This is a genomic window from Streptomyces sp. NPDC037013 (assembly GCF_055607265.1).
On sequence record NZ_JBVJRV010000006.1, the window covers coordinates 506,514 to 561,484 of the forward strand.

General features: G+C 71.8%; 54 protein-coding genes and 1 tRNA gene (1 of these 55 only partly in view). 28 read left to right on the forward strand and 27 right to left on the reverse strand.

Annotated features, from left to right (window positions below):
* Positions 1–95 precede the first annotated feature (95 nt).
* The 5 genes from ACZ7DY_RS24575 (at position 96) to ACZ7DY_RS24595 (ending at position 2,616) form a co-directional block, all read left to right on the forward strand.
* Positions 96–374, forward strand: coding sequence for a hypothetical protein (locus tag ACZ7DY_RS24575; protein ID WP_471138702.1), 279 nt, complete (start codon positions 96–98; stop codon positions 372–374).
* A gap of 116 nt (positions 375–490) precedes the next feature.
* The gene (locus tag ACZ7DY_RS24580) at positions 491–991 is read left to right on the forward strand and encodes a DUF5949 family protein (RefSeq protein WP_471138420.1); all 501 of its coding nucleotides are present in this window, start codon (positions 491–493) and stop codon (positions 989–991) included.
* Positions 991–1,203 (forward strand): hypothetical protein, encoded by a 213-nt coding sequence (locus tag ACZ7DY_RS24585; RefSeq protein WP_471138421.1) that lies wholly within the window; start codon positions 991–993, stop codon positions 1,201–1,203. Before ACZ7DY_RS24580 ends, ACZ7DY_RS24585 begins: the two co-directional genes overlap by 1 nt.
* A gap of 41 nt (positions 1,204–1,244) precedes the next feature.
* Positions 1,245–1,706 carry a tyrosinase family oxidase copper chaperone gene (locus ACZ7DY_RS24590; protein WP_471138422.1) on the forward strand — a complete coding sequence of 154 codons (462 nt, stop codon included), beginning with the start codon at positions 1,245–1,247 and terminating at the stop codon, positions 1,704–1,706.
* Positions 1,707–1,743: 37 nt separating this feature from the next.
* Positions 1,744–2,616, forward strand: coding sequence for a tyrosinase family protein (locus ACZ7DY_RS24595; RefSeq protein WP_471138424.1), 873 nt, complete (start codon positions 1,744–1,746; stop codon positions 2,614–2,616).
* A gap of 74 nt (positions 2,617–2,690) precedes the next feature.
* Here ACZ7DY_RS24595 and ACZ7DY_RS24600 read toward each other — a convergent pair whose 3' ends face one another.
* Positions 2,691–3,023, reverse strand: coding sequence for a chaplin (locus ACZ7DY_RS24600; protein ID WP_471138426.1), 333 nt, complete (start codon positions 3,021–3,023; stop codon positions 2,691–2,693).
* A 367-nt stretch (positions 3,024–3,390) separates the two neighbouring features.
* Here ACZ7DY_RS24600 and ACZ7DY_RS24605 point away from each other — a divergent pair, with 367 nt between their 5' ends.
* A complete protein-coding gene (locus ACZ7DY_RS24605) occupies positions 3,391–3,681 on the forward strand; it encodes a hypothetical protein (RefSeq protein ID WP_471138428.1) in 291 nt (96 codons plus the stop codon).
* Between the two features lie 32 nt (positions 3,682–3,713).
* On the opposite strand, the gene ACZ7DY_RS24610 is transcribed toward ACZ7DY_RS24605, so the two are convergent.
* Together ACZ7DY_RS24610 and ACZ7DY_RS24615 are read right to left on the reverse strand one after the other, a co-directional pair.
* Positions 3,714–4,358 carry a M23 family metallopeptidase gene (locus tag ACZ7DY_RS24610; RefSeq protein ID WP_471138429.1) on the reverse strand — a complete coding sequence of 215 codons (645 nt, stop codon included), beginning with the start codon at positions 4,356–4,358 and terminating at the stop codon, positions 3,714–3,716.
* A gap of 79 nt (positions 4,359–4,437) precedes the next feature.
* Entirely contained in the window at positions 4,438–4,869 is a 432-nt protein-coding gene (locus tag ACZ7DY_RS24615; RefSeq protein ID WP_471138431.1) for an STAS domain-containing protein, read from the reverse strand.
* A 214-nt stretch (positions 4,870–5,083) separates the two neighbouring features.
* Between ACZ7DY_RS24615 and ACZ7DY_RS24620 the strand changes: the two genes are divergently transcribed.
* Complete coding sequence (locus tag ACZ7DY_RS24620; protein WP_471138434.1) at positions 5,084–6,319, forward strand: FAD-dependent monooxygenase; 1,236 nt, start codon at positions 5,084–5,086, stop codon at positions 6,317–6,319.
* 3 nt (positions 6,320–6,322) lie between these two features.
* On the opposite strand, the gene ACZ7DY_RS24625 is transcribed toward ACZ7DY_RS24620, so the two are convergent.
* Complete coding sequence (locus ACZ7DY_RS24625) at positions 6,323–6,682, reverse strand: hypothetical protein (protein ID WP_471138436.1); 360 nt, start codon at positions 6,680–6,682, stop codon at positions 6,323–6,325.
* A gap of 36 nt (positions 6,683–6,718) precedes the next feature.
* Entirely contained in the window at positions 6,719–6,973 is a 255-nt protein-coding gene (locus ACZ7DY_RS24630; protein ID WP_471138438.1) for a hypothetical protein, read from the reverse strand.
* A gap of 160 nt (positions 6,974–7,133) precedes the next feature.
* Between ACZ7DY_RS24630 and ACZ7DY_RS24635 the strand changes: the two genes are divergently transcribed.
* On the forward strand, positions 7,134–8,516 hold the full coding sequence (locus tag ACZ7DY_RS24635) for a glutamate decarboxylase (protein ID WP_471138440.1): 1,383 nt from the start codon (positions 7,134–7,136) through the stop codon (positions 8,514–8,516).
* A 51-nt stretch (positions 8,517–8,567) separates the two neighbouring features.
* Here ACZ7DY_RS24635 and ACZ7DY_RS24640 read toward each other — a convergent pair whose 3' ends face one another.
* From ACZ7DY_RS24640 to ACZ7DY_RS24650, 3 genes are all read right to left on the reverse strand, one after another.
* On the reverse strand, positions 8,568–9,137 hold the full coding sequence (locus ACZ7DY_RS24640; RefSeq protein WP_471138442.1) for a hypothetical protein: 570 nt from the start codon (positions 9,135–9,137) through the stop codon (positions 8,568–8,570).
* A 146-nt stretch (positions 9,138–9,283) separates the two neighbouring features.
* Positions 9,284–9,859, reverse strand: a complete 576-nt coding sequence (locus ACZ7DY_RS24645; protein ID WP_471138444.1) for a hypothetical protein — start codon at positions 9,857–9,859, stop codon at positions 9,284–9,286.
* 51 nt (positions 9,860–9,910) lie between these two features.
* Positions 9,911–10,360 carry a DoxX family protein gene (locus ACZ7DY_RS24650; RefSeq protein WP_471138446.1) on the reverse strand — a complete coding sequence of 150 codons (450 nt, stop codon included), beginning with the start codon at positions 10,358–10,360 and terminating at the stop codon, positions 9,911–9,913.
* A gap of 184 nt (positions 10,361–10,544) precedes the next feature.
* Here ACZ7DY_RS24650 and ACZ7DY_RS24655 point away from each other — a divergent pair, with 184 nt between their 5' ends.
* Positions 10,545–11,768, forward strand: coding sequence for an amidohydrolase family protein (locus ACZ7DY_RS24655; protein WP_471138448.1), 1,224 nt, complete (start codon positions 10,545–10,547; stop codon positions 11,766–11,768).
* Between the two features lie 58 nt (positions 11,769–11,826).
* On the forward strand, positions 11,827–12,744 hold the full coding sequence (locus ACZ7DY_RS24660; protein ID WP_471138450.1) for an FkbM family methyltransferase: 918 nt from the start codon (positions 11,827–11,829) through the stop codon (positions 12,742–12,744).
* A 40-nt stretch (positions 12,745–12,784) separates the two neighbouring features.
* Here the strand turns inward: ACZ7DY_RS24660 and ACZ7DY_RS24665 are convergent, their stop codons facing one another.
* The 6 genes from ACZ7DY_RS24665 to ACZ7DY_RS24690 all read right to left on the reverse strand — a co-directional run bounded on the left by ACZ7DY_RS24665 (position 12,785) and on the right by ACZ7DY_RS24690 (position 21,328).
* Entirely contained in the window at positions 12,785–13,549 is a 765-nt protein-coding gene (locus tag ACZ7DY_RS24665; protein ID WP_471138452.1) for a glycosyltransferase family 2 protein, read from the reverse strand.
* A gap of 5 nt (positions 13,550–13,554) precedes the next feature.
* Complete coding sequence (locus ACZ7DY_RS24670) at positions 13,555–14,343, reverse strand: GntR family transcriptional regulator (protein ID WP_471138703.1); 789 nt, start codon at positions 14,341–14,343, stop codon at positions 13,555–13,557.
* A 369-nt stretch (positions 14,344–14,712) separates the two neighbouring features.
* Positions 14,713–18,822 (reverse strand): NACHT and WD repeat domain-containing protein, encoded by a 4,110-nt coding sequence (locus ACZ7DY_RS24675; RefSeq protein ID WP_471138454.1) that lies wholly within the window; start codon positions 18,820–18,822, stop codon positions 14,713–14,715.
* Between the two features lie 587 nt (positions 18,823–19,409).
* Positions 19,410–19,483: transfer RNA gene (locus tag ACZ7DY_RS24680), tRNA-Pro, on the reverse strand.
* A gap of 46 nt (positions 19,484–19,529) precedes the next feature.
* Positions 19,530–20,303 (reverse strand): Pr6Pr family membrane protein, encoded by a 774-nt coding sequence (locus ACZ7DY_RS24685; RefSeq protein ID WP_471138456.1) that lies wholly within the window; start codon positions 20,301–20,303, stop codon positions 19,530–19,532.
* Positions 20,304–20,401: 98 nt separating this feature from the next.
* On the reverse strand, positions 20,402–21,328 hold the full coding sequence (locus ACZ7DY_RS24690) for a metallophosphoesterase (protein WP_471138458.1): 927 nt from the start codon (positions 21,326–21,328) through the stop codon (positions 20,402–20,404).
* Between the two features lie 128 nt (positions 21,329–21,456).
* Here ACZ7DY_RS24690 and ACZ7DY_RS24695 point away from each other — a divergent pair, with 128 nt between their 5' ends.
* On the forward strand, positions 21,457–21,921 hold the full coding sequence (locus ACZ7DY_RS24695; protein WP_471138460.1) for a GatB/YqeY domain-containing protein: 465 nt from the start codon (positions 21,457–21,459) through the stop codon (positions 21,919–21,921).
* Between the two features lie 146 nt (positions 21,922–22,067).
* Here ACZ7DY_RS24695 and ACZ7DY_RS24700 read toward each other — a convergent pair whose 3' ends face one another.
* On the reverse strand, positions 22,068–24,353 hold the full coding sequence (locus ACZ7DY_RS24700; RefSeq protein ID WP_471138462.1) for a transglycosylase domain-containing protein: 2,286 nt from the start codon (positions 24,351–24,353) through the stop codon (positions 22,068–22,070).
* Positions 24,354–24,845: 492 nt separating this feature from the next.
* Between ACZ7DY_RS24700 and ACZ7DY_RS24705 the strand changes: the two genes are divergently transcribed.
* A complete protein-coding gene (locus tag ACZ7DY_RS24705) occupies positions 24,846–25,190 on the forward strand; it encodes a WhiB family transcriptional regulator (RefSeq protein ID WP_030782081.1) in 345 nt (114 codons plus the stop codon).
* 53 nt (positions 25,191–25,243) lie between these two features.
* On the opposite strand, the gene bagB is transcribed toward ACZ7DY_RS24705, so the two are convergent.
* Both bagB and bagA read right to left on the reverse strand, forming a co-directional pair.
* Positions 25,244–26,614 carry an ATPase BagB gene (bagB, locus tag ACZ7DY_RS24710; protein WP_471138464.1) on the reverse strand — a complete coding sequence of 457 codons (1,371 nt, stop codon included), beginning with the start codon at positions 26,612–26,614 and terminating at the stop codon, positions 25,244–25,246.
* The gene (gene bagA / locus ACZ7DY_RS24715) at positions 26,611–27,591 is read right to left on the reverse strand and encodes an ATPase BagA (protein WP_471138466.1); all 981 of its coding nucleotides are present in this window, start codon (positions 27,589–27,591) and stop codon (positions 26,611–26,613) included. The genes bagB and bagA overlap by 4 nt, the downstream gene beginning before the upstream one ends.
* Positions 27,592–27,673: 82 nt before the next feature.
* On the opposite strand from bagA, the gene ACZ7DY_RS24720 reads away from it, so the two are divergent.
* From ACZ7DY_RS24720 to ACZ7DY_RS24735, 4 genes are all read left to right on the forward strand, one after another.
* The gene (locus ACZ7DY_RS24720; RefSeq protein WP_003975360.1) at positions 27,674–27,835 is read left to right on the forward strand and encodes a DUF4177 domain-containing protein; all 162 of its coding nucleotides are present in this window, start codon (positions 27,674–27,676) and stop codon (positions 27,833–27,835) included.
* Complete coding sequence (locus ACZ7DY_RS24725; protein ID WP_471138468.1) at positions 27,832–28,299, forward strand: RidA family protein; 468 nt, start codon at positions 27,832–27,834, stop codon at positions 28,297–28,299. The genes ACZ7DY_RS24720 and ACZ7DY_RS24725 overlap by 4 nt, the downstream gene beginning before the upstream one ends.
* A gap of 105 nt (positions 28,300–28,404) precedes the next feature.
* Positions 28,405–29,271 (forward strand): NUDIX hydrolase, encoded by an 867-nt coding sequence (locus ACZ7DY_RS24730; protein WP_471138470.1) that lies wholly within the window; start codon positions 28,405–28,407, stop codon positions 29,269–29,271.
* Positions 29,272–29,579: 308 nt separating this feature from the next.
* A complete protein-coding gene (locus ACZ7DY_RS24735) occupies positions 29,580–30,410 on the forward strand; it encodes an MBL fold metallo-hydrolase (RefSeq protein ID WP_471138472.1) in 831 nt (276 codons plus the stop codon).
* Between the two features lie 63 nt (positions 30,411–30,473).
* On the opposite strand, the gene ACZ7DY_RS24740 is transcribed toward ACZ7DY_RS24735, so the two are convergent.
* Positions 30,474–31,148 carry a Crp/Fnr family transcriptional regulator gene (locus ACZ7DY_RS24740; RefSeq protein ID WP_016642758.1) on the reverse strand — a complete coding sequence of 225 codons (675 nt, stop codon included), beginning with the start codon at positions 31,146–31,148 and terminating at the stop codon, positions 30,474–30,476.
* 359 nt (positions 31,149–31,507) lie between these two features.
* Between ACZ7DY_RS24740 and nth the strand changes: the two genes are divergently transcribed.
* From nth to ACZ7DY_RS24755, 3 genes are all read left to right on the forward strand, one after another.
* Positions 31,508–32,479: an endonuclease III gene (gene nth / locus ACZ7DY_RS24745; RefSeq protein ID WP_471138474.1), complete on the forward strand. Its 972-nt coding sequence runs from the start codon at positions 31,508–31,510 to the stop codon at positions 32,477–32,479.
* 65 nt (positions 32,480–32,544) lie between these two features.
* Positions 32,545–33,345: an NUDIX hydrolase gene (locus ACZ7DY_RS24750; protein WP_471138476.1), complete on the forward strand. Its 801-nt coding sequence runs from the start codon at positions 32,545–32,547 to the stop codon at positions 33,343–33,345.
* A 49-nt stretch (positions 33,346–33,394) separates the two neighbouring features.
* Positions 33,395–34,600 carry a MarP family serine protease gene (locus ACZ7DY_RS24755; RefSeq protein ID WP_471138479.1) on the forward strand — a complete coding sequence of 402 codons (1,206 nt, stop codon included), beginning with the start codon at positions 33,395–33,397 and terminating at the stop codon, positions 34,598–34,600.
* A 48-nt stretch (positions 34,601–34,648) separates the two neighbouring features.
* Here the strand turns inward: ACZ7DY_RS24755 and ACZ7DY_RS24760 are convergent, their stop codons facing one another.
* The 6 genes from ACZ7DY_RS24760 to ACZ7DY_RS24785 all read right to left on the reverse strand — a co-directional run bounded on the left by ACZ7DY_RS24760 (position 34,649) and on the right by ACZ7DY_RS24785 (position 42,516).
* Positions 34,649–34,837 carry a hypothetical protein gene (locus ACZ7DY_RS24760; RefSeq protein WP_471138481.1) on the reverse strand — a complete coding sequence of 63 codons (189 nt, stop codon included), beginning with the start codon at positions 34,835–34,837 and terminating at the stop codon, positions 34,649–34,651.
* 107 nt (positions 34,838–34,944) lie between these two features.
* Positions 34,945–35,886, reverse strand: coding sequence for an alpha/beta fold hydrolase (locus ACZ7DY_RS24765; protein ID WP_471138483.1), 942 nt, complete (start codon positions 35,884–35,886; stop codon positions 34,945–34,947).
* Positions 35,883–36,380, reverse strand: a complete 498-nt coding sequence (locus ACZ7DY_RS24770) for a phage holin family protein (protein WP_471138485.1) — start codon at positions 36,378–36,380, stop codon at positions 35,883–35,885. Before ACZ7DY_RS24770 ends, ACZ7DY_RS24765 begins: the two co-directional genes overlap by 4 nt.
* A gap of 52 nt (positions 36,381–36,432) precedes the next feature.
* Positions 36,433–37,845, reverse strand: coding sequence for a Na+/H+ antiporter NhaA (gene nhaA, locus ACZ7DY_RS24775; RefSeq protein WP_471138487.1), 1,413 nt, complete (start codon positions 37,843–37,845; stop codon positions 36,433–36,435).
* Between the two features lie 229 nt (positions 37,846–38,074).
* Positions 38,075–40,030: an acetate--CoA ligase gene (gene acs, locus ACZ7DY_RS24780; RefSeq protein WP_471138489.1), complete on the reverse strand. Its 1,956-nt coding sequence runs from the start codon at positions 40,028–40,030 to the stop codon at positions 38,075–38,077.
* 149 nt (positions 40,031–40,179) lie between these two features.
* A complete protein-coding gene (locus tag ACZ7DY_RS24785; protein ID WP_471138491.1) occupies positions 40,180–42,516 on the reverse strand; it encodes a bifunctional SulP family inorganic anion transporter/carbonic anhydrase in 2,337 nt (778 codons plus the stop codon).
* A 298-nt stretch (positions 42,517–42,814) separates the two neighbouring features.
* Between ACZ7DY_RS24785 and ACZ7DY_RS24790 the strand changes: the two genes are divergently transcribed.
* Complete coding sequence (locus ACZ7DY_RS24790; protein ID WP_471138493.1) at positions 42,815–44,086, forward strand: polysaccharide deacetylase family protein; 1,272 nt, start codon at positions 42,815–42,817, stop codon at positions 44,084–44,086.
* A 15-nt stretch (positions 44,087–44,101) separates the two neighbouring features.
* On the opposite strand, the gene ACZ7DY_RS24795 is transcribed toward ACZ7DY_RS24790, so the two are convergent.
* Entirely contained in the window at positions 44,102–45,082 is a 981-nt protein-coding gene (locus ACZ7DY_RS24795) for an ATP-binding protein (RefSeq protein WP_471138495.1), read from the reverse strand.
* Positions 45,083–45,183: 101 nt separating this feature from the next.
* Between ACZ7DY_RS24795 and ACZ7DY_RS24800 the strand changes: the two genes are divergently transcribed.
* The gene (locus ACZ7DY_RS24800; RefSeq protein ID WP_471138497.1) at positions 45,184–45,999 is read left to right on the forward strand and encodes a Fic family protein; all 816 of its coding nucleotides are present in this window, start codon (positions 45,184–45,186) and stop codon (positions 45,997–45,999) included.
* Positions 46,000–46,398: 399 nt separating this feature from the next.
* On the opposite strand, the gene ACZ7DY_RS24805 is transcribed toward ACZ7DY_RS24800, so the two are convergent.
* The gene (locus tag ACZ7DY_RS24805) at positions 46,399–47,223 is read right to left on the reverse strand and encodes an HAD family hydrolase (RefSeq protein ID WP_471138499.1); all 825 of its coding nucleotides are present in this window, start codon (positions 47,221–47,223) and stop codon (positions 46,399–46,401) included.
* A gap of 535 nt (positions 47,224–47,758) precedes the next feature.
* On the opposite strand from ACZ7DY_RS24805, the gene ssd reads away from it, so the two are divergent.
* The 7 genes from ssd to ACZ7DY_RS24840 are packed head-to-tail and all read left to right on the forward strand — an operon-like array spanning position 47,759 to position 52,721.
* Entirely contained in the window at positions 47,759–48,889 is a 1,131-nt protein-coding gene (gene ssd / locus ACZ7DY_RS24810) for a septum site-determining protein Ssd (RefSeq protein WP_471138501.1), read from the forward strand.
* Positions 48,886–50,061, forward strand: a complete 1,176-nt coding sequence (locus tag ACZ7DY_RS24815) for a TadA family conjugal transfer-associated ATPase (protein WP_471138503.1) — start codon at positions 48,886–48,888, stop codon at positions 50,059–50,061. The genes ssd and ACZ7DY_RS24815 overlap by 4 nt, the downstream gene beginning before the upstream one ends.
* Positions 50,058–50,918 carry a type II secretion system F family protein gene (locus ACZ7DY_RS24820; protein ID WP_471138505.1) on the forward strand — a complete coding sequence of 287 codons (861 nt, stop codon included), beginning with the start codon at positions 50,058–50,060 and terminating at the stop codon, positions 50,916–50,918. Before ACZ7DY_RS24815 ends, ACZ7DY_RS24820 begins: the two co-directional genes overlap by 4 nt.
* A gap of 23 nt (positions 50,919–50,941) precedes the next feature.
* Complete coding sequence (locus ACZ7DY_RS24825) at positions 50,942–51,700, forward strand: type II secretion system F family protein (RefSeq protein ID WP_471138507.1); 759 nt, start codon at positions 50,942–50,944, stop codon at positions 51,698–51,700.
* Between the two features lie 46 nt (positions 51,701–51,746).
* The gene (locus ACZ7DY_RS24830) at positions 51,747–51,992 is read left to right on the forward strand and encodes a DUF4244 domain-containing protein (RefSeq protein WP_471138509.1); all 246 of its coding nucleotides are present in this window, start codon (positions 51,747–51,749) and stop codon (positions 51,990–51,992) included.
* A complete protein-coding gene (locus tag ACZ7DY_RS24835; RefSeq protein ID WP_471138511.1) occupies positions 51,979–52,362 on the forward strand; it encodes a TadE family type IV pilus minor pilin in 384 nt (127 codons plus the stop codon). Before ACZ7DY_RS24830 ends, ACZ7DY_RS24835 begins: the two co-directional genes overlap by 14 nt.
* Positions 52,363–52,403: 41 nt before the next feature.
* Entirely contained in the window at positions 52,404–52,721 is a 318-nt protein-coding gene (locus ACZ7DY_RS24840; RefSeq protein ID WP_471138513.1) for an Rv3654c family TadE-like protein, read from the forward strand.
* Positions 52,722–52,897: 176 nt separating this feature from the next.
* Here ACZ7DY_RS24840 and ACZ7DY_RS24845 read toward each other — a convergent pair whose 3' ends face one another.
* A protein-coding gene (locus ACZ7DY_RS24845) for a DEAD/DEAH box helicase (protein WP_471138515.1) crosses the window boundary here: on the reverse strand, positions 52,898–54,971 show its 3' portion. It continues 389 nt past the right edge of the window; 2,074 of the gene's 2,463 nt are visible here — the last part of the coding sequence; its start codon lies off the right edge, out of view — the gene reads right to left on this strand; the stop codon is at positions 52,898–52,900.

Genomic DNA, 54,971 nt, shown 5'->3' on the forward strand with positions numbered 1-54,971 from the left:
CCGCGCTCGTTGGTCCCGGAGAAGAGAGACGCCAGGCAATCGATGCCTGAACGGTGCTCCCGAAGGCGACACGCGTTGCCAAAGAAAGGAACATGATGAAGGCCCTGAAGGCTGCCGCTGTCCTTGCCGGTTCGATCGCCATCGCCGGTTCCGCCGCGCCCGCGTTCGCCGGCGACCTGACGCCCACCAGCCTGAACGGCGGTCTCGACAGCCTTGCCAGTGAGCCCCTGCTCGACACCAAGCCGGTCAGCACGAACATGCTCGACACCGAGAACCCCGACTCCGTCGTCAACACGGTCAAGCAGGCCGTCGACGGCCTGAACTCCGCGGGCGGCCCCACCGAGCTGCTCGGCGGCCTCCCGCTCGGCAAGTAGGCCCCCTCTCCCGCTCCGTCGACCGGGTGACCCCATCGTGTGATGACGGCCCGGGGTTGGGCCACATGGGTGACAACGGCGCGGGGCCGGGCCCCCGGCGTCTATACGGTTCCCCCATGACCTCAACTTCCAGCGAACAGCGCCCCTTCCAAGTAACTGATCTGGGAACCGTGGCTGTTCTCGCCTGGAGCGGTGAACACCCCGAGGACGAGAAGGACATGCCGTTCCTGCTCGCCTACTCCCTCGGTGACGTCGAAGGCGGCCCCGAGGCCACGGCCGAGGCGATGCACACCCTCCTCGGCAACGCGGGCCTGCCCGTCGGCGGCCCCCTCCTCGACGGGGCGCGCAACCCCTCCCTGCCGGTGAGCCTGCTCGTCGAGGGCGACCACGCCGTCGTCAACATGCCCCAGCTGAACGCGCAGTGCGAGGTGCCGCCGGAGTGGCTCGCCGCCGTCAAGCAGCGTGGCCACGCGTACTTCATGGCCACCACGCGCGCGTGGCCGGAGGCGAAGCCGGGCGAGCCCGTCGACGAGGAGCGCCTCAGCGGGTTCGCCGGTGACGAGGAGACCATGCTCAACGCCGCGCACTGCCTGCTGCCCGCCCGCAGCCTGCGCTGATGCGCCGCGCCACCGAACTGCCGCACCGGGTACCGCTCCAGGCCGTCGGCGGCCCCGGCGCGGGCCCGGCGGCGGTGCCCGCCGATGCCGCTCCCCGAGGGCAGCGGGCCGGCCGGTTCCTCGGCCCGCTCCTGGTGGTGACCGGCGCGGCGGGCCTGCCGGCCGCACTCCGCCCGCGCTGCACATGGGCGTCGTCGTCATGCTCGTTCTGACACGCTGGTGGGAGTTCTGGACCAGCTGAAGGGGGAGAACGATGGGTGAGTCGACCGGGGCGGGGGCCGGGGCGGTCGCGCGGGTGTCCGCCCGCGTGACGCGCCGCCACCTCATCGGTACGGCCGCCGCGGCCGTCCTCGCCTCCGCGGGCGTCGTCCGTGCCCTGCCCGGCCGCCCGGCGGAAGGCCTTCCCGTACCGGAGACACCCGTACCGGAGCCGCCCGTACCGGGACCGCTCGCCGGGCCGGACCAGCCGCCCTTCGACGAGATGTACCGGGGCCGGCACATCCGGGGCGAGCCGGTGGCCCACGGCGAGGGGTCCGCGCACGGCGGCTGGCGGGTCACGGTCGACGGGCGGGCGCTCGGCCTCATGCGCCGCGCGGACGGCGGCTACCTCAGCATGGTGGACCACTACCAGTCGTACGACACGCCGCTGGCCGCCGCCCGCGGAGCCGTCGACGAACTCGGTCCCCTCCAGGCCCTGAGCGGTCTCACCCACTGAGCAGGCCGGGCACCCCCGAGCGCGGAAAGGGACGGACATGGCCCACACCCGCAGGAACCAGCGGAGCCTCAGCCGCGCCGAGCGGCGGCGCTTCGTCGACGCGGTCCTGAAACTGAAGCGGCGCGGCGAGTACGACGAATTCGTCCGGACGCACATCGACTTCTACGTGTCGGACGGCGACCGCAGACTCCGGGTGGCGCACATGGCGCCCTCGTTCTTCCCCTGGCACCGCCGTTTCCTGCTCGACTTCGAGCGGGCCCTGCAGCGGATCGACTCCGGTGTCACCGTCCCCTACTGGGACTGGACGAAGGACCGCACCCCGGCCGCCTCCCTGTGGGGCGCGGACCTGATGGGCGGCAACGGACGGCGCTCCGACCACCAGGTCATGACGGGCCCCTTCGCCCACCGGAGCGGGCAGTGGCCCATCAAGGAGAGCGTCACCGACGGGGAGTTCCTCACCCGGGACCTCGGGCGTCCGCACGACCCCCTCGACCTGCCGACCGGCCGCGACGTGGAGTGGGCCCTGTCCGATCCGCTCTACGACGCCGCGCCCTGGGACTCCACGTCGTCCAGGGGGTTCCGCAACAAGCTGGAGGGCTGGACGTCGGCCCGGGGCAAGGAGCGGTGGCGCAACCACAACCGCGTCCACCGCTGGGTCGGCGGCCACATGCTGGGCGGGGCCTCGGTGAACGACCCCGTCTTCTGGCTCAACCACGCCTTCGTGGACCTGCTGTGGGACCGCTGGCAGCGCCGCCACCCCGACTCCGCCCGCTACCTGCCGGCCCGGCCGCCGGGACCGGGCTCGGACCAGTACCGGCGCGTCGTCGCCCGCCACGAGCCGATGCCGCCGTGGGACATCGCGCCGGACGAACTGCTCTCGCACAAGGGGACGTACACCTACGGCGGTTAGCGGGCACGGCGAAGCCCCTGGGGCACGACGAAGCCCCCGGCGGAACGCGCGCCGGGGGCTTCGTGGTGGTTCGGTCAGCCGCCGTAGCCGGGGGCGCCGTGGTGGCCCGGGTGGCCGTGGTGTCCGTGGTGGCCGTGGTGACCGGGGTGCCCGTGGTGGCCCTGGTCGCTGACGTTGCCGCACTTGTTGCCGAAGGTCGGGTTCAGCAGACCGATGACGTCGACGGTGTTGCCGCACAGGTTGATCGGGACGTTCACCGGGACCTGGAGGAGGTTGCCCGAGAGGACGCCGGGGGAGCCGGCGGCTCCGCCCTGCGCGCCGGCGTCCGCCGCGGCCATTCCGGCGCCACCGAGGATGACGACTCCGGTGCCGAGGGTTGCGACGGCTGCCTTCGCGATGCGAGACATCACGTTCTCCTTTGACTTGGATAGAGCGGCTGCCTACACGCAGTCGCGTATTTTCTAACGTCCGCCGTCAAGGCGAGGTCACGGCGTCCGTCGGTTCGAATGGCGCCGTCGACTTTCGATTTCGGGAGTCCGGTCGATTGCAGGAGTGCGGCGAGAACACGCTGCATCTCGATTCGGCGCCCATTGTGCGCGGACCGGGCCCGTGCACCGTCCCCGTGACACGCCGCTACGGGGACGCGTGGGCCGGACGAGTGGTGTTCGCCCGCCGTCCGGGCGTATCCCGCGGTCACGGCGGAACGAATGCGCTTCCCGAGTGAGGGCACGGCGGAACCCGTGTCCTTCGGGGGGTTCGGCCGGTTCTGAAAACATGACATCAGCACGACGACTCATCGCCGCCGTCTCGCTGGCCGCGGGAGCAGCGGCCCTCGCCACGCCGGCCGCCCAGGCATCCGCGCCCGCGCAGGACACGGGCCAGCTCTCGCCGCTCAGCGTCATCGACGACCTCGGCACGGCGAGCATGCCCGAAGAGACGCGCTCCCAGATGCCGACCATCGCAAGCCAGCTCCAGGGCATGAACCAGCTGAACCAGCTCAACCAGCTGCACCAGCTCACGGACCTGGTCGCGCCCGTCACGAACGCGCTGCCCGGCATCCAGTAAGCGGCCCGCGCGGCCCGGTCGGAGCGGTCCGGTCAGAGCAGCTCCACCCCGCGGCCGGCCAGATACTTCACCGGGTCGATGTCCGAGCCGTAGCCGCGGCGGGCCCGTATCTCCAGGTGGAGGTGCGGGCCCGTGGCACGTCCGGTCGCCCCGCTCCTGCCCAGCAGGGTGCCGGCCCGGACCTTCCCGCCCACGCGGACCGAGACCCGCGAGAGGTGGGCGACCAGCGCGTAGTGGCCGTCCGGCATCCGCACCGTCACGGCGTTGCCGTACGCGCCCGACCACCCCGCGACGAGGACGACCCCGCCGCCCACGGCGTAGACGGGCGTGCCGCGCGGCACCGCCAGGTCGATGCCCGTGTGGTGTCCGGCGAGCCAGTCGCCGCGCACTCCGTAGCGGGCGCTGACCCGGAAGGTGCGGCGCAGCGGCAGCGCGTACCGCCGTGGCGGCTCCTGCGGGAGCGCGCGGAGCTCCCGCGAGCCGAACCGGTCGTCAGCCTCGGCCAGCGCTTCTTCGAACCCGGCGTCATATCCGCCGGTGCAGACGTCGTCCGACCGGGCAGCGGCGGGCGGGCCGGCCAGCGACACCGCTCCGCCGGCCAGCAGCGCCGCCGCGGCACTCAGGGCGCGGCGCCGTGTGGGGGCCGCTTCTGCCGCGCTCGCTATGTGGTGGTCCATGTCCGACAGCACAATGGCGCCCGGCCCGGACCGCATCTCGGGTGACCCGCCCGGCGTATGCGGACCGCCCCCGCGGGCCCTAGGCGGGCGGCGACACGCCCTCGCCGGTGCTGCGTTCGGCGGGCGGCGGCGGCCAGTGCGGCCGGGCGGCCGCGGGCAGGGTGCGCAGGGCCTGGCCGACCGAGGTGTGCGCCGAGAACAGCGCCGTGCTCCCGCTGTGCTCCAGGAGAGTGGCCAGCCGGCGGCCGACCCCGGCCAGCATCAGGTCGCCCTCCCGCCGGCGCAGCAGCCAGTGCAGGGCGAGCAGGCAGTTCAGACCGCGCGAGTCGCAGAACGTCAGCGCGGTCACGTCGAGAATGATGTGGCGGTGGCCCGCGTCGACGACCCCGGCCACGGTGTCCATGAAGAACTTCTCCGAGGCCTGGTCGAGTTCACCGCTGACCCGCAGGACGGCGCAGACGTCGGAGTGCGCGAGGCCCGCCATGGACAGTCGGTGGGACGGCGTCCCCATCACACCTCCAGGCCGTCATCGGGAGCCGGCGTCGGGGCGGCCGGCTCGGTGATCCGCTCTCTGCGGGTATACAGGATCGGCAGGGAGACGTCAGCCACTACGAACAAGTCACAGCTGACACCCCCGGCGGCCCGGCCTTCGGCCGACACGCTCTCCCGGCGCTTACGTTGGTGCTCCGACCCGGCCCTCCGCCCGAAGAGAAGCAGGAGCGTGCGTGAAGATCGATTGCGTCGGCGGAGGCCCTGCCTCCCTGTACTTCGCCATCCTCGCCAAACTCCGGGAGCCCGCCCACGAGATCACGGTCCACGAGCGGCACGCGGCCGGTGCCAGTTACGGCTGGGGCGTGACCTACTGGCCCGATCTCCTGACGGAGCTGCACGCCCACGACCCCGTGTCCGCCCGGCTCGTCGAGGAGCAGTCGGTGTGCTGGCGGGGCGGGTTCGCGTACGTCGGGGACCGGACCACCGCGCACGAGGGCGACCCGGGGCATGCCATCGGCCGCCACCGGCTGCGCACGATCCTCGCCGACCGGGCCCGGGAGCTGGGCGTCCGGCTGGAGTTCGGCAGGGAGATCGGCGGCGTCGCGGAGCTGCCCGGCGCGGATCTCGTCGTCGCGGGCGACGGGGCGCACAGCAGGCTGCGCGGCGAGCACGCCACCGCGTTCGGCACCCGCGTGACCACGGGCGCCAACCGCTTCATCTGGCTCGGCACGACCCGGGTCTTCACCGCGTTCACCTTCGCCTTCGTCGAGACCGGCGAGGGCTGGATCTGGTGTTACGCGTACGGGTTCAGCGCCGGGCACAGCACCTGCGTCGTGGAGTGCTCCGAGACGACCTGGCGGGCGCTCGGCTTCGACCGGCTCGGTCATGACGAGGCCCTGCGGCTCCTGGAGAAGCTCTTCGCCGACCTGCTCGAAGGACACGCGCTGCTCGGCCGCAAGGACATCGAGAGCCACGCCCAGTGGCAGACCTTCCCCACGGTCACCAACGCGCGCTGGTCGTACGGCAACCTCACGCTGATCGGCGACGCGGCGCACACCACGCACTACTCCATCGGAGCCGGCACCGCCCTGGCGCTGCGCGACGCGATGGGCCTGGCCGGCGCGCTGGACTCCGTCACCGCGCCGGAGCGGCTCCCCGCCGCCCTGGCCGCGTACGAGAGGGAGCGCAAGCAGGCGCTGCTCTCCGTGCAGAGCGCCGCCCGGCACAGCGCGCAGTGGTACGAGAACCTGCCGCGCTACATGGGCCTGGAGCCGCACCAGATGTTCGCCCTGCTCGGCCAGCGACACTCGCCCCTGCTGCCGCACGTGCCGCCGCAGCTCTACTTCCACCTGGACCAGGCCGTCGGCCGCCTCCAGGCCCTGCGCTGGCTCAAGCAGCGCCTGGGGCCCAGGCTCGCCCGCACCCTGCAGAGCCGCCGGGCGGCGGAGCGGGAACACCAGCGGTCCTGACGGTTACGTCTGGTCGCGGGCCAGCCGGGTGAGCGTACGGATGAGGCCGCCCGGCTGGCTCTCCCGCGCCGGCGCCGGGCTGCCGTCCGGGGAGACGGATCCGATGACCGCGTCGCCCGCGTGCACGATCAGCTCGCTCGGCAGACCGAGCAGCCGCGCCCGGTGCACGACCGAGGCCGCGTCCCCGGAGAAGCAGGCGCTGAGGTCGAGGACGAGGACGTCCGGCAGCAGCACGCGGGCGCGGGCCAGGGCCAGGGCGCTGTCATGGGTGTGGGACAGGACGCAGACGTCGGGGACGCTCTCGATCCGGGCGATCAGGTCCTTCGCCTGTTCCCGGCCGACCAGCACCAGCACGGTAAGCACGTCCCCATCCTGCCCCGGCCCTTTCCCCGTGTCCCGCTAGCGGGCGCTGACCGCCTCCGTGCTGGTCTTCACGGACTGCAGGCCCATCTCGGCCACGGTCAGACCGGTCTTGCCGGCCTCCAGGATCTCCTTGCCCTTCCCGGTCGGGTCGACGAGGGTCTCGCCGACGACGCGGCCGATGTGGTGGGCGCCCCCGTCGGTGGCGGCGGCGTGGGCGGGGGCGGCCGCGGCGACGGCGGCAGCGGCGGCGGTGAGGGTCAGGGAGGCGAGCATGCGCCTGGACGTGTTCATGGTCTCTGAAACGGTTGAACGGGGCCGAAGGGTGCGCCGCCGCCGTGAGGAACCCGGGCAATTCCACCGTCCGAGCGATCTGTGCCTTTACCCGGTTCTTCGGTGCGGTCTGTGAGGGTGGGCACGAGCATGTCCGTTATGAGGTGAAAGGAACACCATCGTGGGGCTGCACAAGGTGTCCTCCGGGACCCGCCAGGCGTACGACGACGTCTACAGCACGCCGATCAGCACCCGGCGGCTGCCCGCGCACCGGATCCCGGAACACAGCTCAGACCCGCGCGCGGTCGCCGCGGTGATCGGCGACGAGCTGGCGCTCGACGGGAACTCCTCGCAGAACCTGGCCACGTTCTGCACGACCTGGGCGGAGCCCGAGGTGCACCACCTCATGGACGCCTGCATGGACAAGAACATGGTCGACAAGGACGAGTACCCGCAGACCGCGGAGATCGAGTCCCGCTGCGTGCACATGCTCGCCGACCTGTGGAACGCCCCGGCGGGCGCGACCACCATGGGGTGCTCCACCACCGGCTCCAGCGAGGCCGGCATGCTCGGCGGGCTCGCGCTCAAGTGGCGCTGGCGCGCGGCGCGCAGGGCGGCGGGCAAACCGGCCGACCGGCCCAACCTCGTCTGCGGCCCGGTCCAGGTGTGCTGGGAGAAGTTCGCCCGCTACTTCGACGTGGAGCTGCGCCAGGTCCCGCTGGAGCCGGGCGCCACGGGGCTGCGCCCGCACCAGCTGCGCGCGTACGTCGACGAGAACACCATCGGCGTCGTCGCCATCCTGGGTGTCACCTTCACCTGCGACTACGAGCCCGTGGCGGAGATCGCCGCCGAGCTCGACGCGATCCAGGAGGAGACCGGCCTTGACGTGCCGATCCATGTGGACGCGGCAAGCGGCGGCTTCGTCGCGCCCTTCCTCCGGCCGGAGCTGGTCTGGGACTTCCGCGTCGAGCGGGTCGTCTCCGTCAACTCCTCGGGCCACAAATACGGGATGGCGCCCCTCGGCGTCGGCTGGATCGTCTGGCGCACGGCCGACCACCTCCCCGAGGAGCTCGTCTTTCACGTCGACTACCTCGGCGGCGACATGCCCACGTTCGCCCTCAACTTCTCCCGCCCGGGCGGCGAGATCGTCGCGCAGTACTACACGCTGCTGCGCCTCGGCCGCGACGGCTACCGCAAGGTGTACGAGGCGTGCGCGGCAAGCGCGCGGGCGCTGGCCGACGAGATCGCGGCCATGGGGCCCTTCACGCTCCTCTACGACGGGCGGGGCGCGCTGCCCGCCGTCTGCTGGACCCTCACCGAGGGGGCATCGCCCTCCGGTTTCACGCTCTACGACCTGACCGAGCAGCTGCGCACCCGGGGCTGGCAGGTCCCGGCGTACCCGCTGCCGCCCGACCGGCAGGAGACCGTGGTCCAGCGGGTGCTCGTCCGGCACGGCATCGGACACGACAAGATCATGCTGCTCGCCCGGGATCTGCGGGCGGCCGTGGAGCGTCTGTCGGGCGGCTCGACGGGGGCTCCGAAGACGCCGGGCTTCCACCACTGAGGGCGGGCGGGCTTCCACCACTGAGGGCGGCGGCGGGGTCCCCGCGGCCGGTCAGAAGTGCATCATCGCCATCAGTTCGGGGCTGCGCAGGCCGGCCGGTATCTCCGGCAGGAGCTGGCCCGGCCGCATCCAGCCCGCCCGTTCGGCCGCGGCGACGGCCGCCGCCTCGGCCTCGTCGGCGGCGGCGTTGAGCGCCTCGTCGGCGCCGAGCGCGCCACGGCCCGCGGCGGCCGACGCCGCGAGCGAGGCCTCGACGGCGGCCCGGCAGGCGGCGGCGGCCGGTTCGCCGTCGCCGTCGTGCGCCCGGCCCATCTGGGCGGCCTGCGCGGCGGAGGCCGCGGCGTTGCGCGCGCAGCGTGCGTCCGCCGCGGGGTCGGGGGCGGACTCGGCGAGCACGGCGAGGGCCTGGACGCAGACGCGGGCGGCGTGTGCTGCTTTCCAGGCGGTGTTCTCGTCCGCCGCCCCGGCCCCGGGGTCGCTCCGTTCGATGTGGTGGGAGATCGCGGCGGCGCGGGACGCGGCGCTGCGGGCGCGTGCGGAGTGCCCCGCCCGCAGCGCCGCCTCGGCGGAGGGCTCCGCTCCGGTCTCGGCCGCCGCTTCGTGGGGGGTGCGCTCACTCATGGCCGTCTCCTCGTCTGCGGGGCGCCGGGGGCGCCGGGGCGTCGGGGTCTCGGACGTCGGGCAGGGTGACATGTCCGGCCGCAACAGGCCATACGCGGGAGGGGACTTCGGCATACGGCGGCGGGGGCCTTTTCAGGTCCGTGGGCTCACGCCTGCCGGTCCTCGGTGGCGGGGGTCTGTTCCCGGGGCGGGAGCAGCAGGTCCCTTGCGGGGTGCTTCTCGCCGGTGACGCTGCCCTGGATCCCGAGGTCCTGCCGGGCCGCCTCGTGGAAGTCGTTGATCGCCCGGAAGGCCGCGCGGTTGCGCTCCCGCCATTCGGCGAGGGTGCCGTCGATCCTGCCGGTGGCCTGCCAGTCGATCTCGGCGACCAGGGCGTTGAGGTCGTGTCCCGCCTCGATGGCGTCGTCGCCGCCGAGCAGCATCACCCGTTCGAAGGCGCTGCCCCAGATCCGCCCGGCCTCGGCGAGGTCCTCGCGGAGTTCCTGCTCGGTCCGTTCGCTCTCGCGCAGGCCCTCGCGGAACTCGTAGAGCCGTACGGACAGGGCGATGCGGGCCTTGGCCGCGTCGACGTAGTCGCCGTAGGCGTCGACCTTCTTGTCGTCCCAGCGGGTCAGCAGCTGGTGGCGGTTCCTGCTGCGCTCCATCAGGTGGTTGGTGACGTGCGTGCTGAGCGCGCCGAGCAACACCGCGCCGACGGTGACGAGTTGCTCTCCGGTGCTCAACTCGAACCGCCCCCAGTCCTGTCCCCACGCGATGACCGGATGATCTTACGGTCAGAGGAAGAGGCCGAGGGCCTCGTCGACCGACCACGTCTGCCAGCTCATGGCGAAGAGGCCGACGAAGGAGACCAGGGCCATGGTGAAGTTCTGGCCCTGCTCGGCCCAGTCGTGGATCATCAGGACGAGGTAGATCAGGTTGAGGACGAGGCCACCGACGAGGGCGACCGGGGTGAGGAAGCCCGCGATCAGGCCGAGGCCGAGGGCGAGTTCGGCGTAGGCGACGACGTACGCCATCAGGCGGGGCCGGGGCTTCACCACCGTGTCGAAGCCGGTGCGCACGACGGACCACCGGTGTTTCTCGGCGATGCCCGCCGCCCAGCCGATGCCGCCGCCCTTGAACCACTCCTTCTTGTCCTTGTGGCGCCAGCTCTCCAGCCACCACAGGCCGAGCCCGATGCGGAGCACGGCCAGCCACTCGGCTCCGCTGAGCCAGATCGTCTGCATCGAGCGCCCTCCCAAGCAATCTGACGGAGCGTCAGTTCAGCGGATACGGACGCGGTGCGCAAGGGGTCGAGAACCGTGGGGGCGCTTGCCGTCGCCCCGGGGAGGCCATAACCTCGATCTGATGGGTCGTCAGATTTAGCAAGGAAACCGTTCGGTCAGTCGTCCGGCAGTAGGGGGCACAGCAGTGGTCAGCAGCGAGGTCGGCACCAAGGAACTCCCCCGGGTCATCAGCGTGGACGACCACGTGATCGAGCCCGCGCACCTCTTCGAGACGTGGCTCCCCGCCAAGTACCGCGACCGGGGCCCGAAGCCCTTCACCGCGGGCATCGGCGAACTGGAGTACATCGGCGGCAAGTACAGGTTCACCACGGACCCGGCGGGACAGATCACCGACTGGTGGGAGTACGAGGGCAACATCTTCCCGTACAAGCGCATCATCGCCGCCGTCGGCTTCTCGCGCGACGAGATGACGCTGGACGGCATCACCCGCGAGCAGATGCGCCGGGGCTGCTGGGACCCCAAGGCCCGCCTCGCGGACATGGACGTCAACCACGTCGAGGCGTCCCTCTGCTTCCCCACCTTCCCCCGCTTCTGCGGCCAGACGTTCTCCGAGGCCAAGGACAAGGAGGTCGGCCTCGCCTGCGTCCGCGCGTACAACGACTGGATGGTCGAGGAGTGGTGCGGCGACAGCGGCGGCCGGCTGATCCCGCTCTGCCTGATCCCGCTCTGGGACGTCGGCCTCGCCGTCGCCGAGATCAAGCGGAACGCCGCCCGCGGGGTGCGGGCCGTCACCTTCAGCGAGATCCCCACCCATCTGGGCCTGCCGTCGATCCACTCCGGCTACTGGGACCCGTTCTTCGCGGCCTGCGAGGAGACCGGGACCGTGGTGAACATGCACATCGGCTCCTCGTCCCAGATGCCGGCCGCGTCCCCGGACGCGCCGCCCGCGGTCCAGGCCTCCCTCTCCTTCAACAACGCCATGGCCTCGATGATGGACTTCCTCTTCAGCGGGGTCCTGGTGAAATTCCCCCGGCTCAAACTCGCCTACAGCGAGGGTCAGATGGGCTGGATCCCGTACGCCCTGGAGCGCGCCGACGACGTGTGGGAGGAGCACCGGGCCTGGGGCGGCGTGAAGGATCTGATCCCCGAACCCCCGTCCACGTACTACTACCGGCAGATCTTCTGCTGCTTCTTCCGCGACAAGCACGGCATCGAGGCGATCGAGACCGTCGGCGTCGACAACGCCACCTTCGAGACCGACTATCCGCACGTCGACTCGACCTGGCCGCACACCAAGGAGGTCGCGGCCGAACACGTCGGCCACCTGCCGGCGGAGATCCAGTACAAGCTGCTGCGCGGGAACGCGATCCGCATGCTGGACCTGCCCTTCGACCGGACCGGCCGGTAGCCGGCCGACGGGAGGCCGATACGGTTTCATCCGATCCCCCGACGAAAGAGGCGACCGGATGAGCACCCCCCTTTCGGAGACCTTGGTGACGCTCGGCCGCCGGTACGTGCGCGACGCACCCGGCACCGCGGGCAAGGCGGCGCTGGCCCGCCTCCTCAACCCGCGCCTGCGCCACAGCCCGCGCCGCCGGGTCGTCGCCGACCGGCACGGCCTCCGGTTCGCCGTCGACACCCAGGACCTCATCCAGCGCTACGTCTACCTCTTCGGTGCCTGGGAGCCCCACATGACGCGGTGGCTGCGCGGGCGGCTCGGGGCCGGGGACGTCTTCGTCGACGTCGGCTCGAACGTCGGCTACTTCGCCGTCCTCGGCTCCCGGCTCGTCGGCCCCCGGGGGCGGGTCGTGGCGATCGAGGCCGCGCCCGCCTTCCACCGCCGGGTGCTCCTGCACGCCGAACTGAACGGATGCGCCAACATCCGCGCGGTCAACGCCGCGGTGTCGGACGAGCGCAGGACGCTCACGTTCATCCTCGCCAGCTCGGACAACATGGGCGCGAACAGCATCGTCCCCTACGACGGGCCCGCCGAGTCCACCTTCGACGCCGAGGCCCAGCCCCTGCCCGACCTGCTTGAGGCCGACGAGATCGCGCGGGCCCGGGTCATCAAGATCGATGTGGAGGGGGCCGAGGGCGGCGTCATCAGGGGCCTCGCCCCGGTCCTCGACCGGCTCAGGCCCGATGTGGAGATCGCCGTGGAGGTGACCCCCGACCGCATGGAGCAACTGGGCGACTCGGCCGACGAGTTGATGAAGACCATGCGGGAGGCCGGTTTCCACGCCTACCGGCTCGTCAACGAGTACGCCCCCGGAAGCTATCCGGGCGCGCTGCGGCACCCGGCGCCGCCGGTCCGGTGGCGTGAACCGCTCACCGGGGAGACCGAGTTGGTCTTCTCCCGGATCGACGCGGAGACGCTGGACTGACCGGCCGGCGCCGCCACCCGGTGACGTCCCACCGCCGCGGCTACCCCGCGTCGGCCTCCGGAGCGCGCCAGCCGAACGCCGCCAGCGCCCTGGCCCGCGCCTCCACCACGGCCATGCGCGCGTCACGTTCCCCCGCGTCGACGTGGGCGCTCTGGCCGGTCGCCTGCCCCTCCCACTTGCGGTAGAAGAGGCCCACCTCGGACGAGAACCAGCCGCGCGCCACGGAGTTGAGCGCGAGGAGCAGGCCCGTGTCCTCGGAGGCGGGCAGCGCCATCCAGCCGCCCAGGGCGACGAGCAGCTCACGGCGGACGAAGAGCGTCGCCGGGTGGACCGGCGCGCGGTAGTCGTGGGCCGCCCAGTAGTCGAGCACCGCCGCGCGCTCCACGGGCCCGTGCTCCGGGTCGCCGGGGAAGCCGGCCGTGGAGCCGTCGGGCAGCAGGTCGAGGACGCGGGACGTGGCCCAGCCGATGTCCGGGTTCTCCTGGAGCGCGGCGAGGTCGCGGGCGAGCGCACCGGGGGCGAGCCGGTCGTCGGCGTCCAGGACCTTCACGTACTCGCCGTCGGCGTGCGCGAGGGCCATGGTGCGGGCGACGCCGGGACCGCCTGGCCGGCCCTGGCGGAACGAGACCCGCGGGTCGTCCGGGACGTGGGGCGCGACCTGGTCGGTCCTGCCGTCCTCCTGGATCAGCCAGTGCCACTCCCAGCCGTCGGGGAGCTCCTGCTCGCACAGGGAGGTGTACGCGTCCGCCAGGAACGGGGCCGAGGGCGCATGGACGGCAGTGACGATGATGATGCGCCGGCGCACGGCACTCACCACCTTTCCAGATGAGTGGTGAAGACGGCTTCCGTGCGGTCGCCGGGCAAGGTGACGTCGGAGACCTCGACGACGCGGTTCCGGGTGTCGTACGAGATCTTGCGGAGCAGGAGGACGGAGGTGCCCGGCGGGACGTCGAGCTCCGCGGCCTCCTCCGGGGTCGGCGGGCGGGCGGTGAGGCGTTCCTCGATGCGCGCCAGCTCGATGCCGACGGTGCCGAGCTGGCTCTGCGTGCCGCCCGGCCAGGGCTCCTTGGTCTCGTCCAGGAGGTCGGGGTTGGCCGCCACCACGGCGCGGACCAGGTAGGAGGTGGCCAGGTTGAAGGGGGCGCTCTCGGCCGCGTACCGCGTGCGGTAGGAGCGCGCGGTCAGCGGTGTGCCCGGCGGGACCCCGAAGGTGCGGGCGAGGTCCTCGTCGGCGGGGACCTCGCGGTACGACGCGTGGAAGACGAGGTCGCGCATCTCGAGCCCGGTGTCGCGCTCCGTGGCCCCGGTGCGGGCCCGGTGGCTCTCCGGCCGGCGCACGCGGTCCTTCTCCCACTGGTGGCGGGAGTTGTCGCGGATCACCTTCGCCCTGGTCCTGCGGACGAAGTTGCCGCGGCCGTGCTCCTTCTCGATCAGCCCTTCCTCGCGCAGCAGGCGGAGTGCGTCGCGCAGGGTCGGCACGCTGCGCCCGTACCGCTCGGCGAGCTTCGTCTCGGCGGGCAGCCGTTCGCCGGGCCGGAGCCGGCCGGCGCGGATGGAGCGCCGGATGTCGTCCGCGATCTGCTCGTAGGCCTTCGGTATCGCGCTCACCATCCGTCGTCGGTCCGGGCCCCCACCCTATGACTCCTCAAGAGGAGTTGACGAGGGTGGGGTGCGGGCACAGAGCGCACCCAAGGGGCCCAAGGGATCCGGAAGGTGTTCCGCGATGTTCTTGGCGCATATCCCATGGCCGAAAGTTTCCGTACGCATCCATCTCGCGTCCAAAACCGGTTGATGAACCGGTTGCCGAAAAGCGCCGCGCGCACATGAAAGGGCCCGATCGCTGGCGACGGGGGATGCACCAGCGATCGGGCTCTGTATCCAGACTAACAAGGCTCATTGAAGTGCGGGAGTCAACTCCGCCAGTTATCTACGAAGTTGTGATGCGGATCACGCGGAAAGAGGGGCCCGTTACTCGTCGCACGGGGGTTCGTAGGAGAGACGCGACAGATACTCCTGCCATTTCTCCCGGGTCAGCACACCGCGCGTGGTCGAACAAATACGGTTAACCGCTTCGCGGGTGTCCAAGTCCCACAGCCGGACGGTATCCGTGCCGCTCGACACCCCGAGCATGTTGCTCTGCGGGCTGAACGACAGGAAGCTGCCCGTCTTGGCGTTGGGGCTCATCGACTGGCCGATGGCGGAGGCGTCCAGGGGGTCGGCGACATCCCAGAGCCGGACGGTGTTGTCGTTGCCGCCCGTGGCGAGCGTCTGCCCGTCCGCGCTGAACGTCAGCGACACGACCGCGTCGGTGTGACCCGTCAGGGACGTGCCCCGCCGCGGCGCCCCGTGGGGGTCGGAGACGTCCCAGAGGCGGACCGTGCCGTCGTCGCTCGCGCTGGCCAGGGCCCGGCCGTTGGGGCTGTAGGCGACCCGGTTGACCGCCCCCAGATGGCCGTTGAGGGGGGCGCCGCGCCGGGTGACGTGCTTCGGGTCGCGCACGTTCCACAGCCGTACGGTGCCGTCCGCGCTGCCGCTCGCCAGCGTCCGCCCGTCGATGCTGAAGGCCAGGGAGTTGACGTAACCCTGATGGCCGGTGAGCGGGCGGCCCAGCCTGCGCGGGTGCGCAGGCGACCGCACGTCCCACAGCTGGATCGTGCGGTCGGTGTCGGCGGACGCGAGGACGCGCCCGTCCGGACTGAACGCCAGCGCGGCCGCGAACCGCGTCCGCAGCGCGACGGGCGGCCCGTACGCGACGGGATGTCTCGGGTCGGAGACGTTCCACAGCTGCACCGCGCGGTTCCCGGTGAGTACGGCGAGGGTGCGGCCGTCGGGCGAGAACACCGGCGAACGCAGGTTCCCCTTGCCGGGCTCGAACGGCTTGCCCAGCGCCTCGGGCCGGTCGGGCCGCGCCACGTCCCACAGCCGGATCCGCTCGTCGCCCGCGGCCGTCGCAAGCACCTTGCCGTCCGGGCGGAACGCGCCGACGCGGCCCAGCATGTCCGACGGCGGAATCGCCCACAGGCGGACCTTGTTGTCCCCGGTCCCGGTGGCCAGGGTCCGGCCGTCGGGGCTGAAACCCAGGGCGTACATCTCCCCGCTGCTGCCCGCGAGCGGCTCGCCGACCTGGGACGGGCGCGCCGGATCACGGACGTTCCACAGGCTCGCCGTGCTGTCCGCGCTGGCCGCCGCGAGCATGCTGCCCGCCGGGTTGAAGGCGACGGACCACAGGGGGCCGGTGTGCCCGGTCAGCGGGGTGCCGAGCGCCTTGGCCCGGCGCGGGTCGGCGATGCTCCACAGCCGGATCGTGTTGTCCGCGCTGCCGCTCGCGAGCGTGCTGCCGTCGGGGCTGAACGCCACGGAGTGCACCGTGCTCTTGTGGCCGCGCAGCACGTTGTCGACCGGCTTCGGCCGGTGCGGGTCGGCCGTGTTCCACAGCCTGATCGTGCCGTCGTCGCCGCCCGCCGCCAGCGTCCGGCCGTCGGGGGCGAACGCCACGGAGCGCACGGCGGCCGTGTGCCCGGTCAGCCTGTCGATCAGCTTCGGCCGGGAGAGGTCCCGCACGTCCCAGAGGCGGACGGCGTGATCCTCGTTGGCGGAGGCCAGGGTGCGCCCGTCCGGACTGAAGGCGAGCAGATAGATCGTGCCGCCGTGCCCGGCGAGGGGCGACCCGAGCAGCTTCGGATGCCGGGGGTCCCGCACGTCGTACAGCCGTACCGTGCCGTCGTCGGCGGCGCTGGCGAGCGTCTTGCCGTCCGGGCTGAAGATCGCCGTGCTGACCCAGCTCTTGTGCCCGGTCAGGGGTTTGCCGAGCGGCTTGGGGTGCGTACGGTCCGACACGTCCCACAGCCGGACCGTACGGTCGTAGCTGGCGGTGGCGAGGACCCGCCCGTTCCTGCTGAACGACGTGAGGTACACCGCGCCCCGGTGGCCGAGGAGCGGCGTGGCGAGCGGCGCGTTGACGATCGAGATCAGCCGGTTCTGCGTCGCCTCGTCGTCGGGCCGCAACCGGTGCGCCACCAGGTCGAGCTGGGCGGAGAGCGAGGGATCGGTGTGCTGGGCCCGGTCGGCCTCCGCGACCACCTGCTGGAACACCGCGTCGTCCCGCTGCTGCCGGGCGACCACCGCCGAGACGACGGCCACCATCGCCAGCACGACGAGCACCGCCACCGCGCCGCGGCGCAGCCAGACCGTGCGCCTGCGCAGCCTGGCCGAGGCGGCGAGGAACTCCACCGCGCCCCGGGTCAGGAAGGTGTCCCCGGCCGACTTGGCCCAGGCGAGGGCCTGTTCCAGACGGGAGCCCCTATAGAGGAGCGACGTGTCCCGCTCGGAGTCCTCCCAGGCCTTGCCGTCCTCCTCCAGGCGCTGGCGCAGCAGATGGTCGTTGCGGTCCTCGTCGATCCAGTCGCGCAGCCGCGGCCAGGCGTGCAGCAGCGCCTCGTGCGTGATCTCCACGGTCTCCGCGTCGAGCGTCACGAGCCGGGCGCGGACCAGCGCCTCCAGCGACTCCTCCGTCTTGTGCGGATCCGTCGACTCCTCCGCGAGCTGGCGGCGCGTGCCGCGCCTGCGGGTGGCCTGGGTGTCCTCGCCGAGCCGGACCAGCCGCAGCAGGAGCAGCCGCGCGGCCGTGCGGGCCGCCGGGTCGAGCCCGGACCAGGCGCGCTCGGCGGTCGCCGCCACCGCGCCCTGGATGCCGCCCGCCGCGCGGTAGCCGGCCAGGGTCAGCCGTCCCGTCTTCCGCCGCTGCCAGGTGGCGAGCAGGGCGTGCGAGAGGAGCGGCAGCACACCCGCGTCGTGCGCCCCGCGGGGCCCGTCCGTACTGACTTCCCTGACGATCAGCTCGGCGAGACCCGGTTCGAGCTCCAGCCCCACCGCCTTCGCGGGCCCGGCCACCGCCTTGCGCAACTCGCTGCTGGTGAGCGGTCCGAGCACCATGTGCCGGTGCTGGAGCGCGTCGGCGAGTTCGGGATAGCCGAGGCACTCCTCGTAGAAGTCGGCGCGTATGCCGAGGACGACGAGGGCGGGGGAGGGGAGGTGCGCATGCTGTGGGGCCTGCTCACCGGCGTCGGCGTCCGGGGCCGGCGAGCAGGCGGCGTGGAGCAGCCGGATGAAGGCGCGCCTGTCCGACTCGTCCGCGCAGAGGGTGAAGGTCTCCTCGAACTGATCGACGATGAGGACGGGACGGCTGCCGCCGCTCCCCGCACGCTCCGCCCAGGCGGCGACGCCCTCCCGGACGGCCCGGTCGAGCTCCGCGGAACCGGAGCCGGAGCTGGAACCGGAGCCGGGATCGGAACCGGAGCCGGGATCGGAACCGGGCCCGCCCCCGGCCGGGCCCTCCGCCGCCGCCGCGGCGGTGACGGCGGGCGCGAGCTCGGGGACCTGGCGGCTCAGCTCCGCGAGCGGGTCGCTCCCCGGCACGAGCTGCAGCACCGGGCCGGTGGCCCGGCCGTCCTCGGTGTCGTCGAGGGCGCCGTTCTGGAGGGTGGGTACGAGACCGGCGTTGAGGAGCGAGGACTTCCCCGCGCCCGAGGCGCCCACGAGCATGACCAGACCGCCCGTGTCCTCCGCCGCGCGGAGCTGCCCCACGAGGGCCTCGGTGCTCCGCTCCCGGCCGAAGAACCACTGGGCGTCCTGCTGACGGTACGAGGCGAGCCCGCGGTACGGGCAGACGCCGGGCACGGGCGCCGCCTCGGCCGCCGGATTGCTCTCGTCCTCGTCGCCGCCCGCGCCACGCTCACCGGCCGGGTCGGCGACCGCGCGCTCCCACAGGCGGTGCCACTGCCCCATGTCGTACAGACCCGTGGAGACCGGAGCCGGCCGCTTCCGCCGCGCGTCGGGGATCAGGACATGCAGGACCGCGGCGAGTGCGGCGAACTGGGCCGGCACGTTCTTGGCCCGCCGCCAGTCGCTGATCCGCTGCGCGGAGACCCGTACGGGCCGCCCCCGCTCATCGACCCGCTGGAGCCGGACGACGGCTTCGGCCACGCGTTTGAGGGGCGGATTGCCGGCCTCCTTGTACAGCAGCGCGAGACGTTCTGCGAAGCTCGTGCGTGCCCCTGAGTCGGAACTCAAGGCCTCCACCCCTTACTTCCGCCGCACCTGGACATCCGGACCGGAAAACTCACTTTATACGGCTGACCTGCGCAGAAGTCGTCCGGATGAGGCCGGAACCTCCACTCGGAGACCCGTAACTGGCAGGATCTCGTCGCAGTAGCGAACCAACCACGCAGCGTCCGGGCAGGTCATCGGCCCGGGGGCTCTCGGAGCCGGCGCACAACACCGATCGTTCTGAGCCTGGCTTGCGTCGGCGTCCCGCCGGACCTGTCGCGAGGCTCGAAAGATCCGTGCGGTCGGCCATACCGGGACCGCGTTCACATCAGACACGGATCCCGACTTTCCCTGATCCGCGCCGATACGCAGTTGAACGGCGGGTCGGCGCTGTACGCGTCGATCGGTGCCGGTCCCCACGAGGGGAGGGACCGGCACCGATACGACGCACCCCACACGCCGAGCGGTGAGGGCGACGACACCTCATGACGACCGCGACGAGCCGAGCATGACGTACGCGATGACGACCACGGCGGACCCGACAACCACGAGGGACACGACAAACGGGTCAGGCCCGGTACTGATTTCTCAGTACCGGGCCTGACCCGTTGTTCCAGCTGTCGGGGTGGCGGGATTTGAACCCACGACCTCTTCGTCCCGAACGAAGCGCGCTGCCAAGCTGCGCTACACCCCGATGTCGTTGACCCAGCGGCTTGCGGTGCAGGCCGTGGCGACATCGATTACTTTAGCGGACCGGCGCCCGGAGACGAAATCCGGTGTTCGGGGCCCCCGGATCCCGGGGCGGGGCGGACCCGGTCGAGGCCCAGGACGAGCAGGGCGAGGGCCCAGAAGGCCAGGCCGAAGACGACGGCGTTGCCGAGGACGCCCGCGTAGCCGTGCAGGTCGACGTCGAGGAACGGGTACGGGTAGCGGGCCGTCGGGCCGGGGGACGTCAAAGGGCCGCGGATCAGCACGAAGGCCAGGTACGCGAGCGGGTAGAGCAGCCAGATGCCGGTGTGGCGCAGGCGCAGGCCGCCCGGCCTGGTGAGCAGCAGCCAGTCGAGGGCCACGCCGATCGGCGTCACGGTGTGCAGGAGCTGGTTGGAGAGGGAGTGCCAGCCGGCCGCCGCCGCGGCCTGCGCCTCGTCCGTCATCGAGAAGCCGCTCGAGTCGTCGGACAGGACCAGGTGGTAGACGAGGCCCGTGATCGCGATGAAGAGGAGCGTGGCGCCGGACAGCGGGGCCGGGAGCGACGGGCGGCCGCGCAGGGCCCGCCAGGCGGAGAGGCCGAGGACCACGGCCACCAGGACGTTGCTCTGGACCGTGAAGTAGCTGAGGACGCGCGGCGGGCTGCCGATGGCCAGGTCGATCGCGATTCCGGTCACCGCGGCCAGCGCGACGAGCGCGCGGAAGGCGGCCGCGAGGGGGCGGCGTACGGGCGGTACGACCGCCTCCGCTGGGACCCCGGGACGTATCTGACCTGTCGGACGTATGGGGCGTATCGGAGCGATCATGCCCCCACGGTAGGCACGGTTCCCGTCAGATGCCCGTCAGGCCGCGCCCCGTGTCGGCCCCGGCCCCGCGCCCCGGTCCCGCCCGACCGCTCCGCTCCTCAGCCGCGCGCCGTCAGCGTGAGCAGCGTCGCCTCCGGAGGGCAGGCGAACCGCATCGGCGTGTAGCGGTTCGCCCCGCACCCGGCCGACACGTGGAGGAACGACGTCCGCCCTTCCGCCTCGTGCGTGGAGAGGCCCTTCACGCGGTCCGTGTCCAGGTCGCAGTTGGTGACGAGTGCCCCGTAGAAGGGGATGCAGACCTGTCCGCCGTGGGTGTGTCCGGCGAGGATCAGCGGGTAGCCGTCCGCGGCGAAGGCGTCGAGGGAGCGCAGGTACGGGGCGTGCACGATGCCCATCGAGAAGTCGGCCCCGGCCTCCGGGCCGCCCGCCACCTGCGCGTACCGGTCGCGCTTGATGTGCGGGTCGTCCAGGCCCGTGAGGGCGATCTCGTAGCCGTCGATCTTCAGCGCGCCCCGGGTGTTCGTGAGGTTCACCCAGCCCGCCGCGTCGAACCCGTCGCGCAGGCCCTCCCACGGGTTGTGGATGACGCCGACGGCGGGCGCGTTGCCGTTCAGGCCGTGCTTGCCCTGTACCTTCTCGACCAGGTAGCGGGCGGGATTGCGTGGCTTGGGGCCGTAGTAGTCGTTCGAGCCGAAGACGTACGCCCCGGGGAACTCCATCAGCGGGCCGAGCGCGTCCAGCGTCTCCGGGACGCCCTCCGGGTCGGAGAGGTTGTCCCCCGTATTGATCACGAAGTCCGGACGCAGGCCCGCCAGCGAGCGCAGCCACCGCTGCTTCTTGCGCTGTCCGGACACCATGTGGATGTCGGAGACCTGGAGGACCCGCAAGGGACGCATCCCCGACGGCAGTACGGGCACCGTGACCCGCCTCAGCCGGAAGGAACGGGCCTCGAAGCCCACCGAGTAGGCGAGACCGGCCGCAGCCGTCGCCGTGATGCCCAGGGGTACTGCGTATCGCGCGCGCATCTCCCCATCGTGTCAGACCCCGCGGGCCCGCGATCCGGAGGGAGTCGGGGCCCAACCGCCGTGCCCCTGGGGCCGGCCACGGGGAAATCGAGGGGCAGGGAGCGCTCCGCACCTGCCACAATCAACCCATGACCACGCTCAAGTCGAAGCTGCAGGAAGACCTCACCGCCGCGATCCGGGGGCGCGACGAGCTGCGCTCCTCGACGCTCCGGCTGACCCTCTCCGCCATCACGAAGGAGGAGGTCTCGGGCAAGACGGCGCGCGAGCTCTCCGACGACGAGGTGCAGAAGGTGATCGCCCGCGAGGCCAAGAAGCGCCGCGAGGCCGCCGAGGCGTTCGGCCAGGGCGGCCGCGCCGAGCAGGCCGAGCGCGAGAAGGCGGAGGGCGAGATCCTCGCCGAGTACCTCCCCAAGCAGCTCTCCGACGACGAGCTCCGCGCGATCGTCGCCGAGGCCGTCGAGGAGGCCAGGGCCGCAGGCGCCGAGGGCCCGCGCGCCATGGGCCAGGTCATGAAGATCGTGAACCCGAAGGTGGCGGGCCTCGCCGAGGGCGGCCGCGTCGCCGCCACGGTCAAGCAGCTCCTGGCGGGCTGAGCTCCCGCCGGCATCCGGCACCGGGCGTCCCCTGAAGCCAGGGGGCGCCCTTTTCGGCGTACTGCCCGAGTCCCCGGAAACCAGAAACGGAACCGGAGCGACCCGGAAACCGGAACAGCGCCCCCGGCAGACCGCCAGCGCTCCCGCTACCGCTGCCAGCCCCCGCCGATCCCGCCGCCGATCCCGTTCCCGCCGTTCCCGTTGCCGCCGATGACGCCCGGCGGGATCGAGATGTCCGGCCAGGGGCTGCCGCCTCCGCCGTTGCCACCCCCGCCGTTGCCGCCGCCGGCGCCGCCGCCGTCATGGCCGCCGCCACCGCCCGGCTTGTCGTCCTGGCCGCCGTCGTGCCCGCCCTCGTGGTCATTGTCCTTGTCCCCGCCGGGGAGGTGGACGGTGTTGAAGGGCGGCGCCGGCTTGCCCGCGAGGGCGCCGCTCATCGCGTCGCGCCAGATCGGGCCCGGCACCTCGCCGCCGAAGACCTTGTCGTACGGGACCCCGCCGATGGTGATGTCGGTCATCCGCCGCTTGTGCTGCGGGTCGCCGACCCAGACCGCGCCCGACATGTTCGGGGTGTAGCCGACGAACCAGGCGGCGTAGCGGTAGTCGGTCGTACCCGTCTTGCCCGCGCTCGGGCGCGAGCCGAGCCCGGCCTGCTTGCCCGTACCGTCCTCGACCACGCCCTTGAGGAGGGTGTTGATGGTGTCGGCGGTCTTCTGCGACATCGCCCGCGAGCACGTCGACTTCGGCACCGGCAGCGACTTGCCGCCGAGCGTCGTGATCGACTCGATGGCGATCGGCGTGCAGTACGTGCCGCGCGAGGCGAAGGCCGCGTACGCGCCCGCCATCGTCAGCGGCGACATCTCCTGGGTGCCGAGCGCGATCGACGGCGCCTGCACCAGCTCCTTGCCGTCGGCGCGCTTCACGCCCATCTTGTCGGCCAGCTTGGTCACCGGGCAGATGCCGATGTCGCCGATGAGCTGCACGTAGTAGGTGTTGACCGACTTCGCGGTCGCCTCCCGCATGCCGTACGGGCCGACCTCGGACTCGTTCTCGTTGGTCAGCTTCGCGCCGCCGGAGTTGACCCACTGCTTGCCGTCACAGATGGAGACCCGGTCGGGGTACGGCATCTCGTACGGCGACGCGTAGCTCTGCCCCGCCGACTTGCCGCCCTCCAGGGCCGCCGCCGCGACGATCGGCTTGAACGTCGAACCCGGCTGGTACCCCGCGCCGCCGCCCATGGCGTCGTCCACGGAGAGGTTGATCGTGGTCTCGTCCTTCTTGAAGCCGTAGGGACGCGACTGGCCCATGCCGAGGATCTTGCCCGTGCCCGGTTCGACGATGGTGGCGGCGGTCGCCACGTCGTCGGTCTTGTTCACGTGGTCCTTGATCGACGCCTGCACCGAATCCTGTGCCTGCGGATCGAGGGTCGTACGGATCCGCAGGCCGCCGCGGTTCCAGACCTTGACCCGCTCCTCCCGCGTCTTGCCGAACGCGGGGTCGTTGTAGAACACCTCGCGCACGTAGTCGCAGAAGAAGCCGGCACCCCTGACCGAGGTGATGCAGCCGTTCTCGGGCCGGCTCACCTTCAGGCCGAGGTCGGCCTTCTTGGCGGCGTCGGCCTCGCCCTGCGAGATGTCGTGCGTCTCGGCCATGCGCTGCAGCACGACGTTGCGCCGCTTGGTGGCCTCCGCCGAGTCGTTGACCGGGTCGTACCGGCTGGGCGACTGCACGATGCCGGCCAGGAGCGCGGCCTCCGGGAGCTTCAGGTCCTTGGCGTGCTTGGAGAAGTACCGCTGGGACGCGGCCTCGACGCCGTATGCCTGCTGACCGAAGTAGGTGATGTTCAGGTAGTTCTTGAGGATGCGCTTCTTGCCCAGCTTGTCCTCGACCTGAATCGCGTACTTCAGCTCGCGGATCTTGCGGCCGAGCGTCTGCTGCGTGGCCTCGGCGACCTTCGTCGGGTCGTCGCCGGCCTCCTCCACGAAGACGTTCTTCACGTACTGCTGCGTGAGCGTGGACGCGCCCTGCGAGACGCCGCCGCTCTGCGCGTTCTGGTTGAGCGCGCGCAGGATGCCCTTGAGGTCGACCGCGCCGTGCTGGTAGAAGCGGGAGTCCTCGATCGCGACGATCGCCTTCTGCATGTACGGCGAGATGTCCTTGAGCGGGACGATCGTGCGGTCACGCGAGAAGACCGTGGCGATGTTGCCGCCCTTGTTGTCCAGGATGGACGTGCGCTGACTGAGCGGCGGCTGCTTCAGATTGGCGGGGATGTCGTCGAATCCCTCGACCGAACCCTTGGCCGCGAGGCCCAGCGCTCCGGCCGCGGGCAGGGCGATCCCCGCCAGCACCGCACCCGCCAGGACGCTGACTCCGAGGAACTTCGCGGCCTGCTGAGTTGGTGACAGACCACCGCCCGAGCGCTTCTTTCCCATGAGGGCAGCCTAATCCGTACTCGGCGGCGTTCCGAGGGAGCGAGTGATCTTCGGGATGTTCGGCGTTGATCCCGGGGTGCTCGCCGCCGCCGTCCGGTGCGCCGGGGGCGGGTGGCACCTACGTTCTCATTCGCCGGACAGGCCCCAATGCCTTGGCCTAAGCTGCTCTCAACTGTCACAACCGTGCGGTTCGGCATCACTCCTCTCCCGCCCCCGAACCCGACGGTTTCCTGCCCGAATTCGCCTCATGTGGCACTCGGCGTCCGTTGTGACTCAACTGAACTGCCCCGGAATGCGCGTTTCCGCACGAATGTCGCCGCCTCACTCCGTCGGGTGATCTGCCGCTTACGCATAGTCCGTTCGGGCCATTCAAGATTGGGCCCGAAGGGGGTGTTGCGCTGTGCCCACCTTCCGTAACGTCCTCAACTGGCGGCGGTGAATATGCCGCTGCCGCCGTGGGGGAGCCTCGATTCGGGAGAGGACGGCGCCGGTATGGGCTGGGTAACCGACTGGAGTGCGCAGGCGGCCTGCCGCACTACCGATCCGGATGAACTGTTCGTTCAAGGAGCAGCGCAGAACAGGGCCAAGGCGGTGTGCACCGGATGTCCGGTGCGGACCGAGTGCCTGGCCGACGCGCTGGACAACCGCGTCGAGTTCGGCGTGTGGGGTGGCATGACGGAGCGGGAGCGTCGCGCACTGCTGCGCAGGCGTCCCACCGTCACCTCATGGCGCAGGCTTCTGGAGACGGCGCGCTCCGAGTACGAGCGTGGCGCGGGCCTGCTGCCCGTGGACCTGGAGGACGAGGAGACGTACGAGAGCTACGCGGCAGTGGGGTAGGCCGGTACGCCATCGGGGCGACGCGTGCCGAGACCGGGATCCCCCGCGTCCCGTCAGCCCGCCAGCCGGTCCCCTACGGCGCGGAGCCCCGCAAGGTCATGCACATCACCGGGGAGCGCGGCCACTTCGGCCACCGCCACCTCGGGGTGACGCGCGGTGAAGCGATCACGCGTGCGCTGTTCACGCGCGAGCAACTGCATGCGCTCGGCATGCAGGCGCAGCAGACCCGCGGTCATCTGCTCGACACACGCGTCGATGGAAGCGGAATCGCCATCGCCGGAAGCGGGAACCTCTACAGGAACAGCGGAAGCCTCTACAGGAACAGAGGGAGCCTCGTCAGGAACGGAGCCCTCCGAAAGCGCGAGGGCTTCGGGCGGCGCGGGCTCCTCTGAAGTCACGGGATTCTCGGGGGAGTTACGAACTCCTTCCTTCCCGTCCTCCTGATCCACAATGCGGCGTTCCTCAAGATTTTCCGCCGCGGCGAGGGCCCGCTCGGCCGACAGCTGGGCGGCGCCGCTGCCGTGCACCCGGTTCAGCACGAGGCCCGCGAGCGGCATGTCGTCCGCCGCGAGCCGCTCCACGAAGTACGCGGCCTCCCGCAGCGCGTCCCGCTCCGGCGAGGCCACCACGAGGAACGCCGTGCCGGGCGCCTGGAGCAGCCGGTACGTCGCGTCGGCCCGCGTGCGGAACCCGCCGAACATGCTGTCCATCGCCGTCACGAACATCTGCACGTCCCGCAGCAACTGCCCGCCGAGCAGCTTGCCGAGGGCGCCCGTCATCATCGACATGCCGACGTTGAGGAACTTCATCCCGGCCCGGCCGCCCACCTTCGCCGGCGCCATCAGGACCCGGATCAACTTCCCGTCCAGGAACGACCCGAGGCGCTTCGGCGCGTCGAGGAAGTCCAGGGCCGAACGCGAGGGCGGCGTGTCGACGACGATCAGGTCCCACTCGTCGCGGGAGCGCAGCTGCCCCAGCTTCTCCATCGCCATGTACTCCTGCGTGCCCGCGAAGCCCGCCGAGAGCGACTGGTAGAAGGGGTTGCCGAGGATCGCCCTGGCCCGCTCCTCGTCCGTGTGCGCCTCGACGATCTCGTCGAAGGTGCGCTTCATGTCGAGCATCATGGCGTGCAGTTCGCCGGGGCCCTCGACGCCCTTGACCCGCCGCGGCACGTTGTCGAGCGAGTCGATGCCCATGGACTGCGCCAGCCTGCGGGCCGGGTCGATGGTGAGGACGACGGTCCTGCGGCCCCGCTCCGCCGCGCGCAGCCCGAGGGCTGCCGCCGTGGTCGTCTTGCCGACGCCGCCCGAGCCGCAGCACACCACGATCCGCGTCTTCGGGTCGTCGATCAGGGCGTCCACGTCCAGCACGCGGCCGGGCTCCAGGGTCCGCGCCGGCTTCTGGGTCGTGCGGTCCCCGGTCATGAGATCCCTTGCTTCCGCAGTGCCGTGGCGAGCTCGTAGAGGCCCGCGAGGTCCATCCCGCCCGCGAGCAGCGGGAGTTCGTGCAGGGGGCGGCCGAACCCGGTCAGCACGGCGCGCTGGTCGCGCTCCAGGGCGAACCGCTCGGCGTACTCGGCGGCCTGCTCGAGGAGCGGGTCCACCAGCCGCTCGGCGGCCCCGCCGCGCCGCGCGCCGCCGAGCCCGGCGGTGGCCAGGGCCTTGGCGACGGCCGAACGCGGCGCCTGTTCCAGGCCCAGCTTCAGCGACTGTTCGTCCAGCAGGGCCGGACGCACCATGTTGACGATGAGCCGCCCCACGGGCAGCTGCGCGGCCCGCAGCTCGGCGATCCCGTCCGCGGTCTCCTGGACGGGCATCTCCTCAAGGAGGGTCACCAGGTGCACCGCGGTCTCGGGCGACTTGAGCACCCGCATCACCGCCTGCGCCTGATTGTGTATCGGCCCGATCTTCGCGAGCCCGGCGACCTCGTCGTTGACGTTCAGGAAGCGGGTGATGCGGCCGGTCGGCGGCGCGTCCATCACCACGCAGTCGTACGCGAACCGCCCGCTCTTGTCCTTGCGGCGCACGGCCTCACAGGCCTTGCCCGTCAGCAGTACGTCCCGGAGTCCGGGTGCGACGGTGGTGGCGAAGTCGATGGCGCCGAGCTTCTTCAGGGCCCGTCCCGCGCCCCCCAGTTTGTAGAACATCTGGAGGTAGTCGAGCAGCGCGAGCTCGGGGTCGATGGCGAGGGCATACACCTCCCCGCCCCCGGGAGCGACGGCGATCTTCCGCTCCTCATAGGGCAGCGCTTCTGTCTCGAAGAGCTGCGCGATGCCCTGCCTGCCCTCGACCTCGACGAGGAGGGTGCGTTTGCCCTCCGTCGCCAGGGCGAGCGCGAGGGCCGCGGCCACCGTGGTCTTGCCGGTACCGCCCTTGCCACTGACGACCTGGAGCCTGCTCACCCTTGTGAGCCTAACCAGTCGCCGCCCGGACCATGCAGGAGCCCACCCTGAGCAGCCCTCCGCACCGACTACAGTCGGCCACATGACCAAGTGGGAATACGCAACCGTGCCTCTGCTCGTCCACGCCACGAAGCAGATTCTTGACACCTGGGGCGAGGACGGCTGGGAGCTGGTCCAGGTCGTGCCCGGGCCGAACAACCCCGAGCAGCTCGTGGCCTACCTGAAGCGGGAGAAGCAGGCATGAGCGCCGTCGAGGAGAAGCTCGCGTCGCTCGGCCTGACGCTGCCCGAGGTCGTGCCGCCGCTGGCCGCCTACCAGCCCGCCGTCCAGTCCGGCGTGTACGTCTACACCGCGGGCCAGCTCCCGATGGTGGACGGCAAGCTCGCCGTGACCGGCAAGGTCGGCGCCGAGGTCACCCCGGAGGAGGCCAAGGACCTGGCCCGCACCTGCGCGCTGAACGCGCTGGCCGCGGTCAAGTCGGTCGCCGGTGACCTGGACCGCGTCGCGCGCGTCGTGAAGGTGGTCGGCTTCGTGGCCTCCGCCTCGGACTTCACCGGCCAGCCCGGCGTCCTCAACGGCGCGAGCGAGCTCCTCGGCGAGGTCCTCGGCGACAAGGGCGTGCACGCACGCAGCGCCGTGGGCGTGGCCGTGCTCCCGCTGGACGCCCCGGTCGAGGTCGAGATCCAGGTGGAACTGACGGAGGCGTAGGACGTATTCCGGCCCTTCAGGGGGCACGGTCTTGCGCACCGGTGCCCCTGTGGGCACCGGTGGTTGCCTCTCGAACATCAGCGCACCAGCAGATAGCCTCCGCCCATGGCTAATGGGCAGTGGTACCCCCCGGAGTGGCCGGACCGCATCCGCGCCCTCGCGAGCGGCGAGCTGACGCCTGCGACCCCTCGTCGCGCCGCCACCGTCATGCTGCTCAGGGACGGTTCCGGCGGGCCGGAAGTACACATGCTGCGCAGACGCGCCTCCATGGCCTTCGCCGGGGGCGCGTACGCGTATCCGGGCGGCGGCGTCGACCCGCGCGACGACGACCACCTGGTGCGCTGGGCCGGCCCCGCGCGCGCGTCCTGGGCGGCCCGCCTCGGCGTCGACGACGAGGCCGCAGCCCAGGCCGTCGTCTGCGCGGCGGTCCGCGAGACGTACGAGGAATCGGGCGTGCTGCTCGCCGGGCCGTCCCCGCAGACGGTCGTCGGCGACACCACGGGCGACGACTGGGAGTCCGACCGCGAGGCGCTGGTCGCCCGCGACCTCTCCTTCGCGCAGTTCCTGGACCGCCGGGGCCTGTATCTGCGCAGCGACCTCCTCGCCGCGTGGGCCCGCTGGATCACCCCCGAGTTCGAGCCGCGGCGCTACGACACGTTCTTCTTCGTGGCCGCGCTCCCGGATGGCCAGCGCACCCGCAACGCCTCCACGGAGGCCGACCGCACGGTCTGGATCCACCCCGCCGAGGCCGCCGCCCGCTACGACAGGGGCGAACTCCTGATGATGCCGCCCACCATCGCGACCCTGCGGGCCCTCGCGGCACACGAGTCCCCCCGTGCGGCCCTGGAGGCGGCCCCCTCCCAGGACATGACCCCGGTACTGGCCCAGGCCCGCCTGGAGGGCGACGAGCTGGTCCTTTCCTGGCCCGGCCACGACGAGTTCACGAAGCGCGTGGGCGCGCAGCACCCGTGAGGACGGCCCGACGGCGACCTCCCGGCGGCCGGCCGTCGCGTCCGGGACGGGAGGGGACGTGGGGATACGCGCGCACGGAGCGCAGGGCGCAGTGTGCCGTCTCCGTCCGCACGGCGTGACGCAGGGACGGCGGGTACGTACGCACACGCGCCTGCGGCCCGGCACGTGCCTCGCGGGCCCGTACCCGCCCCCGTGACCCCGCACCCGCACCCGTACCCGTACCCACAACCGACCCGAACCCGAGGCGCCCTCCGGCCCAAGCAAAGCCGCACACGCCCCGCCCCCGCCCAGACAGGAGTCACCCCCGCATGACCGATGCCGCCGCCCTCCCCGGCCAGCCGCGCGGCGGAGTCCTCAGCGGCCCCGCCACCGCCCGCGCGGTCAACGTCCTCGCGCCCAACCCCTCCGCGATGACCCTGGACGGCACCAACACCTGGATCGTCGCCGAGCCGGACTCACCGCTCGCGGTGGTCGTCGACCCGGGCCCGCTGGACGACGCCCACCTCAGCCGCGTCATCGAGACCGCCGAGAAGGCCGGCAAGCGCGTCGCGCTGACGCTCCTCACCCACGGCCACCCCGACCACGCGGAGGGGGCGGCCCGTTTCGCGGAGCTGACCCGTACCCACGTCCGGGCCCTTGACCCCGCCCTGCGCCTGGGCGACGAGGGCCTGGCGGCGGGCGACGTGATCACCACCGGCGGCCTGGAGATGCGCGTCGTCCCCACCCCCGGCCACACCGCTGACTCGCTCTGCTTCCACCTTCCCGCCGACCGGGCGGTCCTGACGGGGGACACGGTCCTCGGCCGCGGCACCACGGTCGTGGCGCACCCGGACGGCCGCCTCGGCGACTACCTGGACTCCCTGCGCCGCCTGCGCTCCCTGACGGTCGACGACGGCGTCCACACGGTCCTGCCGGGCCACGGGCCGGTCCTGGAGGACGCGCAGGGCGCCGTGGAGTTCTACCTCGCGCACCGCGCCAACCGCCTCGCCCAGGTCGAGACGGCCGTGGAGAACGGCCACGTGGAGGCCGCGGACGTCGTCGCGCACGTCTACGCCGACGTGGACCGCTCCCTGTGGCCTGCCGCGGAGCTCTCCGTCCGGGCGCAGCTGGACTACCTGCGGGAGCACGGCCTGATCTGACGCGGGAACGCCGATGGGCCCCGCCTCCCGGGAGGCGGGGCCCATCGGCGTACGGACACGGCGTCAGCGCGACCGCTTGGCCAGCCGCTCCACGTCCAGCAGGATCACGGCGCGGGCCTCCAGGCGGAGCCAGCCGCGGCCCGCGAAGTCCGCGAGCGCCTTGTTGACCGTCTCGCGGGAGGCGCCGACCAGCTGGGCGAGCTCTTCCTGCGTGAGGTCGTGCACGACGTGGATGCCCTCCTCGGACTGCACGCCGAAGCGGCGCGACAGGTCGAGGAGCGCGCGGGCGACCCGGCCCGGCACGTCGGAGAAGACCAGGTCGGACATCTGGTCGTTGGTCTTGCGCAGCCGGCGGGCGACGGCGCGCAGCAGCGCGGCGGCCACCTCGGGCCGGGCGTTCAGCCAGGGCTGGAGGTCGCCGTGGCCGAGGCCGAGCAGCTTGACCTCGGTGAGGGCGGACGCCGTGGCGGTCCGCGGTCCCGGGTCGAAGAGCGAGAGCTCACCGATCAGCTCGCCGGGGCCGAGCACCGCGAGCATGTTCTCGCGGCCGTCGGGCGAGGTGCGGTGGAGCTTCACCTTGCCCTCGGTGACCACGTACAGGCGGTCTCCGGGGTCGCCCTCATGGAAAAGAGCATCCCCGCGCGCGAGCGTCACCTCACTCATGGAGGCGCGGAGCTCCGCGGCCTGCTCGTCATCGAGCGCCGCGAAGAGCGGGGCGCGCCGCAGAACGTCGTCCACGAGTTCTCTCCTTGTCGACCTGCTCAGGGGATCTTGATTCCCCCGCATATCAGGGGTCCGTGTTCCCCATTTTGCCGGACGGTCCAAACAGTGTGATCAGTCACAAGTCTGCCGCACCCGCGTCCTCAGCTGTGCGGGAGGGGGCCAATTGGGGGCCGATCCATGGGGTCAAGGACGAATGTCAGTGGCGGGCTCTAGGCTGGCCGGGTGTCCAAAAAGCCGGTGAGAGCACAGGCCGTGGGGGCCGGGCAGGTGGCCGCTCCCCACAATTCCGCTGTGGGCGAACATGCGTCCGGCATCCCTGAGAAAGCGGCAAAACGGACAGCTTCCCTGACGTCCCCGGCGATGAGGTCGGCCCTGTGAACGCGAAGAAGACGAAGACCACCACGGCGGCGACGACGGCCCCGAGGGACGAGCTCCCGGCGAAGAAGGCCCCGGTGAAGAAGGCTGCCGCCAAGAAGACCGCCGCCACGAAGACCGCCGCGACCAAGCCGGCCACCAAAGCGACCCCCGCCGCCAAGACCCCGGCGAAGAAGGCCTCGGCCAAGAAGACCCCCGCCGCCCGGGCGGAGTCCCACACCGCTCTGGTCCGTCGCGCCCGGCGCATCAACCGCGAGCTCGCCGAGGTGTATTCGTACGCCCACCCGGAGCTCGACTTCGAGAACCCGTTCGAGCTCCTGATCGCCACGGTCCTCTCCGCCCAGACCACCGACCTGCGCGTGAACCAGACCACCCCGCGCCTCTTCGCCAAGTACCCGACCCCGGAGGACCTGGCCGCGGCCGTCCCCGAGGAGGTCGAGGAGCTGATCAGGCCCACCGGGTTCTTCCGGGCGAAGACCAAGTCGATCATGGGTCTGGCCAAGGTGCTGCGGGACGACTTCGGCGGCGAGGTGCCGGGCCGTCTCGACGACCTCGTCAAGCTGCCCGGCGTGGGCCGCAAGACCGCGTTCGTCGTGCTGGGCAATGCCTTCGGAGTGCCCGGCCTCACCGTGGACACGCACTTCGGCCGCCTGGTCCGCCGCTGGAAGTGGACCGAGGAGACGGACCCGGTGAAGGTCGAGGCGGCCGTCGCCGCGCTCTTCCCGAAGAGCGAGTGGACGATGCTCTCGCACCGCGTGATCTTCCACGGGCGCCGGATCTGCCACTCCCGCAAGCCCGCCTGCGGCGCCTGCCCGATCGCCCCGCTCTGCCCGTCGTACGGGGAGGGCGAGACCGATCCGGAGAAGGCGAAGAAGCTGCTGAAGTACGAGATGGGCGGCTTCCCCGGCCAGCGCCTCAAGCCGCCGTCGGACTATCCGGGCAAGCCGGCGCCGCCGCTCGCCGCGGGGTGACACCGGCGAGGGACGGAACGAACCCAAGGGCAGAGAGCGTTGTCCTGAGACGGACGGGGGTGCCGATGACGCACGCGAGCGATACGACGAACACGGCGGGCAGCACGACGGACAGGACGACGGACACGACGGCGGACGACACGAGCGGCGGCGGCACCGCGTCCGGCGCGGGCGGCGCCGCCCCGGGCGACCGGGCCGGCCACCCCCTGCTCAGCACCGCCGGGCTGCCCTCCTGGCTCGACCCCGTCGTGCACGCCGCGCGGACCGTCGAGCCGCTCCAGCTGAGCCGCTTCCTGCCCCCGAAGGACGGCGCAGGACGCCAGTCCGCCGTACTCATCCTCTTCGGAGAGGGCGAAAAGGGCCCCGAGATACTGCTGATGGAGCGCGCCGGGTCCCTCCGGTCGCATCCGGGGCAGCCGTCCTTCCCCGGCGGCGCACTCGACCCCGCGGACGGCGACCCGCAGGGAGAGGGCCCGCTGCGGGCCGCTCTGCGCGAGGCCGAGGAGGAGACGGGACTCGACCCCCGCGGCGTCCAGCTCTTCGCCGAGCTGCCCCGCCTCTTCATCCCGGTGAGCGACTTCGTCGTGACCCCGGTGCTCGGCTGGTGGCGCACCCCGACCCCGGTGGGCGTCGTCGATCCGAACGAGACCGCCCGGGTCTTCACGGTCCCCGTGGCCGATCTCACGGACCCGGCGAACCGTGCGACGGCGATGCACCCGAGCGGCCACCGCGGCCCCGCGTTTCTCGTCGAGTCCGCTCTGGTCTGGGGTTTCACGGCGGGCGTGATCGATAGAATCCTGCACTTCGCGGGCTGGGAGCGCCCCTGGGACCGGGGTAGGCAGGTCCCACTCGACTGGCGCGCATGACAAGGTTGCGTGGAACGGGCGACCGCGACGCGAGGCGAGGATTGAATCGGTGAACGTGCTGGACCTCCTGCTGCTGCTCGCCGCCGTCTGGTTCGCGGTCGTGGGGTACCGCCAGGGCTTCGTGGTCGGCATCCTGTCGGTGATCGGGTTCCTGGGCGGTGGCCTCGTCGCCGTCTATCTCCTGCCGATCGTCTGGGACGCCCTCACGGACGACGACGCGGCAGAGGTGAGTACGACCGCGGCGGTGGTCGCCGTCGTCATCGTGATCGTCTGCGCGTCGGTGGGGCAGGCCTTCACCACGCACCTCGGCAACAAGCTGCGCCGGCACATCACCTGGCAGCCGGCCCGCGCCCTGGACGCGACCGGCGGCGCGCTGGTCAATGTGGTGGCGATGCTCCTCGTCGCCTGGCTGATCGGCTCCGCCCTCGCGGGCACGACCCTGCCGACCCTCGGCAAGGAAGTGCGCAACTCCAAGGTGCTCCTGGGGGTCTCGCGCGCGCTGCCAGGCCAGGCCGACACCTGGTTCGCGGACTTCTCCTCGGTCCTCGCGCAGAACGGCTTCCCGCAGGTCTTCAGCCCGTTCTCGAACGAGCCCATCAAGGAGGTCCAGCCGCCGGACGCCAGGCTCGCCAAGAGCAAGGTGGCCACGGCCGCCAAGCGCTCCATCGTGAAGGTCCGCGGCGAGGCCCCCAGCTGCGGCAAGGTCCTCGAAGGCACCGGTTTCGTCTTCGCCGACCGCCGTGTGATGACCAACGCGCACGTGGTCGGCGGCGTGGACGAGCCGACGGTCCAGATAGGCGATCAGAACCAGACGTACGACGCGAAGGTCGTCCTCTACGACTGGGAGCGCGACATCGCCGTACTGGACGTGCCCACGCTGAAGGCACCGCCCCTGCGGTTCACCGCCAAGGACGCGCCCAGCGGGGCCGGCGCCATCGTCGCGGGCTTCCCGGAGGACGGGCCCTACGACGTCCGCCCCGCGCGCGTGCGCGGCCGCATCACGGCCAACGGCCCGGACATCTACCACCGGGGCACCGTCCACCGTGACGTGTACTCGCTGTATGCGACCGTGCGTCAGGGCAACTCGGGCGGCCCGCTGCTCACCCCGGACGGCAAGGTCTACGGCGTGGTCTTCGCCAAGTCTCTCGACGACCCGCACACCGGCTATGCGCTCACCGCGGACGAGGTGCGCGAGGACATCGAGCGGGGCCGCACCGCCAACCAAGAGGTCGACAGCCAGGGCTGCGCGCTCTAGGGGCGGTGGGCCGAAGACGGCGGCCGGGAGAGCCGGGGGCCGGCGGGGTCAGGCGCGCGTGTGCCGCAGCCGCGCGGAGACCCAGCGGGCCCTCCGGCGGAGGATGCGGGGAATGCCCATGGCTTGCGGGGGGCCGTGGTGGCTCTGCTCCTGTGGCCCGCCCCTCTCATGGCTCTTCAGCGCTGTGGCCGAGCGGCGATTGCGTGCTACGTCACTGTAGTCGTGCGTCCAGCCCATACCCCGACGTGTGCCCGGGCCTCATGGTCGGTAACCGCGCCGGAGGACCCCAATTGGCCTATGCGCGAGGCAATTGGCGTTCGAAGGACAGGTGTTCCCCCGGGCCCTCACCGGTCGGGCTCGGGATCCTTCAGCCAGTTCACCAGCTCGGTCGAGAACGCCACCGGGTCCTCCTCGTGCGGGAAGTGGCCGAGCCCGTCGAACAGCCGCCAGCGGTACGGCGCTTCGACGTACTCGCCCGACCCCGCCGCACTCCGCGTCCGCATCACGGGATCCATCGATCCGTGCAGATGGAGCGTGGGCACCCGGACCGGCCGCTTCATCCGCCGGTTGAACTGGATGCCGTCGGGGCGCGCCATCGACCGCACCATCCAGCGGTACGGCTCGATCGAACAGTGCGCCGTCGAGGGGATGCACATGGCCCGCCGGTACGTCTCCACCGCGTCGTCGTCCGGCAGGCGCGGCCCGGACCAGTCGCGCACCAGACGGCCCACCAGGGCACCGTCGTCCGCGACCAGTTGACGCTCCGGCACCCAGGGGCGCTGGAAGCCCCACACGTACGACGCGGCGGCCGTCTGCCTGCGGTCGGCCAGCATCGCCGAGCGCCAGCGCCGCGGATGCGGCATGGAGGAGACGGCGAGGCGGCGCACCAGCTTGGGCCGCATCACGGCCGCCGTCCAGGCCAGGTACCCGCCCAGGTCGTGGCCGACGAGCGCGGCGTCCGGCTCGCCGAGGGAGCGCACCACCCCGGTGATGTCGAGCGCGAGGTTGGCCGGGTCGTAGCCGCGGGGGGTGCGGTCGCTGCCGCCCACGCCCCGCAGGTCCATCGCGACGGCCCGGAAACCCGCGTCGGCGAGCGCCACCATCTGGTGCCGCCACGACCACCAGAACTGCGGGAAGCCGTGCAGGAGCAGGACCAGTGGTCCTTCACCCATCTCGGCGATGTGGAAGCGCGCCCCGTTGGCGGCCACGTCCCGGTGGGTCCAGGGCCCCTCGATGCGTACGACTGAGGGGGAGGGCTGGGCCGATGGAGTGGCGGGGTCCGTCATGAGGACGAGCGTGCCACAGTCGCTCCCGTCTCACCGACCCGGACCTCGACGACACCCGCGGGGCTGGCCGAGCGGGGATGCGGCTTGACGTTCCCCAGTACGGCCGCCGTCTCCTTGGCCGAAGCGGCGACCTTCTGCGGGCCCTTGCCCTGCTTCGCCTTCTTCGCGAAGACGACGCCGATCAGCGCGAGCACCCCGGCCACCACCACATTGGCGGCGAAGGACAGCACGAAGCAGATCGCGAGGTTCCAGCCGCTCCAGGTGCGGATGCCGTAGGCGAGCGCGAAGCTCAGCATCGGCAACGAGAAGATGAGGACCGTGCCGGCCGCGGCGAAGGCGGCGCCGCCGACCGCCCCGCGCTTGACGTCCTGCCGCAGCTGGGCCTTGGCCAGCGCGATCTCGTCGTGCACCAGCGCGGACATCTCGCCGGTCGCCGAGGCGACCAGTTGGCCGAGGCTGCGCTCGGCGCCGACGGGGCCGTCGGGTGAGCTCATCGCGTTCTCCCCTTTATCTCTTCTGATCTCTTCTGAGATATGTCTGCTCAGATCATGCCGGACCGTTGCCGTCCTTGCGTTCCCCACCCGAGACTTCGGCAAGCCTGCGATGCTCCGCGGCCTTTTTCTCATGGATGGCGGCCATCCGCAGGTGGTACTCCGGGTTGTCCATCTCGTAGATGTCGGGGATGCCGTCGAAGTCGTCGTCGCGCTCCTCGTCCTCACACATCTTGCGGTACTTGGCGTTGCGCACCTTGAGGAGGATGCCGGAGAAGACCGCCGCGATGAGCGAGCCCGTCAGGACGGCCGCCTTGATCTCGTCGGTGAGCAGCGGGTCCTCGGTGAAGGCGAGTTCGCCGATGAGCAGCGAGACGGTGAAGCCGATGCCGGCCAGCGAGGCGACCGCGAACACGTCGGGCCAGGCCAGGTCGTCGTTGAGCTCGGCCCTGGTGAAGCGGGCCGCGAGCCAGGTGCCGCCGAAGATGCCGACCGCCTTGCCGACCACCAGGCCGAGCACGACGCCGAGCGTCTCCGGCTGGGTGAAGACATCGCCGAGCGCCCCGCCCGAGACGACGACACCCGCGCTGAACAGGGCGAACAGCGGCACGGCCAGGCCCGCGGAGACGGGACGTACGACATGTTCGATGTGCTCGCCGGGGGAGTGCTCCTCGCTCTCGGCGCCCTCGCCCTCCTTGTGGCAGCGCAGCATCAGGCCCATGGCGACGCCCGCGATGGTGGCGTGGATGCCGCTGTTGTACATCAGACCCCAGATGACGAGCGCCAGCGGGACGTAGATGTACCAGCCGCGCACCCGCTTCCTGAGCAGCAGCCAGAAGACCGCGAGGCCGACGACGGCACCGCCGAGCGCCGCGAAGTTCAGGTCGCTGGTGAAGAAGATCGCGATGATCAGGATCGCGAAGAGGTCGTCGACGACGGCGAGGGTGAGCAGGAAGGCGCGGAGCGCCGAGGGCAGCGAGGTGCCGATGACCGCGAGGACGGCCAGTGCGAAGGCGATGTCGGTGGCGGTCGGCACGGCCCAGCCGTCCAGTGAGCCGCCGCCCGCGAGGTTGGTCAGGAAGTACACGAGCGCGGGTACGGCCATGCCGCAGAGCGCCGCGATGACCGGGAGCGCCGCCGCCTTGGGGTCGCGCAGATCGCCCGCGACCAGCTCACGCTTGAGTTCGATGCCGGCCACGAAGAAGAAGACGGCGAGCAGGCCGTCGGCCGCCCAGTGCTGGACGGAGAGGTTCAGGCCGAGCGAACCGGGGCCCAGGTGGAAGTCGCGCACAGAGTCGTACGAGCCGCCGGCCGTGTTGGCCCAGATGAGGGCGGCGACCGCGGCGACGAGGAGCAGGACACCGCCGACGGTCTCGGTGCGCAGGGCCTCGACGACGAAGTTCCGCTCGCTGAGGGTGAGACGGCCGAGGAAGGTGCGGCGGTTGCCGATGGGGGCGGGCGCGGTCACGAGAGTCGACCTCCGGTCGGGTGGGCAGGGCAAAGCACATGCCGACCAGACTTCCCGGCGCACCCAGATCTTCTCGTCGCGTCAACTTGTCACGTTGTTGACGCGATCCTTAGCTTACCTAACGTACGCCCGGACGTATCCGGTGATCTTCACCTTACGCACAGAGGGGCCACCCGGCGCGTCGCCGAGTGGCCCCTCCGATGTCCGTGCGTCAGTCGCTCGCCGGTGCTCAGTCCTCGCTCGGCGCCGAGGGGAGCCGCGACTGGATGAGGTCCATCACGGAGGAGTCGGTGAGCGTGGTGACGTCACCGAGCTCGCGGTTCTCCGCGACGTCCCGGAGGAGACGGCGCATGATCTTGCCGGAGCGCGTCTTCGGCAGCTCGGCCACCGGCAGGACCCGCTTCGGCTTGGCGATCGGGCCGAGCGTGGTGCCCACGTGGTTGCGCAGCTCCGCCACGAGCCCCTCGTCGTCGGCGTCCGCGGTGCCCCGCAGGATCACGAACGCCACGATGGCCTGGCCCGTCGTCTCGTCCGCCGCGCCCACGACCGCCGCCTCGGCGACCGCCGGGTGCGAGACGAGCGCCGACTCGACCTCGGTGGTGGAGATGTTGTGGCCGGAGACGAGCATGACGTCGTCTACCCGGCCGAGCAGCCAGATGTCGCCGTCGTCGTCCTTCTTCGCCCCGTCACCGGCGAAGTACCTGCCCTCGAAACGCGACCAGTACGTGTCGAGGAACCGCTGGTCGTCGCCCCAGATGGTGCGCAGCATCGACGGCCACGGCTCGGTCAGGACGAGGTAACCGCCGCCGCCGTTCGGCACCTCGTTCGCCTCGTCGTCGACGACCGTGGCGGAGATGCCCGGCAGGGCGCGCTGGGCGCTGCCCGGCTTGGTCTCGGTCACGCCCGGCAGCGGCGAGATCATCATCGTGCCGGTCTCGGTCTGCCACCAGGTGTCCACGATGGGGCACTTGTCGCCGCCGATGTTCTTGCGGTACCACATCCACGCCTCGGGGTTGATCGGCTCACCGACCGACCCGAGGACCCGCAGGCTGCTGAGGTCGAACTTGGCGGGGATGTCGTCGCCCCACTTCATGAACGTCCGGATCGCCGTCGGGGCGGTGTAGAGGATCGTCACCCCGTATTTCTGGACGATCTCCCAGAAGCGGCCCTGGTGCGGGGTGTCGGGGGTGCCCTCGTACATGACCTGCGTCGCGCCGTTGGCCAGCGGGCCGTACGTGATGTACGAGTGGCCGGTGACCCAGCCGATGTCGGCCGTGCACCAGTACACGTCCGTCTCGGGCTTGAGGTCGAAGACGGCGTGGTGGGTGTAGGCCGCCTGGGTGAGGTAGCCGCCGGAGGTGTGCAGGATGCCCTTCGGCTTACCCGTGGTGCCCGAGGTGTAGAGGATGAAGAGCGGGTGCTCCGCGTCGAAGGCCTCGGGGGTGTGCTCGGCCGGCTGCTTCTGGGTGAGCTCGTGCCACCACACGTCGCGGCCCTCGGTCCACGCCACGTCCTGGCCGGTGCGGCGCACCACGAGGACCTTCTCCACGGATACGCGGGTGAGGGCTTCGTCGACGGCGGGCTTGAGCGCGGAGGGCTTGCCCCGGCGGTAGCCGCCGTCCGCGGTGATGACGACCTTGGCGTCGGCGTCGTCGATGCGGGCCGCGATGGCGTCCGCGGAGAAGCCGCCGAAGACCACCGAGTGGGCGGCGCCGATGCGGGCGCAGGCCAGCATCGAGATGACCGCCTCGGGGATCATCGGCAGGTAGACGGCGACGCGGTCGCCCTTCTGGACGCCCAGCTCGGTCAGGGCGTTGGCGGCCCGGCCGACCTCGTCCTTCAGCTCGGCGTAGGTGATGGCCCGGCTGTCGCCGGGCTCACCCTCGAAGTGGATCGCCACGCGGTCGCCGTTGCCGGCCTCGACGTGGCGGTCCACGCAGTTGTACGCGACGTTGAGCTTCCCGTCGGCGAACCACTTGGCGAACGGCGGGTTCGACCAGTCGAGCGTCTCGGTCGGCTCCGTGGCCCAGGTCAGCCGGCGGGCCTGCTCGGCCCAGAAGCCGAGCCGGTCAGCCTTGGCCTGCTCGTACGCCTCCGCCGTGACGTTGGCGGTGGCCGCCAGCTCCGCCGGCGGCGCGAAGCGACGCTCCTCCTTCAAGAGGTTGGCCAGGCTTTCATTGCTCACGACATCTCCCTTGCGCTGCTTTGCCGGGGGCGACCGTTGTGTCCGAAGCCACAGCTCATCAGAGACAACTCGTCGTGACAAGGGTCTGCCGAAAATTGGTTTAGACCTTTACCTGATCATTCCCGCAGGTCCTCGATCCGGCCCCCGATTCAGACCGTGATCCGCGCCGTGGGCGCCACTTGGTCGAAGACCTCGTCGGGCAGGTGCTCGGGGCCGGTGCCCTCCGTCAGCAGATAGGCCTGCGCCTCGCCGACGTGGAAGTACATACCGTGCAACTCGAGATCACCCTCCGCAAGCCGGCGCGCCACCGACTCGTGCGCCCTCAAGTGCTCCAACTGCTGGACCACATTGGTGAGGCACAACTGCTCGACCGTGTCGGCGGGCGCCCGGCCGGCGAGCCGCGCCCACGCCCTGTCCTGCGCGCCCATCCGCTCCAGGCTCGGCAATCCGTGCCGCAGCCACCGCCCGAGCGGGGTCCGGGCGCCACCGGGCGGCGTGTTGAGCAGCGCCTGCATGGCACCGCAACCGGAGTGCCCGCACACGGTGATGGAGCGCACCTTGAGCACGTCGACCGCGTACTCGATGGCGGCGCCGACCGAGTCGTCCCCGCTCTCGGCGCCCGGCAGCGGCACCAGATTGCCCACATTGCGGACGACGAACAGGTCACCGGGTCCGCTCGACGTGATCATCGAGGTGACGACCCGGGAGTCCGCGCAGGTCAAGAAGAGCTGGTCGGGCTGCTGGCCCTCGCGTGCGAGCCTGGCGAGCTCGCCGCGCACATGCGGCGCCGTGTTCCGCTGGAAGGCGCTGATCCCGCTGGCCAGTCGGTGGTTGCCGGCCCGCCCCTCCTGCCCTTCCCGCCGCTCCTCCTGCGGCCGGTCGCAGTGGTGGTTGCGCCACGGCGTCCAGGGCCTGCAGCAGGAGTGCGCGGCACCGGCGGGTTCGGCGATACGGGTCCCGGCGCGGCCGGTGACCTCGACGCTGCCGCCGTGCGCCGTGTGCGCGTCCTGCCAGCACTGCAGCGACTCGTAGGCGGCATGGTCCATGAACGAGCCGTCCAACTCCACGACGGCGTCGGCGTGGTGGGGGACGAGGTGAAGCGCCCGGCTGAGGCGCGGCACCGCGAGGAACGTCAACTGCCCGCGCACCCGGACGTGGTGGACGCCGTCCACCTCGCAGTGGGTGATGCGGGTACGGGCGAGGCGGTGCAGCGAGACGGCGACGGCGACGGCCACGCCGAGCGCCACGCCCTCCAGGACACCGAAGACGACCACGCCCAGGGTGGTGACGGCGTAGACGAGGATCTCGCGGTGGCGGGTGATCGTACGGATGTGGTTCAGGCTGACCATCTGGATGCCGACGGCCATGACGAGAGCGGCGAGGGCCGCGAGCGGGATCATCTCCAGGACGGGGACCAGGAGCAGCGCGGCCACTACCACCCAAACGCCGTGCAGCATCGTGGAGTTCCTGCTGACGGCGCCCGCGCGCACATTGGCCATGCTGCGCACGGCGACCCCGGCGACGGGCAGGCCGCCGAGCGAACCGGACACGATGTTCGCCGTGCCCTGGCCGAGCAGCTCGCGGTCGAGGTCGGAGCGGCGCACGCCCGGGTGCAGCTCGTGCCGGCCGGCGACGACCTTGTCGACGGCGACGGCGCCGAGCAGCGACTGCACGCTGCACACCAGCGTGGTGGTCAGGACGGCGGCGATCAGCCCCAGCACGGGCCCTTCCGGCAGCCCGGCCAGCGCGTGACTGCGCCAGGACGGCAGGTCGACCCGGTCCACCCCGAGTCCGCCGAGCGAGGCGACGGCCGTGGCGACGGCGACGGAGACGAGGGCCGCGGGCAGGACGCGGGCCACGCGCCCGGGGCGGCCGGGGATCCGCGGCCACAGCAGCAGGACCGACAGCGTAAGGACGCTGATCGTCACCGCCGCCGGGTGGAGGTCGGCCAACTGGGCGGGCAGAGCGCGGAGGTTGTCGAGCACGGAGCTCTGCGGGGTGCCGCCGAGCACGATGTGCAGCTGGGCGACGGCGATGGTGACGCCGATGCCGGCCAGCATGCCGTGGACGACGGCGGGGCTGACGGCGAGCGCCGTGCGGGCCACGCGCAGGCAGCCGAGGCCGATCTGGGCGACGCCGGCGAGGACGGTGATGGCGCAGGTGGTCCGCCAGCCGTACTGCTGGATGAGGTCGGCGGTGACGACGGTCAGTCCGGCGGCGGGGCCGCTGACCTGGAGCGGCGAGCCGCCGAGCAGTCCGACGACGATGCCGCCGACGGCTGCGGCGACGAGGCCCGCCTGGAGCGGTGCTCCGGTGGCGAGGGCGATGCCCAGGGAGAGCGGCAGGGCGATCAGGAAGACGGCGGCCGACGCGGAGAGGTCGGCGCCGGCGATGCGGAACTTCTTGCCGGGCGGCGGGGCGTGGGGCTTGTTGGCGCGGGGCGTGTGAGCCGAGTCGGTGGTGCGAGTGGGGACGCAGGCAGACATGGTTCCCGTCTCCTCCGGGGCAGCGCGGTCGCGGAACTAGGGGTCCTCCGGAGGTCTCCGGAGGGCGGGTCGCGGCCGTGGGTCACGGCGTGCAGCGGCGGGATTGCTCAACTCTCGGTAAACGGATCGTAATTCAGAGTAAAGGGCGTGCATAGCTTTTCCGGGCAAATGGGGTAAGCCGCCACTCGGACGAGTGAATAAGGAATTTCATCGGCTTGTCGGTTCATAGGATTTTTTAACTCCGTGCGACGTTCTGTCCGGATCTGTCCCGACGTGCACGGAAGTAGGTGGGCGGAAGATGGCCGCCACCCGGAGGATCACCGCCAGCCTCACCGCCCTGGGGGTGTGTGCGGCGGCCCTGGCAGGCTGCGCCGACAGCGGCGGCAGCGCCGAGAAGGGCGCCCACGGCGCGAAGAAGGGGGCCGGAGCCCCCGCCCTGAAGAGCCCCGTCCGCATGATCGGCGACGGCTCCACGTCGTTCACCGGCAAGCAGCCCCACCTGCCGCGGCCCGCCCGCCTGAAGCCGGGCGAGAAGCCGCCGCAGTTCGTGGTCTTCTCGTGGGACGGGGCCGGCGAGGACAGCCAGAAGCTGTTCTCCCACTTCCGCAAGGTCGCCAAGCGGAACAACGCGACGATGACGTACTTCCTCAGCGGCGTGTACATGCTCCCCGAGGCGAAGCGCAGCCTGTACAAGCCGCCGCAGCACATGGCCGGCAGCTCGGACATCGGCTTCAACGACCGCAAGGGGATCAAGGACACCGTGGACCAGCTCCGCGGCGCCTGGCTCGAGGGCAACGAGGTCGGCACGCACTTCAACGGCCACTTCTGCGGCGCGGGCCGCGGCGTGGGCGAGTGGTCCGTCGGGGACTGGAAGAGCGAGATCAGGCAGGCCAAGTCCTTCGTGAAGAAGTGGAAGACGAACACCGGCCTGAAGAAGACGCGGTCCCTGCCGTTCGACTACGACAAGGAGCTGATCGGCGCCCGGACCCCCTGCCTGGAGGGGCGCAAGAACTTCATGCGGGCAGCCCGCGAGCTGGGCTTCCGCTACGACACCAGCGGCGTCAACAACCAGGTCTGGCCCAAGAAGAAGGAGGGGCTGTGGGACCTCTCCATGCAGCTCGTCCCGGTCCCCGGCCGCAAGTTCGAGACGCTGACCATGGACTACAACTTCATGGTCAACCAGTCCGGTTCGACCTCGCAGGGGGACCCGTCCCTGCACGACCACTGGGGCGACCAGATGCGTGACGGGCTGCTCCAGGGCTTCGAACGCGCCTACAAGGGCAACCGCGCGCCGCTGATCATCGGCAACCACTTCGAGTCCTGGAACGGCGGCACGTACATGCGGGCCGTCGAGGAGACCGTGGAGCGGGTGTGCACCAAGCGCCACGTGCGCTGCGTCTCCTTCCGCCAGCTCGCCGACTGGCTCGACGCGCAGGACCCGAAGACCCTGGCGAAGCTGGCGCGGCTCCCTGTCGGCAAGGCGCCGAAGGAAGGCTGGGCGGCGTTCCTCTCCGCCCAGCCCGCACCGGCCCCCAAGGGCGTTCCGGGCGCGCCGGCGGTCAAGCCGTAGCACCGGAGGGTCCGCTCACGCCGGAGCGGTGAGGCGCTCGCGCAGCACGAAATCGGGGTCGACCTGGGCAGCCAGGTCGGCCCCGGTGCGTTCGTTCCCCCAGCTCTGCGCGTTCTTCAGGTGGAAGTGGACCATCTGGCGCGTGTACCGCTCCCAGTCCCGTCGTGCGTACGAGGCGTCGACGGCGTCCTGAAGCGTCTGGAGGGAGCGGCGGTTCTCGTCCTCCAGGAACTCGAAGCGCGGCGGGCGGCCCTTCTCCATGGCGCGCACCCAGTCCGAGTGCCCGACCGTCACCAGGAGGTCGTCGCCGACCTGCTCGCGCAGGAAGTCGACGTCGTCCTGGCCCTGCACCTTGTTGCCGACGACGGCGAGGCTGACGCCGAAGTCCCGGGCGTACTCCTTGTACTGGCGGTAGACGGAGACGCCCTTCCTGGTGGGCTCGGCCACCAGGAACGTCATGTCGAAGCGGGTGAACATGCCGGAGGCGAAGGAGTCCGAACCGGCGGTCATGTCCACGACCGCGTACTCGTCGCGGCCGTCGACGAGGTGGTTCAGGCAGAGCTCCACCGCTCCCGTCTTGGAGTGGTAGCAGGCGACACCGAGGTCGGCTTCGGTGAAGGGGCCGGTGACCATCAAACGCACGGTGGCGTCGTCCAGTTCCACGGGGCGCGCGCAGGCGTCGTAGACGGGGTTGTCCTCGCGGATCCGCAGCAGCCGGGAGCCCTCGCCCGGCGGCGTCGTCTTGATCATGGTGTCCGCGGAGGCGATCCGCGGGTTGGAGCCCCGCAGGTACTCCTTGATCAGGGGCAGCCGCGCGCCCAGGGCGGGCAGCTCGGCGGCGACCGTCTCGTCGAGGCCGAGGGCGGGACCCAGGTGCTGGTTGATGTCGGCGTCCACCGCGATGACGGGGGCGCCGGCGGCGGCGAGGTGGCGGATGAAGAGCGAGGACAGCGTGGTCTTGCCGCTGCCGCCCTTCCCGACGAAAGCGATTTTCATGACCACGAAGAGTAGCGGCTCATGTGCGGCGTGTGCCCGATGCGCGTGAAGAAGACCACTCCTTCGGGGAAGGGGCCCGGGAAGTACGTAGGGTCGTACTCATGAGTACGACAGCCGATCCGCTCGCGACCCTCGGGAACCTCCCCGGCGTGGCCGACTCCGTGGACTCCGTGCGCAAGGCCGTGGACCGCGTCTACGGACACCGGATCATGCGCCGCCGCAGCAACGAGATCACCTCCGAGGCGGCGCTGCGCGGTGCCCGCGGTTCCGCGGCGCTCTCGGGCGCCGACTGGGCGCTCGAAGAGGTGCGTCGGCGCAGCGACTTCAGCGGCGAGAGCGAGGCGCGCACGGTCGGCGCGGCCCTGCGGCTGACCGCCGAGGCCGGTCAACTCCTGTCCATCTGGCGGCAGTCGCCGCTGCGGGTCCTGGCGCGCCTGCACCTGGTCGCCGCGTCCGACTCCACCGAGGAGGCGGGGCGGCCGCGGCTGACCGGCGAGCCTGTCGACGAACCGCTGGTCGAGCTGCCGCTGCCGGACGCGGATGAGGTGGCGGGTCGCCTGGAGGGCCTCTCGCAGCTGATCATCGCGGGCAGCGCGGCGCCGGCGCTGGTGACGGCCGCCGTGGTCCACGGCGAACTGCTCAGCCTGCGCCCCTTCGGTTCGCACAACGGGCTGGTGGCGCGGGCCGCCGAGCGCATCGTCCTGGTCGGCAGCGGCCTCGACCCGAAGTCGGTCTGCCCGGCGGAGGCGGGGTACGCGGAGCTGGGGCGCGCGGCCTATGTGGCGGCCCTGGAGGGTTACGCCTCCGGCCGGCCGGAAGGGATGGCGTCCTGGATCGCCCACTGCGGCAAGGCGGTGGAGCTCGGCGTAAGGGAGTCGACGGCCGTCTGTGAGGCGCTGCAGCGTGGCGCGGCATAGCGGCTTCGGCGGAGGGTCCGGAGGGCGCTGACAGGGGCCCGAACAGGGTTGCGGCGGTACGGAATCCGTACCGCCGCTGGCATGTCCACCGGGTTACCAAGCGTCCTCGAAGTGTTGCCCATCAGGTCGGGAACATTGCCCGTCACCTGGTGCGGCTGGCCCGTAATCGACGGGTCGACGTCGCGTGGGTGCTCGGTGTTCATGCTTCGGTCCGTGGGGCCTTACTGCGTTTGAAGGTGATCCTCTCGGATGTCCTTGGTCTCGCGGGCCGTTGACTCCTTTGTACTCCAGTCCTGGGGTAAGCGGAAGTGGGGACTGCACTTCTTTACTTTTAGGTTCAAACAGGTGTGAACCGGACGGCCGGGCGGGTCGGGGCTGCCGACGGGATGGCCGAGGGCCTCAGCCCGCGGCCGCGCGGCGCCGGCTGGCGAACCAGACGAGGCCCGCCGTGGCCGCGGCGGCGCCCACCGCGGCCGCCGCGACGACGGCGGGACGGGGCGGCGCGGGGATGCGCTGCTTGAGGCGGACGGGGCGGTTGAAGTCGAGGATCGGCCACGCGCGCGTGAGGGCCTCCCGGCGCAGCGTGCGGTCCGGGTTGACGGCGAAGGGGTGCCCCACGGACTCCAGCATGGGCAGATCGGTCGCCGAGTCGCTGTACGCGTAGCAGCGGTCGAGGTCGTACCCCTCCGACCGGGCGAGCTCCTTGATCGCCTCCGCCTTCGTCGGCCCGTACGCGTAGTACTCCACCTCGCCGGTGAAGCAGCCGTCGTCGCCGACGACCATGCGGGTCGCCACCACCCGGTCGGCGCCGAGGAGCTCGCCGATCGGCTCGACGACCTCGGCACCCGAGGTGGAGACGATGACGACGTCGCGGCCTGCGGTGTGGTGCTCCTCAATGAGGGACGCGGCTTCGTCGTAGATGATCGGGTCGATCAGGTCGTGCAGGGTCTCGGCGACGATCTCCTTGACCTGCTGCACGTTCCACCCGCGGCAGAGCGCGGACAAGTACTTGCGCATCCCTTCCATCTGGTCGTGATCGGCGCCGCCCACCAGGAAGACGAACTGCGCGTACGCGGTGCGCAGTACCGCTCTGCGGTTGATCAGGCCGCCTTGGTAGAACGACTTGCTGAAGGTGAGCGTGCTCGACTTCGCAATGACCGTCTTGTCCAGGTCAAAGAACGCGGCAGTGCGGGGCAAGGAGTGGTTTTCCACGAGCCCGAGCATAGGCGCCCACCATTCGGCGTAAGCTGAGGCGCGTGGGTTTGCCTGAGAAGGCTCTCGGGTACACCATGGAAGTCACGGATCGTTCGCGACCGTGCTAACCCGGTCTGGCTCCTCCCCCCCCGAGTCGGACCGTGGGGACGACCCCCGCTCTCCCCCCCGGCGGGGGTCGTCGCATGTCCGGATGGGTTTTTGAACCCTCCGTTGATTCTTTTTCCGGCCTTGAGCGTCGCTCGACGCCCGCTCGACCCGGACTTCGGCCGCTCAAGATCCGTCACTGTGGGTAGTCATTGCGCTGCGCTGTGGAAGTCATCGCGAAGACGGCGCGAAGACGGCGCCATGTCACCGGTATGGGTGATGGAGATATTCACAGGCATCGCCTTGTCCACAGTTATTGACCAAGATCCACACCATTTCCGGCGCCGCTGCACGCTGATTCGACCCGTTCCGCTCGCGAAGTTCATGGCCGGATTGCTTTGCCCGGCTCTTCGCGGATGCGGGACGCGGCATTCACAAGGTGTCTTGCGGTGTGAGGGGGATGGAGATCGTGGGTGGAGTCATTTCAGGTGACGGGGCCGCGCCCGCCGGGGGACGGCAGGGCGGACCGCTGATCGTCACGGAGGACGTGGAGCTCCTGGATGACCTGCTGCGGCTGTGCGCGGCGGCGGGAGCACTGCCCGAGGTGCACCACGGCGGGCCCTCCGGCAGAGGGAGCTGGGAGTCGGCCCCGCTCGTCCTGGTCGGGGACGACGCGGTGGGCCGGGTGCGCGGGGCCGCGCGCCGCGGCGGGGTGGTGCTGGTCGGTCGGGATCCGGACGACCCAGACGTCTGGCGGCGGGCGGTGGAGATCGGCGCCGACCAGGTGCTGCTCCTGCCCGACGGCGAGCAGTGGCTCGTGGACCGCATCGCCGACGTCGTCGAGCACGTGGGGCGGCCCGCGCTCACCATCGGCGTCATCGGCGGGCGCGGCGGCGCCGGCGCCTCCACGCTGGCCTGCGCCCTCGCGGTCACCGCGGCCCGGCAGGGCAGGCGCACGATGCTCGTCGACGCGGACCCGCTGGGCGGTGGCCTCGATGTGCTGCTGGGCGGGGAGAGCGCCGACGGACTGCGCTGGCCGGCCTTCGCCGACTCCCGGGGCAGGGTCGGCGGCGGCGCCCTGGAGGAGTCCCTGCCGGAGCTGCACGCGGTGCGGGTCCTGAGCTGGGACCGGGGCGAGGCGGTCACGGTCGGGCCGGAGGCCGTGCGGGCGGTCGTCTCGGCGGCCCGCAGGCGCGGCGGGGTGGTCGTCGTGGACCTGCCCCGCAGGGCGGACGAGGCGGTCGCCGAGGCGCTCGCGCAGGTGGACCTCGGCCTCCTGGTGGTGCCTGCGGAGCTGCGGGCGGTGGCGGGGGCGCGGCGGGTGGCGTCGGCCGCGGGAATGGCGCTGCGGGATCTGCGGGTGCTGGTCTCCGGCGGCACAGGACCGGCCGCACCCTTCGGCCTCGACCCCGAGGAGGTCGCCCGCCTGCTCGACCTCCCGCTGGCCGGCGAAGTCCCCTGGGATCCGGGACTGTCGGCCGCACAGGCCGCGGGGACACCCCCGGGCGGCGCCGCACGCGGGCCGCTTGCGCGGTTCTGCACCGCCTTCTGGGACCGGCTGCCGGTCGACGCCGCCGGAGCGGGCGTATGAGCGCGGTGGTCGGGGCCCGCATGCTGGACGGAGTACGGCAGTGGCTCGCGGAGAGCGGCACGGAACCGACCCCGGCCCGGGTCGCCGAGGCGCTGCGGGCCCAGGGACGGGTGCTCGGGGACGCGGAAGTCCTCGGCGCGGCCGCCCAGTTGCGCTCCGAGCTGATCGGGGCGGGCCCCTTGGAGCCGCTGCTCGCCGACGCCACCGTGACCGACGTCCTCGTCTCCGCGCCCGACCGGGTGTGGGTCGACCGCGGCGGCGGCCTGGAGCTCACGGACGTCACGTTCCGGGACCCGGCGGCGGTGCGGCGACTGGCCCAGCGCCTCGCGGCCGTGGCGGGACGGCGTCTCGACGATGCCCGGCCCTGGGTGGACGCCCGCCTTCCGGACGGCACCCGGCTGCACGCGGTGCTGCCCCCGGTGGCGGTCGGCTCGACCTGTCTCTCCCTACGGGTGGTGCGCCCCCGCGCCTTCACCCTCACGGAACTGGTCGCCGCGGGGACGGTGCCCCCGGGCGGGGACCGCTTCCTGCGGGCGCTGCTCGACGCCCGGCTCTCGTTTCTGATCAGCGGCGGCACCGGCAGCGGCAAGACGACCTTGCTGAGCGCGCTGCTGGGACTGGTCGGCCCCAAGGAGCGCATCGTCCTCGCCGAGGACTCCGCGGAGCTGAGGCCCGCTCACCCCCACGTGGTGCGCCTGGAGTCCAGGCCCGCGAACCAGGAAGGGGCGGGCGCCGTCGGCCTGGACGACCTGGTGCGGCAGGCGCTGCGGATGCGCCCCGACCGGCTGGTCGTGGGCGAGGTGCGGGGCGCGGAGGTGGTGCACCTGCTGGCCGCGTTGAACACCGGGCACGAGGGCGGCTGCGGCACGGTCCACGCCAATGCCGCCGGAGACGTACCCGCCCGCCTGGAGGCGTTGGGCACGGCGGCAGGACTCGACAGGGCGGCCCTGCACAGCCAGTTGGCGGCCGCCCTCTCCGTCGTCATCCACCTCGCCCGCGACCGCTCGGGACGGCGCCGCATCGCCGAAGTGCACGTCCTGGAGCGGGCCGACTCCGGCCTGGTGAGGACGGTGCCCGCGCTGCGCTGGGGCGAGACGGCCTTCAGCCGCGAGCCGGGCTGGGAGCGGCTGGACTCGATGCTTGCCGACGGGTCCTGGAGTGAGGGCCGATGAACGTCTCGATGTGGACGGCGGCGCTGTGCGCCGCGAGCGCGGCCTGGCTGCTGAGCCGAAGGAACCAGCAGACCCGAAGGATCGACTCCGTCCTCGGCACCGACGCACCGCCCTCGACCCGACCCCCGTCCTGGCGCCGGAAGCTGACGGCCGCGCGCACCTGGACGCACCACGAATGGTGGTGCCTGGCCGCCGGCGCGGCGGTCGCGGTCCTGGCCGAGTCGGTGGTGCCGCTGGTCCTCGGCGCGGCAGGAGTGCCGCTGGCGGGACGCGCGCGACGGGCCCGGGAGGTACGCGATCAGCGGCGGCGGTGCGCCGAAGCGGTGGTCGCGCTCTGCATGGAGCTAGCCGGGGAGGTCCGGGCGGGGCGCCAGCCCGGCGAGGCCCTTCGGCTGACGCTCGACAGAGCGGACGTGGCGGACACGGGAGTTGGCACGGCCAAGAGCGCGGTGCTCGCGGCGGTGCGGTTCGGCGGGGACGTGCCGGGTGCGTTGCGGGAGGCGGCCCGGCAGCCCGGCGCCGAGGGTCTCCTCGGACTGGCGGCGTGCTGGCGGGTGGCGGTGGACAGCGGTGCGGGGCTCGCCGCGGGCCTGGACCGGCTGGAGGAGGCACTGCGCGCGGAGCGCGACCAGCGCCACGACCTGCACGCCCAACTGGCCGGGGCACGCTCGACCGCCGTGCTGCTCGCCGGGTTGCCCGCCCTGGGCCTGCTGATGGGCGGCGCGCTGGGGGCCGAGCCGCTGAGGGTGCTGTTCCACACGGGGCCGGGGCTGGCGTGCCTGGCGGCGGGGGCGGTGCTCGAGGGCGTCGGGGTGTGGTGGGCGCTGCGGATCGTGCGAGGGGTGGAGGGCCGGTGAACGTTTTCCACAGGCTGGGGGTAGTGGTGTGGGAAGCCGCAGCCATTCTCTGGTTCGTACTGGCGGTGCTGGACGCACGACGCAAACGGCGACTGCGCCACCGCGCGGGACGGGCACTGAACAGCCCGAAACCACCCCCACGACGCCACGCCCCACGCCTGATCTCGGGACCCGGGACGCGGCAGTGGCTGCTGACGGCCGGCACGGCGAGCGCGGCCTACGCCCTGTTCGGCGGCGTCCCCGGCCTGCTGGCCGGAGCCGCTGCCGCCTACCTCACCTGGCGCTCGCAACGGAGCCGCGCGTCCCCACCCGGCCACCCCGAAGCGCACGAGCAGGCCGAGGCGGCGGAGCAACTCCCGCTGGCGGCAGACCTCTTGGCGGCCTGCGTGGCCGCGGGCGCGGGCCCGGTGGCGGCTGCCCAAGCGGTCGGCGAGTCGCTCGGAGGCCCGGTCGGCACACGGTTGGCGCGCGGCGCCGCGCAGGTGCGGCTGGGCGCCGAACCAGCGGACGCCTGGCGTCAGTTGGCCGCCGTGCCGGGCGCCGCCCCACTCGCCCGCCTCTTGGAACGCACGGGCGAGTCGGGCGCCCCGGCCGCGACCCCGGTGGCACGTCTCGCGGCGGACGCCAGGGCCGAGCGAGTCAGGACGGCGACGGCCGGGGCACGCAGGGCCGCGGTCCTGATGACGGCGCCGGTGGGCCTGTGCTTCTTGCCGGCGTTCGTGGCGCTCGGAGTGCTCCCGGTGGTGATCGGGATGGCGCAAGGACTCCTGAAAGCGACCTGACCAAGCACTGAGAACACGAACTGAACCAACCCCCAAGGAGATTGAGATGCAGAAGAACACCCGACGCAAGCCGCGGACGTCACGACACCGCTGGAACGAGACGCTCCTCCGCAGGCTGAGGCAACGCTCTCGCGGGCCGGACAAGGACACCGGGATGGTCACATCCGAGTACGCGATGGGCCTGATCGCGGCGGTGGGTTTCGCCGGCCTGCTCTACAAGGTGGTCACGAGCGGGCAGGTCAAGGCGGCACTACAGGCGGTCGTGGAGAAGGCACTCGATGTCCCGTTCTGACACGACGCGCAAACGCCGGCGGGACAGGGGATTCGTCACCGCGGAGACGGCCGTGGTGCTGCCGACGCTGGTGCTGTTCACCATGGCGCTGATCTGGACCCTCCTTGCGGCGTCCGCACAGATCCAGTGCGTGGACGCCGCCCGGGCCGGAGCCAGAGCCGCGGCCCGGCAGGAACCGGGTGACACGGCCGTCGCGGCGGCCCGCCAGGCGGCGCCGGACGGGGCCGCCGTCTCCATCCGGCGCGAAGGCGGGCTGGTACGGGTCGAGGTCGCGGCGGACGCACCGGGCCCGGCTGTCCTGGGTCTCGGCATACGGCTGCGGTCCGAGGCCGTGGCGTTGGCGGAGGAGACGGTGGGGGCGAGGACATGAGCAACTGGCGCGGAAGAAACCGGGACCGAGGGGCCGCCACCGTGTGGGTGGTAGCCGTGATGGCCGTCCTCGGCGTGATCTGCGGCGCGGTGCTCGCCATGACTCAGGCCGTCGTGGCGAGGCACCGGGCGGGCGGCGCGGCGGACCTCGCGGCACTGGCCGCGGCGGACCGCTGGACCACGGGCCCGACGGAGGCGTGCGAGGGCGCCGTGCGAGTGGCACAGGCGCAGGGAGCCCACGTGATCCGGTGCGTCCTGCATGGCGAGATCTCCGAGATCACAGCCTCCGCCTCGGCGGGCCCTTTCACCACCACGACCAGCTCCCGCGCGGGCCCGCCCGCCCCTCTCCGAGGGCCATGACCCCCACCGGCCGACAGCCGCGATCGAGACGGGAGGGGACGTGGGGGTATGTGCGCACGGAGCACCGAGCACACTGTGCCGCCTTTGTCCGCACGGCGTGACGCAGGGATAGCGAGTACGCACATACCCCCGCGGCCCCGACCCAACAGACCACCCAAGGCGCCCCCCCCGAAGGCCTACCGCGCCTCCGACTCCGCCGCATCCCGCAGCAACACCGAAAGGAGCCGAACCGCCCCCCGCTTGTGCAGAGGGTCGTTGCCGTTGCCGCACTTGGGGGACTGGATGCACGAAGGGCAGCCCGCCTCGCACTCACAGGAGGCGATCGCCTGCCGCGTGGCCGTTAGCCACTCCCGCGCGGTGTGGAAGGCCCGCTCGGCGAAGCCCGCCCCGCCGGGGTGGCCGTCGTACACGAAGACCGTGGGAAGGAGCGTGTCCGGATGCAGCGGCACGGAGACGCCGCCGATGTCCCACCGGTCACACGTGGCGAAGAGCGGCAGCATGCCGATGGACGCGTGCTCGGCGGCGTGCAGCGCGCCGCCGAGGATCTCGGGATTGACGCGGGCGGCGTCGAGCTGGTCCTCGGTCACGGTCCACCACACCGCGCGCGTACGGAGCGTACGAGGAGGGAGGTCGAGCTTGGTCTCGCCGAGGACCTCGCCGGTGATGAGTTTGCGACGCAGGAAGGAGACGACTTGGTTGGTGACCTCGACGGAGCCGTAGCAGAGGCGTCCCGCGCCCCAGGGGACCTCGGTATCGGTCTCCAGGATGGAGATCGCCGTCGTGTCGCGGGCGGTCGTGGAGTAGGGCGGCGCGGCCTCCTCGACCAGGGCGACCGAGTCCTCCAGATCGAGGTGGCGCACGAGATACGTGAGGCCTTGGTGCAGGTGGACGGCGCCCTCGTGCACGGTGGTGTGGGCGGCGGACGCGTCGACCGTGCCGAGAAGCCGGCCCGTGCCCTCCTCGACGATCTGGACGGGCTTGCCGCCCTCGCCGCGGATGTCCGCGAGGTCGGCGGCCCGCTCGCGGCGCGTCCAGTGCCAGGCCCGCGCCCGGCGCCGGAGCAGCTTCGCGGCCTCCAGCTGGGGGAGCAGTTCCTCGGCGGCGGGCCCGAAGAGGGCCAAGTCGTCGTCGCCGAGGGGGAGTTCCGAGGCGGCGGCGCAGAGGTGGGGCGCGAGGACGTAGGGGTTGTCGGGGTCGAGGACCGTGGACTCCACGGGCTGCTGGAAGAGGGCCTCGGGATGGTGGACGAGATACGTGTCCAGCGGGTCGTCGCGGGCGACGAGGACGGCGAGGGCGCCCTGTCCGGACCGCCCGGCGCGCCCGGCCTGCTGCCAGAGCGAGGCGCGCGTCCCCGGGTAGCCGGCGATGACGACGGCGTCCAAACCCGAGACGTCGACGCCGAGTTCGAGGGCGGTGGTGGCGGCGAGGCCGAGGAGTTCGCCGGAGTGCAGGGCGCGTTCCAGGGCGCGGCGCTCCTCGGGGAGGTAGCCGCCGCGGTAGGCGGCGACACGCCGGACGAGGGAGCGGTCGACCTCGGCGAGCCGCTCCTGGGCGATGACGGAGATGAGTTCGGCGCCGCGCCGGGAGCGTACGAAGGCGACCGAGCGGACGCCCTGGACCGTCAGGTCGGTGAGGAGGTCCGCGGTCTCGGCGGTGGCGGTGCGGCGGACGGGGGCGCCCTTCTCGCCGTGGAGATCGGTGAGAGGGGGTTCCCAGAGGGCGAAGACGAGGTCGCCGCGGGGTGAGGCGTCGTCGGCGACCTCGTGCACGGGCAGGCCGGTGAGGCGCTCCGCGGATACGGCGGGGTCGGCGGAGGTCGCGGAGGCGAGGAGGAAGACGGGCTCGGAGCCGTAGCGGGCGCAGAGGCGGCGCAGCCGGCGCAGGACCTGGGCGACGTGGGAGCCGAAGACGCCGCGGTAGGTGTGGCACTCGTCGATGACGACGTAGCGCAGGGCGCGCAGGAAGGACGACCAGCGGGGGTGGGAGGGGAGGATCCCGCGGTGCAGCATGTCGGGGTTGGTCAGGACGTAATTGGCGTACTGACGGACCCACTCGCGTTCCTCGACGGGCGTGTCGCCGTCGTACACGGCGGGGCGCACCGCGTTGCCCAGGGGGGCCGCCAGCTCGCGGACGGCGCGGCGCTGGTCGGCGGCGAGGGCCTTGGTCGGGGCGAGATACAGGGCGGTGGTGCCGCGGCCGTTCGGGGCCTCGGAGCCGTCGAGGAGGGCGGAGAGGACGGGGGTGAGGTAG

Excerpts from the sequence above, each read along its gene's own strand:
- ACZ7DY_RS24820 (WP_471138505.1), top strand. The coding sequence starts at position 50,058 with ATGAACGTCTCGATGTGGACGGCGGCGCTGTGCGCCGCGAGCGCGGCC.
- ACZ7DY_RS24610 (WP_471138429.1), bottom strand. The coding sequence starts at position 4,358 with ATGGACCACCACATAGCGAGCGCGGCAGAAGCGGCCCCCACACGGCGC.
- ACZ7DY_RS24700 (WP_471138462.1), bottom strand. The coding sequence starts at position 24,353 with ATGGGAAAGAAGCGCTCGGGCGGTGGTCTGTCACCAACTCAGCAGGCC.
- ACZ7DY_RS24835 (WP_471138511.1), top strand. The coding sequence starts at position 51,979 with ATGTCCCGTTCTGACACGACGCGCAAACGCCGGCGGGACAGGGGATTC.
- ACZ7DY_RS24575 (WP_471138702.1), top strand. The coding sequence starts at position 96 with ATGAAGGCCCTGAAGGCTGCCGCTGTCCTTGCCGGTTCGATCGCCATC.
- ssd (WP_471138501.1), top strand. The coding sequence starts at position 47,759 with ATGGAGATCGTGGGTGGAGTCATTTCAGGTGACGGGGCCGCGCCCGCC.
- ACZ7DY_RS24800 (WP_471138497.1), top strand. The coding sequence starts at position 45,184 with ATGAGTACGACAGCCGATCCGCTCGCGACCCTCGGGAACCTCCCCGGC.
- ACZ7DY_RS24615 (WP_471138431.1), bottom strand. The coding sequence starts at position 4,869 with ATGGGGACGCCGTCCCACCGACTGTCCATGGCGGGCCTCGCGCACTCC.
- ACZ7DY_RS24605 (WP_471138428.1), top strand. The coding sequence starts at position 3,391 with ATGACATCAGCACGACGACTCATCGCCGCCGTCTCGCTGGCCGCGGGA.
- ACZ7DY_RS24805 (WP_471138499.1), bottom strand. The coding sequence starts at position 47,223 with ATGCTCGGGCTCGTGGAAAACCACTCCTTGCCCCGCACTGCCGCGTTC.
- ACZ7DY_RS24690 (WP_471138458.1), bottom strand. The coding sequence starts at position 21,328 with ATGCGCGCGCGATACGCAGTACCCCTGGGCATCACGGCGACGGCTGCG.
- ACZ7DY_RS24695 (WP_471138460.1), top strand. The coding sequence starts at position 21,457 with ATGACCACGCTCAAGTCGAAGCTGCAGGAAGACCTCACCGCCGCGATC.
- ACZ7DY_RS24600 (WP_471138426.1), bottom strand. The coding sequence starts at position 3,023 with ATGTCTCGCATCGCGAAGGCAGCCGTCGCAACCCTCGGCACCGGAGTC.
- ACZ7DY_RS24585 (WP_471138421.1), top strand. The coding sequence starts at position 991 with ATGCGCCGCGCCACCGAACTGCCGCACCGGGTACCGCTCCAGGCCGTC.
- ACZ7DY_RS24735 (WP_471138472.1), top strand. The coding sequence starts at position 29,580 with ATGACCGATGCCGCCGCCCTCCCCGGCCAGCCGCGCGGCGGAGTCCTC.
- ACZ7DY_RS24640 (WP_471138442.1), bottom strand. The coding sequence starts at position 9,137 with ATGAGTGAGCGCACCCCCCACGAAGCGGCGGCCGAGACCGGAGCGGAG.
- ACZ7DY_RS24685 (WP_471138456.1), bottom strand. The coding sequence starts at position 20,303 with ATGATCGCTCCGATACGCCCCATACGTCCGACAGGTCAGATACGTCCC.
- ACZ7DY_RS24725 (WP_471138468.1), top strand. The coding sequence starts at position 27,832 with ATGAGCGCCGTCGAGGAGAAGCTCGCGTCGCTCGGCCTGACGCTGCCC.
- ACZ7DY_RS24720 (WP_003975360.1), top strand. The coding sequence starts at position 27,674 with ATGACCAAGTGGGAATACGCAACCGTGCCTCTGCTCGTCCACGCCACG.
- ACZ7DY_RS24705 (WP_030782081.1), top strand. The coding sequence starts at position 24,846 with ATGGGCTGGGTAACCGACTGGAGTGCGCAGGCGGCCTGCCGCACTACC.
- ACZ7DY_RS24830 (WP_471138509.1), top strand. The coding sequence starts at position 51,747 with ATGCAGAAGAACACCCGACGCAAGCCGCGGACGTCACGACACCGCTGG.
- ACZ7DY_RS24815 (WP_471138503.1), top strand. The coding sequence starts at position 48,886 with ATGAGCGCGGTGGTCGGGGCCCGCATGCTGGACGGAGTACGGCAGTGG.
- bagB (WP_471138464.1), bottom strand. The coding sequence starts at position 26,614 with ATGACCGGGGACCGCACGACCCAGAAGCCGGCGCGGACCCTGGAGCCC.
- ACZ7DY_RS24765 (WP_471138483.1), bottom strand. The coding sequence starts at position 35,886 with ATGACGGACCCCGCCACTCCATCGGCCCAGCCCTCCCCCTCAGTCGTA.
- ACZ7DY_RS24760 (WP_471138481.1), bottom strand. The coding sequence starts at position 34,837 with ATGGGCTGGACGCACGACTACAGTGACGTAGCACGCAATCGCCGCTCG.
- ACZ7DY_RS24785 (WP_471138491.1), bottom strand. The coding sequence starts at position 42,516 with ATGTCTGCCTGCGTCCCCACTCGCACCACCGACTCGGCTCACACGCCC.
- ACZ7DY_RS24795 (WP_471138495.1), bottom strand. The coding sequence starts at position 45,082 with ATGAAAATCGCTTTCGTCGGGAAGGGCGGCAGCGGCAAGACCACGCTG.
- ACZ7DY_RS24590 (WP_471138422.1), top strand. The coding sequence starts at position 1,245 with ATGGGTGAGTCGACCGGGGCGGGGGCCGGGGCGGTCGCGCGGGTGTCC.
- ACZ7DY_RS24660 (WP_471138450.1), top strand. The coding sequence starts at position 11,827 with ATGAGCACCCCCCTTTCGGAGACCTTGGTGACGCTCGGCCGCCGGTAC.
- ACZ7DY_RS24750 (WP_471138476.1), top strand. The coding sequence starts at position 32,545 with ATGACGCACGCGAGCGATACGACGAACACGGCGGGCAGCACGACGGAC.
- ACZ7DY_RS24730 (WP_471138470.1), top strand. The coding sequence starts at position 28,405 with ATGGCTAATGGGCAGTGGTACCCCCCGGAGTGGCCGGACCGCATCCGC.
- ACZ7DY_RS24630 (WP_471138438.1), bottom strand. The coding sequence starts at position 6,973 with ATGAACACGTCCAGGCGCATGCTCGCCTCCCTGACCCTCACCGCCGCC.
- ACZ7DY_RS24770 (WP_471138485.1), bottom strand. The coding sequence starts at position 36,380 with ATGAGCTCACCCGACGGCCCCGTCGGCGCCGAGCGCAGCCTCGGCCAA.
- ACZ7DY_RS24580 (WP_471138420.1), top strand. The coding sequence starts at position 491 with ATGACCTCAACTTCCAGCGAACAGCGCCCCTTCCAAGTAACTGATCTG.
- ACZ7DY_RS24595 (WP_471138424.1), top strand. The coding sequence starts at position 1,744 with ATGGCCCACACCCGCAGGAACCAGCGGAGCCTCAGCCGCGCCGAGCGG.
- ACZ7DY_RS24650 (WP_471138446.1), bottom strand. The coding sequence starts at position 10,360 with ATGCAGACGATCTGGCTCAGCGGAGCCGAGTGGCTGGCCGTGCTCCGC.
- ACZ7DY_RS24790 (WP_471138493.1), top strand. The coding sequence starts at position 42,815 with ATGGCCGCCACCCGGAGGATCACCGCCAGCCTCACCGCCCTGGGGGTG.